Source organism: Rhodopseudomonas palustris, from assembly GCF_003031265.1.
In the GTDB taxonomy this organism is placed as follows: Bacteria; Pseudomonadota; Alphaproteobacteria; order Rhizobiales; family Xanthobacteraceae; genus Rhodopseudomonas; species Rhodopseudomonas palustris_H.
The window spans coordinates 5,110,172-5,167,842 of the sequence record NZ_CP019966.1 but is presented as its reverse complement, the minus strand read 5'-3'; the positions used below and the strand labels follow the sequence as shown (position 1 = coordinate 5,167,842).

47 protein-coding genes (1 of these 47 cut by a window edge) are annotated in these 57,671 nt (G+C 66.1%); 21 read left to right on the top strand and 26 right to left on the bottom strand.

The window, feature by feature from the left end; genetic code table 11:
• Both RPPS3_RS23950 and RPPS3_RS23945 read left to right on the top strand, forming a co-directional pair.
• Positions 1-678: the 3' portion of an electron transfer flavoprotein subunit alpha/FixB family protein gene (locus RPPS3_RS23950; protein WP_107346280.1), read on the top strand. The gene continues 267 nt to the left of window position 1, outside the view; the window shows 678 of its 945 coding nt (coding positions 268-945); the start codon falls outside the window, past its left edge; it ends in the stop codon at positions 676-678.
• Positions 679-841: 163 nt separating this feature from the next.
• Positions 842-1,723, top strand: coding sequence for a 3-hydroxybutyryl-CoA dehydrogenase (locus RPPS3_RS23945; RefSeq protein WP_107346279.1), 882 nt, complete (start codon positions 842-844; stop codon positions 1,721-1,723).
• A gap of 139 nt (positions 1,724-1,862) precedes the next feature.
• Here the strand turns inward: RPPS3_RS23945 and RPPS3_RS23940 are convergent, their stop codons facing one another.
• Positions 1,863-2,777 carry a LysR family transcriptional regulator gene (locus RPPS3_RS23940; protein ID WP_107346278.1) on the bottom strand — a complete coding sequence of 305 codons (915 nt, stop codon included), beginning with the start codon at positions 2,775-2,777 and terminating at the stop codon, positions 1,863-1,865.
• Positions 2,778-2,871: 94 nt separating this feature from the next.
• Here RPPS3_RS23940 and RPPS3_RS23935 point away from each other — a divergent pair, with 94 nt between their 5' ends.
• Together RPPS3_RS23935 and RPPS3_RS23930 are read left to right on the top strand one after the other, a co-directional pair.
• Positions 2,872-3,672, top strand: coding sequence for an NAD(P)H-dependent oxidoreductase (locus RPPS3_RS23935; RefSeq protein ID WP_107346277.1), 801 nt, complete (start codon positions 2,872-2,874; stop codon positions 3,670-3,672).
• A gap of 108 nt (positions 3,673-3,780) precedes the next feature.
• Entirely contained in the window at positions 3,781-3,969 is a 189-nt protein-coding gene (locus RPPS3_RS23930; protein ID WP_012497859.1) for a hypothetical protein, read from the top strand.
• A gap of 152 nt (positions 3,970-4,121) precedes the next feature.
• Here RPPS3_RS23930 and tlpA read toward each other — a convergent pair whose 3' ends face one another.
• The gene (gene tlpA / locus RPPS3_RS23925) at positions 4,122-4,808 is read right to left on the bottom strand and encodes a thiol:disulfide interchange protein TlpA (RefSeq protein ID WP_107346276.1); all 687 of its coding nucleotides are present in this window, start codon (positions 4,806-4,808) and stop codon (positions 4,122-4,124) included.
• Between the two features lie 95 nt (positions 4,809-4,903).
• Here tlpA and argH point away from each other — a divergent pair, with 95 nt between their 5' ends.
• From argH to lysA, 3 genes are read left to right on the top strand one after another with little or no spacing between them, the layout of a single operon-like run.
• Positions 4,904-6,301: an argininosuccinate lyase gene (argH, locus tag RPPS3_RS23920; protein ID WP_107346275.1), complete on the top strand. Its 1,398-nt coding sequence runs from the start codon at positions 4,904-4,906 to the stop codon at positions 6,299-6,301.
• 55 nt (positions 6,302-6,356) lie between these two features.
• Positions 6,357-6,638, top strand: a complete 282-nt coding sequence (gene lptM, locus RPPS3_RS23915; RefSeq protein WP_107346274.1) for an LPS translocon maturation chaperone LptM — start codon at positions 6,357-6,359, stop codon at positions 6,636-6,638.
• 8 nt (positions 6,639-6,646) lie between these two features.
• Entirely contained in the window at positions 6,647-7,912 is a 1,266-nt protein-coding gene (lysA, locus tag RPPS3_RS23910; RefSeq protein ID WP_107346273.1) for a diaminopimelate decarboxylase, read from the top strand.
• A 243-nt stretch (positions 7,913-8,155) separates the two neighbouring features.
• On the opposite strand, the gene RPPS3_RS23905 is transcribed toward lysA, so the two are convergent.
• On the bottom strand, positions 8,156-8,536 hold the full coding sequence (locus tag RPPS3_RS23905) for a carboxymuconolactone decarboxylase family protein (protein WP_107346272.1): 381 nt from the start codon (positions 8,534-8,536) through the stop codon (positions 8,156-8,158).
• A gap of 159 nt (positions 8,537-8,695) precedes the next feature.
• On the opposite strand from RPPS3_RS23905, the gene RPPS3_RS23900 reads away from it, so the two are divergent.
• Positions 8,696-11,257 carry a TIGR02302 family protein gene (locus RPPS3_RS23900; RefSeq protein WP_107346271.1) on the top strand — a complete coding sequence of 854 codons (2,562 nt, stop codon included), beginning with the start codon at positions 8,696-8,698 and terminating at the stop codon, positions 11,255-11,257.
• 197 nt (positions 11,258-11,454) lie between these two features.
• Here RPPS3_RS23900 and RPPS3_RS23895 read toward each other — a convergent pair whose 3' ends face one another.
• Entirely contained in the window at positions 11,455-11,835 is a 381-nt protein-coding gene (locus RPPS3_RS23895) for a response regulator (RefSeq protein ID WP_107346270.1), read from the bottom strand.
• A 59-nt stretch (positions 11,836-11,894) separates the two neighbouring features.
• Positions 11,895-12,788 carry an MJ0042-type zinc finger domain-containing protein gene (locus RPPS3_RS23890; RefSeq protein ID WP_107346269.1) on the bottom strand — a complete coding sequence of 298 codons (894 nt, stop codon included), beginning with the start codon at positions 12,786-12,788 and terminating at the stop codon, positions 11,895-11,897.
• Positions 12,789-12,931: 143 nt separating this feature from the next.
• Between RPPS3_RS23890 and ftsE the strand changes: the two genes are divergently transcribed.
• From ftsE to RPPS3_RS23870, 4 genes are all read left to right on the top strand, one after another.
• A complete protein-coding gene (gene ftsE / locus RPPS3_RS23885) occupies positions 12,932-13,591 on the top strand; it encodes a cell division ATP-binding protein FtsE (protein ID WP_011160268.1) in 660 nt (219 codons plus the stop codon).
• Positions 13,584-14,570 carry a cell division protein FtsX gene (locus RPPS3_RS23880; RefSeq protein WP_164638793.1) on the top strand — a complete coding sequence of 329 codons (987 nt, stop codon included), beginning with the start codon at positions 13,584-13,586 and terminating at the stop codon, positions 14,568-14,570. The genes ftsE and RPPS3_RS23880 overlap by 8 nt, the downstream gene beginning before the upstream one ends.
• A gap of 157 nt (positions 14,571-14,727) precedes the next feature.
• A complete protein-coding gene (locus tag RPPS3_RS23875; protein ID WP_107346267.1) occupies positions 14,728-15,453 on the top strand; it encodes a YdcF family protein in 726 nt (241 codons plus the stop codon).
• A 13-nt stretch (positions 15,454-15,466) separates the two neighbouring features.
• Entirely contained in the window at positions 15,467-16,282 is an 816-nt protein-coding gene (locus tag RPPS3_RS23870) for a lysophospholipid acyltransferase family protein (RefSeq protein ID WP_107346266.1), read from the top strand.
• Positions 16,283-16,360: 78 nt separating this feature from the next.
• On the opposite strand, the gene RPPS3_RS23865 is transcribed toward RPPS3_RS23870, so the two are convergent.
• Together RPPS3_RS23865 and RPPS3_RS23860 are read right to left on the bottom strand one after the other, a co-directional pair.
• Positions 16,361-19,882 (bottom strand): leucine-rich repeat domain-containing protein, encoded by a 3,522-nt coding sequence (locus RPPS3_RS23865; RefSeq protein WP_107346265.1) that lies wholly within the window; start codon positions 19,880-19,882, stop codon positions 16,361-16,363.
• 94 nt (positions 19,883-19,976) lie between these two features.
• Positions 19,977-20,561, bottom strand: a complete 585-nt coding sequence (locus RPPS3_RS23860) for a gamma-glutamylcyclotransferase (protein ID WP_107346264.1) — start codon at positions 20,559-20,561, stop codon at positions 19,977-19,979.
• A gap of 160 nt (positions 20,562-20,721) precedes the next feature.
• Here RPPS3_RS23860 and RPPS3_RS23855 point away from each other — a divergent pair, with 160 nt between their 5' ends.
• The gene (locus RPPS3_RS23855; protein ID WP_107346263.1) at positions 20,722-21,915 is read left to right on the top strand and encodes a DUF2125 domain-containing protein; all 1,194 of its coding nucleotides are present in this window, start codon (positions 20,722-20,724) and stop codon (positions 21,913-21,915) included.
• A 228-nt stretch (positions 21,916-22,143) separates the two neighbouring features.
• On the opposite strand, the gene RPPS3_RS23850 is transcribed toward RPPS3_RS23855, so the two are convergent.
• The 4 genes from RPPS3_RS23850 to RPPS3_RS23835 all read right to left on the bottom strand — a co-directional run bounded on the left by RPPS3_RS23850 (position 22,144) and on the right by RPPS3_RS23835 (position 28,902).
• On the bottom strand, positions 22,144-23,763 hold the full coding sequence (locus RPPS3_RS23850) for an ABC-F family ATP-binding cassette domain-containing protein (RefSeq protein WP_107346262.1): 1,620 nt from the start codon (positions 23,761-23,763) through the stop codon (positions 22,144-22,146).
• A 216-nt stretch (positions 23,764-23,979) separates the two neighbouring features.
• Positions 23,980-24,963 (bottom strand): arginase, encoded by a 984-nt coding sequence (gene rocF / locus RPPS3_RS23845; protein ID WP_107346754.1) that lies wholly within the window; start codon positions 24,961-24,963, stop codon positions 23,980-23,982.
• A 55-nt stretch (positions 24,964-25,018) separates the two neighbouring features.
• Entirely contained in the window at positions 25,019-25,852 is an 834-nt protein-coding gene (locus RPPS3_RS23840) for an acyl-CoA thioesterase (protein WP_107346261.1), read from the bottom strand.
• A 503-nt stretch (positions 25,853-26,355) separates the two neighbouring features.
• Positions 26,356-28,902 carry a glycogen/starch/alpha-glucan phosphorylase gene (locus RPPS3_RS23835; RefSeq protein WP_234820047.1) on the bottom strand — a complete coding sequence of 849 codons (2,547 nt, stop codon included), beginning with the start codon at positions 28,900-28,902 and terminating at the stop codon, positions 26,356-26,358.
• 284 nt (positions 28,903-29,186) lie between these two features.
• Between RPPS3_RS23835 and RPPS3_RS23830 the strand changes: the two genes are divergently transcribed.
• On the top strand, positions 29,187-29,618 hold the full coding sequence (locus RPPS3_RS23830) for a hypothetical protein (RefSeq protein ID WP_107346259.1): 432 nt from the start codon (positions 29,187-29,189) through the stop codon (positions 29,616-29,618).
• 219 nt (positions 29,619-29,837) lie between these two features.
• Here the strand turns inward: RPPS3_RS23830 and RPPS3_RS23825 are convergent, their stop codons facing one another.
• The 5 genes from RPPS3_RS23825 to RPPS3_RS23805 all read right to left on the bottom strand — a co-directional run bounded on the left by RPPS3_RS23825 (position 29,838) and on the right by RPPS3_RS23805 (position 43,114).
• Entirely contained in the window at positions 29,838-30,638 is an 801-nt protein-coding gene (locus tag RPPS3_RS23825) for a DUF2865 domain-containing protein (RefSeq protein WP_107346258.1), read from the bottom strand.
• Between the two features lie 101 nt (positions 30,639-30,739).
• Entirely contained in the window at positions 30,740-31,303 is a 564-nt protein-coding gene (gene pyrE / locus RPPS3_RS23820) for an orotate phosphoribosyltransferase (RefSeq protein ID WP_013504533.1), read from the bottom strand.
• Between the two features lie 691 nt (positions 31,304-31,994).
• Positions 31,995-35,075, bottom strand: a complete 3,081-nt coding sequence (gene polA / locus RPPS3_RS23815; RefSeq protein ID WP_107346257.1) for a DNA polymerase I — start codon at positions 35,073-35,075, stop codon at positions 31,995-31,997.
• A gap of 216 nt (positions 35,076-35,291) precedes the next feature.
• Entirely contained in the window at positions 35,292-38,126 is a 2,835-nt protein-coding gene (locus RPPS3_RS23810) for a sulfide/dihydroorotate dehydrogenase-like FAD/NAD-binding protein (protein WP_107346256.1), read from the bottom strand.
• Positions 38,123-43,114, bottom strand: coding sequence for a 2-oxoacid:acceptor oxidoreductase family protein (locus tag RPPS3_RS23805; RefSeq protein ID WP_107346255.1), 4,992 nt, complete (start codon positions 43,112-43,114; stop codon positions 38,123-38,125). The genes RPPS3_RS23810 and RPPS3_RS23805 overlap by 4 nt, the downstream gene beginning before the upstream one ends.
• Before the next feature lie 482 nt (positions 43,115-43,596).
• On the opposite strand from RPPS3_RS23805, the gene RPPS3_RS23800 reads away from it, so the two are divergent.
• The gene (locus RPPS3_RS23800) at positions 43,597-44,166 is read left to right on the top strand and encodes a DUF2478 domain-containing protein (protein ID WP_107346254.1); all 570 of its coding nucleotides are present in this window, start codon (positions 43,597-43,599) and stop codon (positions 44,164-44,166) included.
• A gap of 44 nt (positions 44,167-44,210) precedes the next feature.
• On the opposite strand, the gene RPPS3_RS23795 is transcribed toward RPPS3_RS23800, so the two are convergent.
• Positions 44,211-44,420, bottom strand: a complete 210-nt coding sequence (locus tag RPPS3_RS23795) for a TOBE domain-containing protein (RefSeq protein ID WP_107346253.1) — start codon at positions 44,418-44,420, stop codon at positions 44,211-44,213.
• Between the two features lie 98 nt (positions 44,421-44,518).
• Between RPPS3_RS23795 and RPPS3_RS23790 the strand changes: the two genes are divergently transcribed.
• From RPPS3_RS23790 to RPPS3_RS23770, 5 genes are all read left to right on the top strand, one after another.
• Entirely contained in the window at positions 44,519-45,310 is a 792-nt protein-coding gene (locus RPPS3_RS23790; protein ID WP_107346252.1) for a TOBE domain-containing protein, read from the top strand.
• A gap of 160 nt (positions 45,311-45,470) precedes the next feature.
• Positions 45,471-46,244, top strand: coding sequence for a molybdate ABC transporter substrate-binding protein (gene modA, locus RPPS3_RS23785; RefSeq protein ID WP_107346251.1), 774 nt, complete (start codon positions 45,471-45,473; stop codon positions 46,242-46,244).
• Between the two features lie 146 nt (positions 46,245-46,390).
• Positions 46,391-47,077 (top strand): molybdate ABC transporter permease subunit, encoded by a 687-nt coding sequence (gene modB, locus RPPS3_RS23780; protein WP_107346250.1) that lies wholly within the window; start codon positions 46,391-46,393, stop codon positions 47,075-47,077.
• Positions 47,074-48,195, top strand: coding sequence for a molybdenum ABC transporter ATP-binding protein (gene modC, locus RPPS3_RS23775; RefSeq protein WP_107346249.1), 1,122 nt, complete (start codon positions 47,074-47,076; stop codon positions 48,193-48,195). The genes modB and modC overlap by 4 nt, the downstream gene beginning before the upstream one ends.
• 146 nt (positions 48,196-48,341) lie before the next feature.
• The gene (locus tag RPPS3_RS23770) at positions 48,342-48,944 is read left to right on the top strand and encodes a DUF2478 domain-containing protein (protein WP_107346248.1); all 603 of its coding nucleotides are present in this window, start codon (positions 48,342-48,344) and stop codon (positions 48,942-48,944) included.
• Here the strand turns inward: RPPS3_RS23770 and RPPS3_RS23765 are convergent.
• Complete coding sequence (locus RPPS3_RS23765; RefSeq protein ID WP_107346247.1) at positions 48,917-49,888, bottom strand: peptidase; 972 nt, start codon at positions 49,886-49,888, stop codon at positions 48,917-48,919. The two genes, RPPS3_RS23770 and RPPS3_RS23765, sit on opposite strands and share 28 nt — an antisense overlap.
• A gap of 244 nt (positions 49,889-50,132) precedes the next feature.
• Here RPPS3_RS23765 and RPPS3_RS23760 point away from each other — a divergent pair, with 244 nt between their 5' ends.
• On the top strand, positions 50,133-51,881 hold the full coding sequence (locus tag RPPS3_RS23760; RefSeq protein WP_107346246.1) for a hypothetical protein: 1,749 nt from the start codon (positions 50,133-50,135) through the stop codon (positions 51,879-51,881).
• A 57-nt stretch (positions 51,882-51,938) separates the two neighbouring features.
• Here the strand turns inward: RPPS3_RS23760 and RPPS3_RS23755 are convergent, their stop codons facing one another.
• The 8 genes from RPPS3_RS23755 to RPPS3_RS23720 all read right to left on the bottom strand — a co-directional run bounded on the left by RPPS3_RS23755 (position 51,939) and on the right by RPPS3_RS23720 (position 57,579).
• Entirely contained in the window at positions 51,939-52,661 is a 723-nt protein-coding gene (locus tag RPPS3_RS23755) for a hypothetical protein (RefSeq protein ID WP_107346245.1), read from the bottom strand.
• Between the two features lie 123 nt (positions 52,662-52,784).
• A complete protein-coding gene (locus RPPS3_RS23750; RefSeq protein ID WP_107346244.1) occupies positions 52,785-53,039 on the bottom strand; it encodes a hypothetical protein in 255 nt (84 codons plus the stop codon).
• Positions 53,040-53,227: 188 nt separating this feature from the next.
• Entirely contained in the window at positions 53,228-54,001 is a 774-nt protein-coding gene (locus tag RPPS3_RS23745; protein WP_107346753.1) for a thioesterase family protein, read from the bottom strand.
• Positions 54,002-54,159: 158 nt separating this feature from the next.
• Complete coding sequence (locus RPPS3_RS23740; RefSeq protein WP_107346243.1) at positions 54,160-55,128, bottom strand: NAD(P)H-dependent flavin oxidoreductase; 969 nt, start codon at positions 55,126-55,128, stop codon at positions 54,160-54,162.
• A gap of 145 nt (positions 55,129-55,273) precedes the next feature.
• Positions 55,274-55,945 carry a hypothetical protein gene (locus RPPS3_RS23735; protein WP_107346242.1) on the bottom strand — a complete coding sequence of 224 codons (672 nt, stop codon included), beginning with the start codon at positions 55,943-55,945 and terminating at the stop codon, positions 55,274-55,276.
• Between the two features lie 52 nt (positions 55,946-55,997).
• Positions 55,998-56,579 (bottom strand): YqaA family protein, encoded by a 582-nt coding sequence (locus RPPS3_RS23730; protein WP_107346241.1) that lies wholly within the window; start codon positions 56,577-56,579, stop codon positions 55,998-56,000.
• Between the two features lie 101 nt (positions 56,580-56,680).
• Entirely contained in the window at positions 56,681-57,076 is a 396-nt protein-coding gene (hisE, locus tag RPPS3_RS23725) for a phosphoribosyl-ATP diphosphatase (protein WP_107346240.1), read from the bottom strand.
• A gap of 104 nt (positions 57,077-57,180) precedes the next feature.
• Complete coding sequence (locus RPPS3_RS23720; protein ID WP_107346239.1) at positions 57,181-57,579, bottom strand: hypothetical protein; 399 nt, start codon at positions 57,577-57,579, stop codon at positions 57,181-57,183.
• Between the last annotated feature and the right edge of the window lie 92 nt (positions 57,580-57,671).

Below are 57,671 nucleotides of genomic sequence, written 5' to 3'. Positions count from 1 at the left end.
CCGGCGACCTCGCGGTTCAAGAACGTGATGCCGCGCGTCGCCGCTCTGCTCGACGTGATGCAGGTGTCGGAGATCATCAAGGTGGTCGCGCCCGACACCTTCGAGCGTCCGATCTACGCCGGCAACGCGATCCAGACCGTGAAGTCGAAGGACGCCAAGAAGGTCATCACCGTCCGCACCTCGACCTTCCAGGCGACGGGCGAGGGTGGCAGCGCGGCGATCGAGACCGTCGCGGCGGCGGCCGATCCGGGCCTGTCGAGCTTCGTCGGCGAGGAAGTCGCCAAGAGCGATCGTCCGGAACTGTCGTCGGCCAAGATCATCGTGTCGGGTGGCCGCGCGATGCAGAGCCGCGAGAACTTCACCAAGTACATCGAGCCGCTTGCCGACAAGCTCGGCGCCGGCGTCGGCGCCTCGCGCGCCGCGGTCGATGCCGGCTACGCGCCGAACGACTGGCAGGTCGGTCAGACCGGCAAGGTTGTGGCGCCGGAGCTGTACATCGCGGTCGGCATCTCGGGCGCGATCCAGCATCTCGCCGGCATGAAGGACTCCAAGGTGATCGTCGCGATCAACAAGGACGAAGACGCGCCGATCTTCCAGGTTGCCGACTACGGCCTGGTCGCCGACCTCTACCAGGCGGTTCCGGAGCTGACCGAAGAGCTCGGCAAGCTCGGCAAGTAAACGCCTTCGCGGCGGACGAACCCGGCCCTCGGGCCGGGTTCGTTGCAGAAGCTTTAAGCGTTCACCGGCTAACTGTCCGGGCGCCGAACCACGGACAGCGGCGCGGGAATGTGCGAAGATGCACCGGCCGCGCGACGCGGCTGTGCTCCGAACGAGATGAGAGATGGCGGCAGCAATCAAAAAAGTCGGCGTAATCGGCGCGGGGCAGATGGGCAACGGGATCGCCCACGTGGCCGCTCTCGGCGGGTTCGACGTGATCCTGAACGATGTCTCCGCCGACCGGCTGAAATCGGCGATGGCCACCATCAACGGCAACCTGTCGCGTCAGATCGCCAAGAAGCTCATCACCGAAGACGCCCGCAAGCAGGCCCTGGCGCGGATCACCGCGACGGAGAAGCTGGACGGGCTGTCCGACTGCGACCTCGTGATCGAGACCGCGGTCGAGAAGGAAGAGACCAAGCGCAAGATCTTCAACGAGCTGTGCGCGGTGCTGAAGCCGGAGGCGATCGTCGCTTCCAATACCTCGTCGATCTCGATCACCCGTCTGGCCGCCTCGACCGATCGGCCGGAGCGCTTCATCGGCATTCACTTCATGAATCCGGTGCCGGTGATGGAGCTGGTCGAGCTGATCCGCGGCATCGCCACCGACGACGCCACCTTCGAGACCGCGAAGGCGTTCGTCACCAAGCTCGGCAAGCAGATCGCGGTGTCCGAGGATTTCCCGGCGTTCATCGTCAACCGCATCCTGCTGCCGATGATCAACGAGGCGATCTACACGCTGTACGAAGGCGTCGGCAACGTCGAAGCCATCGACATGGCGATGAAGCTCGGCGCGCATCATCCGATGGGCCCGCTGGAGCTGGCCGACTTCATCGGCCTCGACACCTGTCTGTCGATCATGCAGGTGCTGCACGAGGGCCTCGCCGACTCCAAGTATCGGCCGTGCCCGCTGCTGGTGAAGTACGTCGAAGCCGGCTGGCTCGGCCGCAAGACCCAGCGCGGTTTCTACGATTACCGCGGTGACAAGCCGGTCCCGACCCGCTGAGCGTTGCGATAGCGGCACCGTAGTTACTTCCGTCATGGCCGGGCTCGTCCCGGCCATCCACGCCTTTTCCCGCGTTTCCGTCAGCAAGGCGTGAAAGCCCGGGACACGCCCGGGCATGGCGAACTATCAGGGGAATCGCTCATTCGATCCCCGGCACGCTCCGGATCTGCTCGGCCAGGAAGTCGATCAGCAGCCGCACGCGGGCGATGCCGGCGCGCTCCGGCACGATCAACAGATTGAGCGGCACCGGCGGCAGCCGATACTCCGGCAGGATGACTTCAAGGCGACCGGCGGCCAGCAGGTCGTCGACCAGCCAGCGGTGTGACGCCGCAATGCCGCGCCCTGCGATCAGCGCTTCCCGCGCCGCGAGCCCATGGTCGACCCTGAGCCGGCCGCCGAACGGCACCCGGTGTGTCTCCTGATCCGGTCCCTGCAAGATCAGCATGTCGCTGCCCGCGACGTTTACCATCCGCACCCCTTGATGGCGCGACAGGTCCTGCGGCGATGTCGGCCTGCCATGCGCGTCCAGATAGTCCGGCGAGGCGACCAGCAGGCGATGGCTGTGGCCGAGCGTGCGCAGCTTCAGTGAGCTGTCGGCGAGCGGAGCCAGCCGGATCGCCAGGTCAACGCCTTCGCGCACCAGATCGACCCGATGATCGGTGAGGCCGAAGTCGATCCCGATCTCCGGATAGCGATCTTGGAACGCGAAGATCAGCCGGCTGGCATGCAGCACGCCGAACGAGGCCGTGCAGGAGATCCGGATGCTGCCGGCGGGCGCCCCCGACGCGCCAAGCGCTTCGTCGCTGGCCTGATCGAGCAAACGCAGGATCTGAATGCAGCGCGCGTAATAGCGGCTGCCTTCCTCGGTCAGCGTCACCCGGCGGGTGGTGCGGCTCAACAGCGGTGCACCGACCGCGGCCTCGAGCTCCTGCAGCTGTCGGGTGACGGTAGATTGGCCGACATTGAGGTCGCGCGCGACCGCCGACAGGCTGCCCCGTTCGGCAATGCGAACGAAGGTGCGGATGCGCTCGATCGTGACAGCTGATCTATCCATTTTTCGGAATAATCATATCGATACTCCGCGGCTACTGGAATAGTCGCCGCGGGGGTACCTGCAGGGTCTGATCATCACTGCAGGGAGCCTGGCCGTGAAAGTCCTTCTGGTATTCGCCCACCCCGAACCGCGCTCGTTGAACGGCGCGCTGCGCGACGTCGCGGTCGCGGAGCTGCAACGCCTCGGCCACGAGGTGCAGGTCTCCGATCTCTATGCCCAAGGCTGGAAGCCGGCGGTCGACCGAGAAGATTTCCCAACACTGGCGCCCGGCGAGCGGCTGCTGCCGACCGTGGCGTCGAAGGCGGCGTTCGGCGCCGGAGAGCTGACCCAGGACGTCCGCGACGAGATCGATAAGCTGCTATGGGCCGACGCCGTGATCCTGCAGTTTCCGCTGTGGTGGTTCACCATGCCGGCAATCCTGAAAGGCTGGGTCGAGCGGGTGTTCGCCTGCGGCTTCGCCTATGGGGTCGGCGAGCACAGCGACAAGCGCTGGGGCAATCGCTACGGCGAGGGCGTTTTGGCCGGCAAGCGCGCGATGCTGATCGTCACCACCGGCGGCTGGGAGCAGCATTACGGCCCGCGCGGCATCAACGGGCCGATCGACGACCTGCTGTTTCCGATCCATCACGGCATTCTGTTCTATCCCGGCTGCGAGGTGCTGCCGCCCTACGTGCTGTATCAGGCCGGCCGGCTCGATTCGGCCGGGTTCGAAGCCGCGGCCGAACGGCTGCGGGAGCGGATGCGCACGCTGGCCGAGACGCCGCCGATTCCGTACCGGCGCCAGAATGGCGGCGACTATCTGATCCCGACCATGGAGCTGCGGCCGGAGCTGGGTGTACCCGGTGCCGAAGGCTTCGCGGTGCACCTGAGCGAGGGGGCCGGCCCCACGGCCTGACCGTGGCCGTCCAAGCCGCGGCGCGCTCGATGCAATTTCATCGAATGCGCGCCGCCTCGCTTCGGATTGTTAACGGTTTGCTGCCAGACTGCGGCGATGGACATGAGCATGATCAGCGCGGCGCTCGCCATGCAGGCCAGCAGCACGCAGATGCAGATCTCGACGACGATTCAAGCGTCGGCCGCTCGCACCGAGCGCGAGACAGTGCAGACGCTGCTCGGCATCGGGCAGGGCGGCTCGCCCTCGCTCGCCAATGTCGGCCCCGGCGTCGGCGGCAACCTGAATATCAGCGCCTAATCCGAGCTCTTTAAGCAGTCATTGCCATTGAGCAGTCATTCCGGGGCGCCGTCAGGCGCGAATCCGGAATCTCTTTTTGCAACAACCTCTGGTTCCGGGTTCGGGCGCAGCTTCGCTGCTTCCGCCCCGGAATGACCGCTGGTGGCTGTCAGTTACTTGCTGCCCGCCGTCGCCGGCTTCAGGGCGGCCTTGATCAGCGTGGTGGCGTCGTTGCTGTCCCACTCGGCCGGGCCATTGATGGTGGCGACCTCGCAGCCCTCGCGGTCGATCAGCACCGAGGTCGGCATCCCGAGCGCACGGCCGACCGCTTTCAGATCCTGAAACACCTTGGCGGAGGCGTCGGTGAACACCGACAGGTGGGTCAGCTTCTCGTCGTCGAGAAATTTCTTCGGCTTTGCGGGATCGCGGGTGTCGATGTTGATCGCCACCACTTCGAAATCCGAGCTGCCGAGCTTGGCCTGCAGGTTGTCGAGCGCCGGCATCTCCTTGCGGCACGGCACGCACCAGGTCGCCCACAGGTTGACCAGCACGGTGCGGCCGCGGAAGTCCGACAGCTTCTTGGCCTGGCCGGCATCGTCGGTGAACGTCAGGTCCGGCAGCCGCAGCGGCGCCGCTGCTGGCGTGAGCGCTGCGACCTCGCCGCGCACCAGCGGCTTGAGCTGCTGCGCCAGCGCCACCGCCGGCCGGCACACGGGATCGCCACCTGCATTGCGCTGCAGCCCGCCAATCCCGTATATCCCGGCGGCGCCCGCGACGACGAGCACGGCCATCGTGGCCAACAGGATGGTCAGGCGGCCGGCACGGCGCGGCGGGACGGGATTCGGCTGGGATTCGGTCATCGAACAATCAGAAGACGGCAAGCCGCGCAGGTTCGCGGGCGGCAGCCGATGATGAGATGTGATTGGGACGCGAGCATGATCGTGAGCGGCGACAGATGAGCAACAAGATGTGGGGCGGCCGATTCACCGATCGCCCCGACGCGATCATGGAAGAGATCAACGTCTCGATCGACGTCGATCGCCATCTCTACGCCCAGGACATCACGGCGTCCAAGGCGCATGCAGCCATGCTGGCCGCGCAGGGCATCATCACCGCGAACGATGCGAAAAATATCGGCAAGGGTCTAGACACGATTCTGTCAGAGATCACCGCCGGCAAATTCACGTTCAAGCGTGCGCTCGAAGACATCCATATGAATGTCGAGAGCCGGCTGGCCGAACTGATCGGCCCCGCCGCCGGGCGCCTGCACACCGCGCGCTCGCGCAACGATCAGGTCGCGACCGACTTCCGGCTGTACGTCCGTGACGTGCTGGACGAGACCGACGCGGCGCTGGCGGCGTTGCAGCTGGCGCTCGCCGAACGCGCGCTCGAGCAGGCCGAGACCGTGATGCCCGGCTTCACCCATCTGCAGACCGCGCAGCCGGTGACCTTCGGCCATCATCTGATGGCCTATGTCGAGATGGTGGCGCGCGATCGCGGCCGGTTCCAGGATGCCCGCAAGCGGCTGAATGAAAGCCCGCTCGGCGCCGCGGCGCTGGCCGGCACCTCGTTCCCGATCGACCGCCACGCCACCGCCGCCAAGCTCGGCTTCGACCGGCCGATGGCGAATTCGCTCGATGCGGTGTCGGACCGCGACTTCGTGCTGGAGACGCTGTCGGCGGCGTCGATCTGCGCCGTGCATCTGTCGCGCTTCGCCGAAGAGATCGTGATCTGGACCTCACCGTTGGTCGGCCTGATCCGGCTGTCGGACAAGTTCACCACCGGCTCGTCGATCATGCCGCAGAAGCGCAATCCGGACGCGGCCGAGCTGGTCCGCGCCAAGACCGGCCGGGTGATCGGTGCGCTGAACGGCCTGTTGATCGTGATGAAGGGCCTGCCGCTCGCCTATCAAAAGGACATGCAGGAAGACAAACAGGGCGCGATGGAAGGCTTCGCGGCGCTGTCGCTGGCGATCCGCGCGATCACCGGCATGGTCCGCGACCTCGAGCCCGAGCCGGAGCGGATGAAGGCGGCGGCGGGCGAGGGCTACGCCACCGCAACCGACCTGGCCGACTGGCTGGTGCGGACGTTGAAGATGCCGTTCCGCGAGGCGCATCACGTCACCGGCCGGATCGTCGGGCTCGCCGCCAAGAAGGGCGTGGCGCTGCACGAATTGCCGCTCGCCGAGATGCAATCGGTCGAGGAACGCATCGCCAAGGACGTGCTGGCGGTGCTCAGCGTCGAATCCTCGGTGAAGAGCCGCACCTCGTACGGCGGCACCGCGCCGAAGAACGTTCGCAGCCAGGCCAAGGCCTGGCTCAAGCGGCTCGCCAAGGACAACAAAACGCGCTGAGGGCGGGCTGCCGTCCGGCGGTTTCGGGGGCTCGCCAGCGCGGCGCAATCTCGGTATGGTGCCGCGCCAATTGGGGATATTCGACGTGAATCGCGTGACCAACCCATCGCGATGGGCGCTTCTGGTGATTGTGGCGGCAACGCTGGCGCTGTCGGGCTGCGGCCGTAAAGCTGGCCTCGATCTGCCGCCGGGTGCTGCCGACACGCCGTCGGCTGCGCCGGCGACCAAACCGGAGGCCAAGGGCGACGTGTTCGACTCGTCCTACGGCACCAACGCCCCGCCCTCCGCCGCCAAGGGGCGGAAGCGAAGCATCATTCTCGATCCGCTGCTGGACTAAGCGCCAATATGCGTCATTTCGACTATCGCGACGGCGTGCTGCACGCCGAAGGCGTCAGCCTTGCCTCGATCGCGCAGGACGTCGGTACGCCGTTCTACTGCTACTCCACGGCCACGCTGGAGCGGCACTACCGGGTGTTCACCGAGGCCTTCGCCGGCACCGATGCGCTGGTGTGCTACGCCATGAAGGCCAATTCCAACCAGTCGGTGCTGCGCACCCTGGCCAAGCTCGGCGCCGGCGCCGACGTGGTGTCGGGCGGCGAACTGCAGCGCGCGCTGGCGGCCGGGATTCCGCCTGGCAAGATCGTGTTCTCGGGCGTCGGCAAGACCGAAGCCGAACTGCGCGCCGCGCTCGCCCACGACATCAAGTGCCTCAACGTCGAATCCGAGCCCGAGCTCGAACTGCTGTCGCGGCTCGCGGTCGAGACCGGCCGGACCGCGCGGATATCGCTGCGGGTCAATCCCGACGTCGATTCCGGCACCCACGCTAAGATCTCGACCGGCAAGTCCGAGAACAAGTTCGGGATTCCGATCCGCCACGCCCGCGAGGTCTATGCCCGCGCCGCCAAGCTGCCGGGCATCCAGGTCACCGGCGTCGACGTCCATATCGGCAGCCAGATCATCGACCTGGCGCCGATGGAAGCGGCGTTCCGCATCGTCGCCGAATTCATCCACGTGCTGCGCGGCGACGGTCACACCGTCAGCCACGTCGATTTCGGCGGCGGCCTCGGCATCCCGTACTACGAGGATCGCGACGCGCCGCCGGAGCCGTTCGCCTATGCGGAGATGGTCAAGCGCGTCACCCACAATCTCGGCTGCACGCTGCTGTTCGAACCGGGGCGGATGATCGTCGGCAATGCCGGCATCCTGGTCGCCAAGGTGATCTACGTGAAGCACGGCGACGGCAAGACCTTCGTGATCATCGACGCGGCGATGAACGACCTGATCCGCCCGACGCTGTACGAGGCGTATCACGAGATCCTGCCGGTGGCGGAGCCTGCGCCCGGCGGCAAGATGATGGTGGCCGATGTCGTCGGCCCGGTGTGCGAGACCGGCGATTACCTCGCGCTCGACCGCAAGCTGCCCGAGCTGAAGGCCGGCGATCTGGTCGCGATCATGACGTCGGGTGCGTATGGCGCCGTCCAGGCGTGTACTTACAACACCCGTCCGCTGGTGCCGGAAGTTCTGGTGAAGGACGATCAGGTCGCAGTGGTGCGTCCGCGCATCGAGGTCGAGCAACTGATCGCGATGGACAAAGCGGCGCCCTGGCTGTGAGCCGGTCTCTCTCCTAGAAGTAAGGGGTGGGACCGCCAGACGCGGCGTACAAAAATAACTGGCGGTCCCGATCGCGCTTAAAATCCGCAGCGGTGAACATGCGGCTTCACTGCCACGCGCGCGACGGCCGACCGTAGCGATCCGGCAATTCCGAGCAATTTGAAGTGTTTTTTAACCTAACCGCTCAACCTTAACGCGGCGGTCGGAGCCGCCGCGCCGGTTGGCTGGTACCAATTTATCGCCTCAGCCCTTGTCGATCTCTGCGAACACTTCGCGGGCGATCCGGAAACTGTCGACGCCGGCCGGGATGCCGGCGTAGCAGGCCACCTGCATAAAGATCTCGCGGATCTCGTCCTTGGTGACGCCGTTGGTCAGCGCGCCCTTGATGTGCGCGCGCAGCTCGTGCGGCCGGTTGAGGATCGCGATCATCGCCAGGTTGAGCATGCTGCGGGTCTTCTTCGGCAGCCCGTCGCGTCCCCAGATCGCGCCCCAGCAATACTCGGTGACGAGTTCCTGGAACGGCTTGTTGAAGTCGTCGGCGTTCTTCAGCGCGTTCTCGACATAGGCCTCGCCCAGCACCGCCTTGCGGATCTCCAGCCCCTTGTCGTGCGTCGTCTTGTCCATTGCGCGTCCTCTGGTGGGAAGTTCGCCGGAACACTACGGGGCACCGGCTGTGCCGTCACGCGTTCGTGTCGCGGTGTGATGCGCGCAGTGGTGGCGCAAGGCGGTGCCTCATTGCCGCCGTTGTGCTACGCTCGTGTGAGCAGCAACCCGGAGAGATGGTTGAGCGGCAGCATTCCCGATCCGTCGCAGGCCCCGCACGATGAAGAGGCGGTCGCGCGGCTGCACCTGGACAAGGCGATCGGGCGCGCCACGCTGGCGATTGCCTGGGAGCGCACGTGGCCGCATCTGGCGCGGCTGATGAGCGTCGTCGGCCTGTTCCTGGCGCTGTCCTGGGCCGGGCTGTGGCTGGTGTTGCCGTTCTCGGCTCGCATCGCCGGCTTGGTGCTGCTCGCTGCCCTGGCGCTCGGCGCGCTGATCCCGGCCATCAGGTTCCGTTGGCCGAGCCGCGACGAGGCGCTGGCGCGGCTCGATCGCAATACCGGCCTGAAGCATCGCCCGGCGACGGCGCTCGGCGACACGTTGGCGTCCGGCGATCCGGTGGCCCGCGCGCTGTGGCAGGCCCAGCGCGACCGCACCCTGGCGACGATCCGCGGCCTCAAGCCCGGCCTGCCGTCGCCGCGGCTGCCGATCCACGATCCTTGGGGGCTCCGCGCCCTGGTGGTGATCCTGCTGGTCGCGACCTTCTTCGCCGCCGGCGAGGAGCGAACCCCGCGGGTGATGGCGGCATTCGACTGGAAGGGCGCGATGGCGCCCTCGACCGTCCGGGTCGATGCCTGGGTGACGCCGCCGGTCTATACCAACAAGCCGCCGATCATTCTCACCGCCGCCTCCAACAAGGACCTCGGCACCCCGGGCAGCGGCCCGCTGCCGGTGCCGGTCGGCTCGACTCTGCTGGTGCGCTCCAGCGGCGGCGATCTCGACATCGCGGTCGGCGGCGGCCTGGTCGAGGTCAAGCCGGACAGCGAAGCCCCCAAGGGCACCAGCGAACGGCATTTCCGCATCACCGGCGACGGCACCGCGCGGGTCCGGGCGCCGTCGAGCGAAGCGCCGTGGAGCTTCACCGCCACCCCGGACAAGCCGCCGGCGATCGCGCTCGCCAAGGAGCCGCAGCGCCAGGCGCGCGGTTCGCTGCAGCTGTCCTACAAGCTCGAAGACGATTACGGGGTGACCGAGGCCGAGGCGCAGTTCGCCGCTGCTGCCCCGGCCAAGGCCCCGGGCACGAAGCCCGCGGATGCACCGCGGCCGCTGTTCGAAGCGCCGCAGTTCAAGCTGGTGCTGCCGAATGCCCGCACCCGCGCCGGCGTCGGTCAGACCGTCAAGGACTTCAGCGAAGATCCCTATGCGGGCGCCGAAGTCACGCTGACCCTCACCGCCAAGGATGAGGCCGGCAATCAGGGCCACAGCGAGCCATTCACGATGCGGCTGCCGGAGCGGCTGTTCACCAAGCCGCTGGCGCGCGCGCTGATCGAGCAGCGCCGTATCCTGGCGCTCGATGCCAATGCCAATAGCCAAGTGTACGCCGCACTCGATGCGCTGCTGATCGCGCCGGAAGTGTTCACGCCGGATGCCGGCCAGTATCTCGGGCTCTACACCATTGCGGATCAGCTCGAACGCGCCCGCACCGACGACGCGCTGCGCGAGGTGGTGAGCAATCTGTGGTCGCTGGCGGTATTGATCGAAGACGGCGATGCGTCGGATGCCGAGAAGGCGCTGCGTGCCGCACAGGACGCGCTGAAAGACGCGCTGGAGCGCGGGGCGCCCGACGACGAGATCAAGCAGCTGACCGACAAGCTGCGCGCCGCGCTCGACGCCTATATGCGTCAGCTCGCCCAGCAGCTTCGCAACAATCCGCAGCAGCTCGCCCGCCCGCTCGATCCCAACACCAAGGTGATGCGGCAGCAGGATCTGGAAAACATGCTCCAGCGGATGGAGCGGCTGTCGCGATCCGGCGACAAGGAAGCCGCCAAGCAGTTGCTCGATCAGCTCGCGCAGATGCTGGAGAACCTGCAGATGGCGCAGCCCGGCCAGGGCGGCGACAGCGGCGATATGGAGCAGGCGCTCAACGAGCTCGGCGACATGATCCGCAAGCAGCAGCAGCTCCGCGACAAGACCTACAAGCAGGGCCAGGATCAGCGCCGCGACCGGATGCGCGGTCAGGACGGCGAGCAGAACCTCGGCGACTTGCAGCAGGATCAGCAGAACCTTCACGACCGGCTGCGCAAGCTGCAGCAGGAGCTCGCCAAGCGCGGCCTCGGGCAGAGCCCGCGCGGCGACAAGGGTGAGCAGGGTCAGCAAGGGCAGCAGGGCCAGCAAGGCGAGGGTGGTCTCGATCAGGCCGACTCGGCGATGGGCGATGCCGAAGGCCGGCTCGGCGACGGCAATGCCGACGGCGCGGTGGACTCACAAGGCCGCGCCCTGGAAGCGCTGCGCCAGGGCGCGCAGAAACTCGCCGAAGCGATGCAGCAGGGTGACGGCGACGGTCAGGGCGATGGCCAGGGCAACCGCCCCGGCCGCCAGCAGAGCGGTGCCAATCAAACCGATCCGCTCGGCCGGCCGCTGCGCGGCCGCGACCTCGGCGACGATCTCACTGTGAAGATCCCCGGCGAAATCGACGTCCAGCGCGTCCGCCGCATCCTCGAAGAACTCCGCCGCCGCCTCGGCGACTCTGGCCGCCCGCAGATCGAGCTCGACTACATCGAGCGGCTGCTGAAGGATTACTAAGTCGGCTCCCTTGCCAGCCACGTCATTCCGGGGCGCTCGCGCAGCGAGCGAACCCGGAATCCAGAAGTTGGAGCGCCGGGCGGCCCCCAAATAGGAAGCTCACTACCCGCGTCGCCCTCACCCCAGCCCTCTCCCGCAAGCGGGAGAGGGGGCGCGCTGCGAGTTGGAGCGGGCGTCGATCTTCCGCCGCGTGGGGGCTAACTACTACTCTTCTTCGCCGTCAGCGCATCCGCCACCGCGGTGCGGATGTCGGCGACTGAGAACGGCTTGGTGACGACGTCGTGCACGATGGCGTCGAGGCCGGAGGCGCGTTCGCGTTGATCGGCGAAGCCGGTCATCAGCAGGATCGTCAGCTCGGGGAAGTCGCGCGCAGCGGCGAGCGCCAGCGCGATGCCGTCCATGATCGGCATCTTGATGTCGGTCAGCAGCAGGTCGAACTTGCCGTTCTGGCTGGTGAGAATTTCCAGCGCTTCGCTGCCGTCTTCGGCCGTGACGGTCTCGTGGCCGTCCATGCCGATCGCGCGGGCGACCAGCAGGCGCATCGATTCTTCGTCGTCGGCGATCAGGATGCGCGCCATCGTGTTATTCCCTCGTCGCGGCCGGCGCCGGGCCGCGTGCAACCACACTGATCATGACCTCAGGCCCCGCCGGCGGCAATGTCGCGCCGGTTGAAGAAGCGCACGTCGATCGCGCGCGCCTCGGCCGGCGGCGAGGCGAGGCGCGTTCTGAACCAGGCGATTTCGCCCGGCCGCAGCGCCTGTTGTTCGAGAACCGCGTTCCACGCGTAGATCTCGGTGCCCTTGGCGTCCCGCACCGAGAACCGCAGCCGCGGCACGTCGACGGGCTTCTTGGCCTGACCGATGATCACGCCCTCGATCACCAGCACCGGCTTCGCCTCCACCGTCTCGCGGCTGATCCGCACGTCCTTGATCGCCAGCCCGCGCAGGTTCACCTCGAAGCCGATCATCCGATAGAACGCCGCGGTCTGCGGCATAAGCCGGACGATGTCGGCGCGCCAGATCAACAGACCGAGCGCCACCGAACCGAATACCGCGATCGCCAGCGGCGCGGTGAACAGTCCCTTGGCGGCTTTCAGCGGCTCCTTGCGGAATTCCGCCAGCCGCTCCTTCATGCTGCGCGGCCGGCGCTTGGTGCCGAACGAGGGCTTGCGCTTGCGCCGCGGCGGCAGCTCCTCTTCGTCACCCGGCGCAGGCTCGTTGGCCAGCGCGCGCGTGAATGGATCCTGGTCGCCTTGCCCCGGCAGGTCGGCGGTAATCGGCGGGCTCTCGACGACCGGGGTGTCCTGCTCGTCCTCGGTCACGCCCCATCCGGGATCATTGGCGAGGTCGTCGGTGGCCGGCTGCTGTTCTTCGACCGTCATGGCGGCGACACGGACGTCGCTCTGCACGTCTTCGGGCCGCGCCAGCCAGACTTCCTTGCACCGGGAACAACGCACCGTCCGGCCGGCATCTCCCAGTTTGGCCGGATCGATCGCATAGGATGTCGTACAATGCGGGCAGACGATATGCATGGCGAATCGCTGGCTATAAGGTTCGTCCGATCTTACCGGCCGTCCGTTAACGAATCGGAAACCATAACCGCCTCACAACGGCGGCACGGGCAGATGGCGTGGCGTGCCCTTTCTCCCCGCGCCGATCGAAATCGGAGCTGAACGTGGTCCGCTTCGAAAATGTCGGCCTGCGCTATGGGCTTGGTCCGGAGATCCTCCGCGACCTCAATTTTGCAATTCCGGCGCACTCGTTTCAGTTCCTGACCGGACCGTCCGGCGCGGGCAAGACCTCGCTGCTCAGACTGCTGTTTCTGTCGCTGCGGCCGACCCGCGGCCTGGTCAATCTGTTCGGCAACGACGTGTCGCTGCTCGGCAAGGACGAGGTCGCGGCGCTGCGCCAGCGTATCGGCATCGTGCTGCAGGACTTCCGCCTGCTCGACCACATGACCACCTATGAGAACGTGGCGCTGCCGTTCCGGGTCACCGGGCGCGACGAGTCGAGCTATCGCAAAGAGGTCATCGACCTGTTGAAATGGGTCGGGCTCGGCGACCGGATGGACGCGCTGCCGCCGGTGCTGTCGGGCGGCGAGAAGCAGCGGGCCGCGATCGCCCGCGCGGTGATCGGCCGGCCGCATCTGTTGCTCGCCGACGAGCCGACCGGCAACGTCGACCCGACGCTGGGACGCCGGCTGCTGCGGCTGTTCGTGGAATTGAACAAGACCGGGACCGCGGTGGTGATCGCGACCCACGACATCAATCTGATGGACCAGTACGAAGCGCGCCGCCTGGTGCTGCACCAGGGCCGGCTGCACGTTTATGAATAGGCAGGGGCCGTTGCGCAGAGCCGACGAACGCGACGTCATGGTGGACCTCGGGCACGAACGCCCGCAGGTGCCGCCGAAGGCGCGCAATGCGTCGCCGATCGTGCCGCGCGCCTCGATCTCCGGCCGTGCGCTGGTCGCCGTGGTGGCGATCATGACGTTCCTGGCCTCGATGACCACCGGCGTGGTGCTGCTGATCAGCGCCTCGGCGGCGGAGTGGCAGTCCGAAGTGTCGAGCGAGCTGACCGTGCAGGTGCGCTCGCTGCGCGGTCGCGATCTCGACCGCGACGCCGACCGCGTCGCCGAGGTGGTGCGCAGCCAGCCCGGCGTGGTCGAGGTGCGGATCTTCACCAAGGACGAATCCGCCAAGCTGCTGGAGCCGTGGCTCGGCACCGGGCTGTCGCTCGACGAGCTGCCGGTGCCACGGGTGATCGTGGCGCGCGCCGCCCCGGGCAGCGGGCTCGATCTGGCCGAATTGCGCCGCCGCGTCACCGAGGCCGCACCCAGCGCGACGGTCGACGACCATCGTGCCTGGATCGAGCGGATGCGGTCGATGACCGGCGCCACGGTGTTCGCCGGCATCGGCGTGCTCGGCCTCGTCATCGTCGCCACCGTCATCTCGGTGTCGTTCGCCACCCGCGGCGCGATGGCGGCCAACCGGCCGATCGTCGAAGTGCTGCACTTCGTCGGTGCCAGCGACAGCTACATCGCCAATCGGTTCTTCCGCCACTTCCTGCTGCTCGGCCTGCAGGGCGGGCTGATCGGCGGCGGCGCTGCGATCTTCGTGTTCGGCTTTTCGGAGTCGGTGGCGACGTGGTTTTCCGGCACACCGGTCGGCGACCAGTTCGCGGCGCTGCTCGGCACCTTCTCGCTGCGCCCCACCGGCTATTTGGCGCTGGCCGGCATGGCGGTGCTGATCGCCGGCATCACCGCCTTGGCCTCGCGCCGTACGCTGTTCAGCACGCTGAACTCGATCGAATGAGCCGGCGATCGATCCGCGCGCTACCGCCGCACCGCTCAGGCCGTTCGACCATCCGGCGGACTCCCTTTCGCCCGAAATCGCATTAGAGTCCGGGCAGCTTCCGCAACCGCCGCCAGCGGTGCACAAGGCTCGTGAAACGAGGTCTATCGCACGTCCCATGTCGTCGTCGTCCGATCGCAGTGAGCTGTCTTCGTCGCCCGGCCGTCCGGCCGGACGCGGCGGGCGGCTGCGCGCCACCATCGTGGCGGTGCTGGCGCTCGGCTTCCTGGTTGGGGCTGGCGGGTTCGTGGCCTTTCTGGCGCAGCTGCACGGCGCTGAGCGGCAGCCGCAGCACAATGCCGACGGCATCGTGGTGTTGACCGGCGGCTCGTCGCGAGTGTCCGACGCGGTCGAATTGCTGGCGGCCGGCTACGGTAAGCGGCTGCTGATCTCCGGCGTCCACCGCACCAACGGTGCCCGCGACATCTCGCGCTCGGTGCCGGAAAGCCGCGACTGGTTCACTTGCTGCGTCGATCTCGACCGCTCGGCGGTCGATACCCGCAGCAATGCCTCCGAAACCCGGCGCTGGGTGCAGGAACGCGGCTTCCGCTCGCTGATCGTGGTGACGTCGAATTACCACATGCCGCGGGCGATCGCCGAAATGTCCCACGCCATGCCGGACGTCGAATTGATTCCGTTCGCGGTGATCGGCGACAAGTGGCGCGACGAGCCGTGGTGGACCAGTGGCGGAACGCTGCGGCTCTTGCTATCGGAATACGCCAAATATCTCGCGGTCGAGCTGCGGGTGCGCCTGTCCAAGCTCGGCATCGAGGTGATGCCCGAACCGGCCGATCAGGCCGAACCGACCGGCGCCCGCAAGCCGGCGACCGCTGCCGCCAACTGATCGGACCGTTCCGATGTTCGTGATCTTCCTGCGTTCGTTGATCTTCAACGTGCTGTTCTACGTCGTGCTGGTGGGCTGGGTGTTGGCCGCGACCGTGGCGGCGCTGTTTTCCGGCCGCGCGGTGGTGAAGGTCGCCAAGATGTGGGGCCAGAACAGCATCTGGCTGATGCGCCTGATCTGCGGCACCAAGGTCGAATTCCGCGGCCTCGAGAAGATCCCGCAAGGGCCGCTGATCGTCGCGCCGAAGCATCAGTCGATGTGGGAAACCTTCGCGCTGCTGCAGTTCTTCGATGAGCCGCTGTATATCCTCAAGCGCGAGCTGACCTGGCTCCCGGTGTTCGGCCAACTCCTGCTGCGCGGCGGCATGATCGCCATCAACCGCGCCGCCGGCGTCAAGACCCTGGTCGAGATGGCGCGCCGCGCCCGCGAGGAAGTGCGCCGCGGCCGGCAGTTGATCATCTTTCCGGAAGGCACCCGCCGGCCGGTCGACGCGCCGCCGAACTACAAGAGCGGCGTCGGCCAGATCTATGTCGATTGCGGCGTCCCGTGCCTGCCGGTGGCGCTGAACGCCGGACTGTTCTGGCCGCGGCGCCAGTTCATGCGCTACCCGGGCACGATCGTGGTCGAATTCCTCGATCCGCTTCCTGCCGGCCTCGATCGCCGCGAGTTCCTCAGGCAGCTCAGCGACGTGGTCGAAACCGCCACCAACCGCCTGGTCGCCGAGGCGCGCCAAGAGCAGGCACAGCTGTTCGGCCGCGTCCCCAGCGCGGTGCCGCCACAGGCCGAGCCGGCGCCGAAGCCGGAGAGCGAACAGGTCGGCAATCCTTGAACGCCGCTGGTCGATTTCGCTCTCGACCGCTTTGGATCTCAAGACCCTTGAGGACCTAGGATAATCCTTGGCCGCAACTCAGTGTTGCGCCAAGGATTGCTGCTCGTCTGGAAGATCTGCCAAGCCATACTGCTTTAACTCTTCAAACGTTCGTGGCTGCAGAACGTCCGTGATCGTTGAGAGTATGTCGCCGATCTGATGCGCAAATTCTTTCATCAGTCGAGAACGGTCGAAGTCTCGGTCACCGAGGACGTCCGGACCGTGGTCCTTTAAGATTTGTTCAAGCTCATTGCTCTGCTTGCGCCAAAAGACGGCGCATTGCGCGCGGTCGGTTGGGGTCCAAATCTTGGCGTCGTCCAACGCGTACACTCGAATCCTCTTGAGGAATTCGTCGTCGTCCTGGCGACTGTTTCGCCAAACTGCGGCAAGCTCATACATGCAATAGGGAGATTGCAGGTATTTCTGGCTCAACACAATGAAGACCCGGTTGCCGCGGCCGAGCCGTGTCATGAATTTTGAGATACGGTCACCGACCGTGAGCATTTTCTTGTCGCGAAGTATCGTAATTCCGCGCGCCTCCGCAGCTGCGCACAGGTCATCCACGACTGTTTCTCGGTTGCGGCCGTCGACTGTGTTGTCTCCCCAGGCGTAGGACACGAAGTATTCTGGCTGCTTGGTCGGCTCCTGGGTGAATTTCAGCGGTTCCTCGCGCATAGTTGTGGTATGTTTTGTGGCCTCATCCGGGCGTGCTTCCGCATGAATCGGTCGTTGCCCCGTTGTGGTCGAGGAGATCCCCAGACGCTGCTGTTCCAGTTCCACCAGCTTCGTTAGCCGAGCAAGCAGTGCGCTGGCACGGCCGCGTTGCGTCTGGATAATGATGCTGCCGCCAAAGCCGGAGTCGTCCCGGCGTTGAGCGACCAGCGCCCGACTGCCGGTATCTGCTTCGTAGAGGTAGACCCCGTCGCGCCAATAGTCGGCGGCCAGTCCGGCGCCACCGCCGATGCGTGAAATGATCGCGCGCGTCAGAAACGTCGGCAGCAGGTCGTAGCGGAATTCAACCGACTCGGATGGCCGACCAGCATCCCATTTCTGGTCGATATCTGTTTCGGTTCGATCAGGCAGGAGGTCTGGAGCGATGTATTCTGCTTCAATTCTCTTCTCCAGAACGGCCGCACGGTGCACGAAGCAGATGCCGCAGGACTCCATCATGCTGATAAAAAGCTGCTGCTCTTTCTCCCCATAGCCGGCTTCATTCCAGATCCAATCCGCGAGGTCGGATTGCGTGAACCGGCCGTGAAGTCGCCTGATCTTGACGAAGCATTTTTCGCGATGGAAGACCGCGTAGATTGCCTCCAATGCCCAGTTTTGGTCGATGACGATATGATCGTGAAATAAACCCTTGCGGTAGAACAATGTGCCGGCGTTGTGCAGATAAGACAGCAAAGGGTCGGGACTATCGATTCCGGCCTCTTTGCAGAAATTTTCGAACACCGCGCGGCTGATCGTTCGATTCTGACGCTCTAGAATTGGGAGCTTTGCATCTTCGTCCCGCAACTCTTCGATTTGTCGCTTGACCTTCGCGCGTCCCAACCCGATCACGGCCGTCCCAGATTGTTCTTTCAAGTAAGAAACAACTTGTTTCAAAGCCTCGTCCAGACTCCCGCGCCCGTAATCGGTCCGCGAACTGTATCGAACAATACGCGGTGGAAAGACAAATCGATTGAGGATCGAGTCCGAAGCCGGTGGCTGGAGCTTCTCCTCTTTCCAAGAGTCGCACCGCGCTTGAGTAACGATGACAGGAGAGTCGTCGCCCCCGAACTGGCGGATGTAGTCCAGCCAATAGACCAGCGGCTGGTTGCGAAAAACGAGCCCACTATGTGCACGTTCGGCTGTGTCCTCAAAAGCGGGTGTCCAGACGAGCAGAAAGGCCGAGTGGCTCCGCATGAACAGCGCATGCGTGCCATGATAGATATCCTGGCCGCCGAAGTCCCAGATGTTCAATCGAACCGCTGAGTTGCTGTCACAGGTTAACACGGCGGAGTTGACGAAGATGCCGTGTGTTGAATCAATCGCAGCGTCGTATGGTTCTCCGCGTAGGCGGCGGCAAATCTGGGTCTTCCCAATGCGGCCATTGCCGAGCACCATTAGTTTGACGTCGGAGATCGGCTCCTCTCCTGCTTCAAGATCGCGGAGATGTGCGCGAAGGGGGGCGAGACAATTCTCCCAGCCATGCTGAGATAGTACTTCCGATGGGACGCCCGGAAGGACTGTTTCATGGAGATACAGCTCGCGTAGAGATGCTGTGAGCCAGATGCTCTCGGGCGCATGCTTGAGCCGGGAGCGAGAGCAACGAAGCATATACAGGTTGGCGAGCGTGGTGAGTGGTGTAAAGTCGCTCACTTTGGTGCTGGAGCAATCGAGTATTTGCAATTTGATAAGCGCGGCGATGGGTGCGAGATCGCTCACCTGGGTGTTTGAGCAATCGAGCGTTTGGAGGTTGGCGAGTGCGGCGATGGGTGCGAGATCGCTCACCTGGGTGTTTGAGCAATCGAGCGTTTGGAGGTTGGCGAGCGCGGCGATGGGTGCGAGGTCGCTCACCTGAGTGGTGAAGCAATAAAGTGTCTGCAGGTTTGCGAGCGCTGCGATGGGTGCGAGATCTTTCACCTGGGTGTCGCCGCAATAGAGCGCCTGCAGGTTTGCGAGCGCTGCGATGGGTGCGAGATCGTTCACCTGGGTGTCGCCGCACTCGAGCGTCTGCAGGCTGGCGAGCGCGGCGATGGGTGCGAGATCGCTCACCTGGGTGCTGGAGCACTCGAGCGTTTGGAGGTTGGCGAGCGCGGCGATGGGTGCGAGATCGCTCACCTGGGTGTTGGAGCAATCGAGCGTCTGCAGGTTGGCGAGCGCTGCGATGGGTGCGAGATCGTTCACCTGGCTGTCGCCGCAATAGAGCGTCTGGAGGTTGGCGAGCGCGGCGATGGGTGCGAGATCGCTCACCTGGGTGTTGGAGCAATCGAGCGTCTGCAGGTTGGCGAGCGCTGCGATGGGTGCGAGATCGCTCACCTGGGTGTTGGAGCAATCGAGCGTCTGCAGGTTGGCGAGCGCTGCGATGGGTGCGAGATCGCTCACCTGGGTGTTGGAGCAATAGAGCGTCTGTAGGTTGGCGAGCGCTGCGATGGGTGCGAGATCGCTCACCTGGGTGTTGGAGCAATAGAGCGTCTGCAGGTTGGCGAGCGCGGCGATGGGTGCGAGATCGCTCACCTGGGCGTTGGAGCAATAGAGCGTCTGCAGGTTGGGGAGGCGCTCGATCCCCGCAAGACTCTCTTGGTCGGTCCACTCAAGGTCGAGTTCTTCGAGCGAGGTGAGCTCGAAGAGGCGATTGGCTTGTCTTCCGAGCCGGTTAGCCTCAGCGGGCTTGCGCCAAGAAAAGCGCCTATCGCGGGTTTGCGTACTGGTCGAACCCAGATTGAGGCTGCGCAAATGCTTCAGCGCGAATAATTCCTCGGGAAGTTCAGAAAGCCCAAGCCCTCCGAGATCCAGGACACCCGTCTGAGCTTTCGCTTCCTGGGCAATGCGTTCTCGGGCGATCGCTAATCCGTCCATCTGCCAAGCCTGAAGAAAAGAAAGAATGCATCGAAATGTAGCCTTTGGCAGGCTGTCGTCACAACTGTAGGATGTGAGGTCAGCTCACCGCGGCTCACTGGCCAGAATGTACCGGCGCTTCGTCGCGCAGCGCTTCGGCGAGTTGGTGCAGCGGCACGTCGCGGCAGCCCTGGGTTTCCAGCGCCTTCACGGTGGCGATCACGTAATCGCGGTTGGGGCCGGAGCGGCCGTGACCCTGGCGGACGTGGCGAAGCTGCTCGGCGTAAGACAGCCGGCCGGCATATTGCGCGTGGCCGCGATCGACCACGTAAGTCAGCGCGCTGATCCGGCGACAGGCGTCGTCCTCCAGCCACACCGAGCGCTTGACCTCGCGATACACGCTGGTGACCTGCTCGCGCTCACGCAAATAAGCCACCGTCGCCATCCGGTGCGCGTCGGCGACGCGGAACGCGATGCCGCGGCAGGCGCCGCCGCGGTCGAGCCCGAGCACCAAGCCGGGCTGTTCCGGCGTGCCGCGGTGGACGAACGAATACACGCACAGCGCCCGGTGCTCGCCGATCAGCCGCGCCGGCACCCGCTCGACGAAGTCGAAGCCGGGATTCCACATCAGCGAGCCATAGCCGAACACCCAGAGGTCGCCCTCGGACAGTTCGGATTCGGTGAGCGTTTTGGCGGACATGCGTGCAGGCGGGCTATCGTGCAAATGACAAATTCAGTCCTTACCCCATCGGGCCATGAAGCGTGAGCGGTTTGCCGCGCGGGTCGGCCGCGTTCGCGGCATGGCGTGCGGCAGCCGGTCGCGGATTCCCTTTTCGGGCTTCTCCCCTTAAGTAGGCGCGATGGCAGATTCCACGATTTCCCCCCGCCGCCCGCTGTGGCCGGTGCTGTTGCTCCCCGGCGTGGTGGTGCTGGCGGCGCTCGCCTGGAGCGCATTCTGGCTGTTCTCGGCAAGCCAGGTCGACCGCATCGTCGACCAGTGGCGCGCGCGCGAGGCGGCCGCCGGCCGCAGTTATGATTGCGGCCAGCGCTCGGTGGCGGGCTTTCCGTTCCGCCTCGAGGTTCGCTGCGAGAACGCCAGCGTCGCGCTGACTTCGCAGACCGCGCAGCAGGCCGCGACCCAGACCCCGGTGACAGCCAAGCTCGGCGAGATCCTGGTGGTGTCGTCGCTGTATCAGCCGAGCCTGCTGATCGCCGAGTTCAAGGGCCCGGCGAGCTTCGCCGACCGCGGCCAGCCGGTGTCGATGGAGCTGAACTGGAAGACCGCCCGCAGCAGCGTGGCCGGACTGCCGGGCACGCCGGAGCGGGTCGCCCTGGTGTTCGACGAGCCGGCGCTCGACGGTTTCCGCGGCGACACCCGCGTGCTGCTGGCGCGCGCCCGCCACGCCGAGCTGCACGGCCGGCAGCGTGAGGCCACCGGCGCCGAGCCGCGCCAGCTCGAAGTCGATCTCAGCCTCGATGGCACGTCGGTGCAGGACCTGCATCCGCTGCTCGCCGATCCGTTCGATGCGCATCTGCGTCTGTTGATCAGCGGCCTGAAGGACTTCCGCCCCAAGCCGTGGCCGCAGCGTTTCCGCGAGATCCAGGCCGCCGGCGGCCGCATCCAGTTCGAGCAGGCGCGGATCCAGCAGGGCGACATGGTGGCGGTCGCGACCGGTTCGCTCGGGCTGACCGCGCAGGGCTATGTCGACGGCGAATTGCAGATGGTGGCCACCGGGCTCGACCAGGTGATCCCCAAGCTCGGCATCGACAAGATGCTGGAGCAGGGCGTGTCACAATCGACGCTCGACCGGCTGGCGCCCGGCGTTCGCGCCAAGGACGTCAACAATGTGCTCGGCGCGCTCGACCGCGCCATTCCGGGCCTCGGCCAGGTGGTGCGCAAGAATGCCAATGTCGCCGCCGTCGCCGGCATCGACGCGCTCGGCCAAGAGACCAAGCTGGAAGGCCGTCCCGCCCGCGCCTTCCCGCTGCGCTTCGTCGAAGGCGCCGTGATGCTCGGCCCGCTCAAGGTGGGGCAGACCAAGCCGCTGTTCTGAGGCAACGCTTAGTAAGCGGCGCCCCGCGGGCCGTTTGAAGTAAGCGTTCCCGCGATCCGCAGCGCGCTCCCTCTCCCGCTTGCGGGAGAGGGTTGGGGTGAGGGCGCCTCAGGCAGTGAGTCGGTTAATCGCGGAGAGGAGTGCCCTCACCCGGATCGCTACGCGATCCGACCTCTCCCGCAAGCGGGAGAGGTGACAGACGCGCTGCCCTGCCAATAACTAACTAGGCTAATGCAGGCCCGGCGCTTCGTGCCCGGTGCGGGCGACGTATTCGGTGTAGCCGCCGCCGTATTTGTGGACGCCTTCGGGCGTCAGCTCCAGCACGCGGTTCGACAGCGCCGCCAGGAAGTGGCGGTCGTGCGAGACGAACAGCATGGTGCCTTCGAAGTCGGCGAGCGCCTTGATCAGCATTTCCTTGGTGGCGATGTCGAGGTGGTTGGTCGGCTCGTCCAGCACCAGGAAGTTCGGCGGGTCGTACAGCATCTTGGCCATCACCAGCCGGGCCTTCTCGCCGCCGGACAACACGCGGCAGCGCTTCTCGACGTCGTCGCCGGAGAAGCCGAAGCAGCCCGCGAGCGCGCGCAAGCTGCCTTGCCCGGCCTGCGGAAACCACTCTTCCAGCGACTGGAACACGGTGAGTTCGCCGTCGATCAGATCCATCGCGTGCTGGGCGAAGTAACCCATCTTGACGCTGCCGCCGATGGTGACGCTGCCGTCGTCCGGCGCGGTGGTGCCGGCGACCAGCTTGAGCAGCGTCGACTTGCCGGCGCCGTTGATGCCCATCACGCACCAGCGCTCGCGGCGGCGGATCGCAAAGTCGAGATCGTCATAGATGACGTGACTGCCGTAAGCCTTGCGGACATGGCTGAGGCTGGCGACGTCTTCACCCGAGCGCGGCGCCGGCGGGAAGTCGAACGCGATGATCTGGCGGCGGCGCGGCGGCTCGACCTTCTCGATCTTCTCCAGCTTCTTGACCCGGCTCTGCACCTGGGCGGCGTGCGAGGCGCGCGCCTTGAAGCGCTCGATGAACGCCACTTCCTTGGCGAGCATCGCCTGCTGCCGTTCGAACTGCGCCTGCTGCTGCTTGTCGGCGAGCGCGCGCTGGCCCTCGTAGAATTCGTAGTCGCCGGTGTAGCTGGTCAGCGTGCCGGCATCGATCTCAACGATCTTGTTGACGATGCGGTTCATGAAGGCGCGGTCGTGCGAGGTCATCAAGAGCGCGCCCTCGAAGCCCTTGAGGAACTGCTCGAGCCAGATCAGGCTTTCGATGTCGAGGTGGTTCGACGGTTCGTCGAGCAGCATCACGTCGGGGCGCATCAACAGGATGCGGGCGAGCGCCACGCGCATCTTCCAGCCGCCCGACAGATTGCCGACGTCGCCGTCCATCATCTCCTGCGAAAACGATAGACCCGCCAGCACCTCGCGGGCGCGGCCTTCCAGCGCGTAGCCGTCGAGCTCCTCGAAGCGGTGCTGCACCTCGCCGTAACGTTCGAGGATCTGCTCCATCTCGTCGGCGCGGTCCGGATCGGCCAGTGCGTGCTCCAGCTCCTTCAGCTCGGCCGCGACTTCGCTGACCGGGCCGGCGCCCTCCATGGTCTCGGCGACGGCGCTGCGGCCGCTCATCTCGCCGACGTCCTGGCTGAAATAGCCGATGGTCAGGCCGCGATCGACCGACACCTGGCCCTCGTCCGGCTGTTCCTGGCCGGTGATCATCCGGAACAGCGTGGTCTTGCCGGAGCCGTTCGGCCCGACCAGCCCGATCTTCTCGCCCCGCAGCAGCGTTGCGGAGGCTTCGATGTAGAGGATCTGGTGGCCGTTTTGCTTGGAGATGTTGTCGAGACGGATCATGGGCTCACGCGGGGGAGAAATGCTGCGGCGCGTTTAGCCGATATGGCCGAGCGATGCCAGTTCGACGGCCCAACGCGGCGTCATTCCGGGGCGCGAGCGCAGCTCGCGAGCCCGGAATCCCGAAGAGTTCTGCCACTCCGTCGTTTCCAAAACTGCGAGATTCCGGGTTCGCTCGCAAGGGCGAGCGCCCCGGAATGACTACCGCGGGGAGGGCGCTCACCCCTCTGGCAGCACCGCGTTGGTCGGGGTCACCCGGTCGGTGATCTGCATGCCGAACAGGCTGCCGATGAGTTCGACCGCGACGCGGGCGGTGCGGCCGCGCTCATCCAGGAACGGGTTGAGCTCGACGATGTCGACCGAGCGGACCAACCTCGAATCGTGCAGCAGCTCCATCACCAGATGCGCCTCGCGATAGGTGGCGCCGCCCGGCACGGTGGTGCCGACGCCGGGCGCGACCGAGGGATCGAGCACGTCGACGTCGAACGACAGATGCAGCACGCCGCCGGCGGCACGGACGCGGTCGATGACGCGGCGGATCAGCACGCCGACGCCGAATTCGTCGATCGCCCGCATGTCGACCACCGGGATCGCGCGGGCGCGCACCAGCTCTTTCTCGAGCGGATCGATCGAGCGGATGCCGAACAGGTCGAGCCGGCTCGGCGGGACAGACACCCGCGGCTCGTCGCCGAGTAGATGGTCGAGCCCCGGCTCGCCGCACAGGAACGCCGCCGACATGCCGTGCATGTTGGCGGTGAGCGTCGTCGTCGGCGTGTTGTAGTCGGCATGGGCATCGAACCACAGCACGAACAGCGGCTTATTTTGCTCTTGCCAGTAGCGCGCGACGCCGTTGACCGAGCCCATCGACAGGCTGTGGTCGCCGCCCATGAACAGCGGCACCGCGCCCGATCTCGCCAGCTCATAGGCGCGCGTCGAGATCGCGCCGACCCAGCTCTTCACCTCGCTGTAGTAATTGGCGTTGGCCGGCACCGGATCGTTGCCGCCGCCAGCCGCGGGCCGCGTCATGTCGCCGTGATCTTCGACCGCAAAGCCGAGCTGATCGAGCACGCGGCCGATCCCGGCGGTGCGGAGCGCGGCCGGTCCCATCAGCGTGCCGCGCAGGCCGGCGCCGATCTCGATCGGCACGCCGAGCAGCGCGACGCGCCGCGCGAGCTCGCTGTGAGCGACTTCGGTCTGCGACATCGCCATGACGCCCCTTCAAATGCGCGCGTGACGCGCGCCGGAGCGCTGCGCCAACTCAGGCTTTGAAATAGGTGATCTGATGCGTGGTCGCCAGCAGCCGCCCGCTCGGCGACCACAATTCGCCGGTTTGGTCGGAGAAGCTCTTGTGAAACACGTTGGCGTCGGCGACGCCGAGCACCGCGGTGATCGGCTCGGCGGCGAGATCGGCGGCGTCGACATGGAAATACGTCGTCATCGACACCGTGCCGATCGGCAACAATTCACCGCGGACGTGGAAGATCCGCGCGAAGAACGCATCGGCGATCGCCGACAGCGACAACAAATCGAGCGTGCGCGGCACGGCGTGGCCGATCCACGCCTTGGTGTGCGGGCTCGCCGGCTCCGGCAGCGGGCCATCGCCGAAGTTCGGCTCGTTCTCGACGAAGCGAAACTCGAACTGACGGATCCACGATGCCGCCGCGCCGCCGCGCGCATACACCGGAGCCTCGTCATAGGCGGCGGTCTTCGGCATCTCGGCGGGACGGTGCGTCCAGGTCTCGCGGCGCTGGGCGAACACCGCGGTGGCGAACACTTCGACGCCGGCGTCGCCTTGGCTGAGTTCGACGCCCCAATGCTGGGTCGAGCGCGTCGCCTTGATCAGCCGCGGCGCCAGATCGAAGCTGCCGGCGCTGATCGGCGCGCAGAAGTTCACCGTGAAAGCCAGCGGATCGCCGGCGCGCTCCGGCTGCTGCATCAGGGCCCGCAGCAGCGTCGCCGCGGTGGCGCCGCCGAACTGGCCGACGAAGGCGTGGTAATCGTCGCTGGTCGCGCCCTGCCAGCGCCCGCTTTCGAAATCCACGCGCGTCGCGGCATCGAACGGATGCGGCGTGTGTTCGACCTTGGCGTCCATGGTGCGCTTCCCGTGTTGTTGCTCTTGTTGTGGCGCCAGCTTGCACCGCGGCGCAGCCGGGCGCAATGGCTGTCGGTCATCATGTGATGAGGGCAGGGCTGCGGCAGCGCGCGGGCCACATGCGCACGTCATTCCGGGGCGCGCGTGAAACGCGCGAACCCGGAATCTCGCAGGTGTTGGAAAATAGGGCCCTGAATCTCGGGATTCCGGGTTCGCGAGCTGCGCTCGCGCCCCGGAATGACGGACCTGAGAGGAGTGCGCCGCTCTCGGCCGAGCGTCGACTAGAGCATCTCTGCTTTTGACAGAATCAGGACCGAACTTCCTAGCGGTCGCAGCTTGTAGAGCCTCATGGTGAGGAGGCGCGAAGCGCCGTCTCGAACCATGCGCCGCAGGCGATGTGGCTCCTCATCCTTCGAGACGCCCGGCTTTGCCGGGCTCCTCAGGATGAGGACTTCGGACGCTTGGCAAAGGCCAAATCCGCTTCAATCAATCGATGAAGCGCTCTATCCCGCCTGCCTTGCCGGCGAGGGCTGGGTCGCCGTTTTGGTCGGCACGTTCCAGATCTCTTCGGCGTATTCGCGGATGGTGCGGTCGGACGAGAACCACGCCATCCGGGCGACGTTGAGGATGCCGGCGCGGGTCCAGGCAGAGCCGGCGCGCCACCGCGCGTCGATGCCGCGCTGGGCCTCGTAGTAGCTGTCGAAGTCGGCGCTGACCATGTAGTGGTCGAGGTGGCGCAGCGCGTGCGCCACCGAGGCGAACCGGGCGCGGTCGTCGGGCGAGAACACGCCGGAGTCGATCGCGCGGATCGCGTTGGCGAGTTGCGGCGAACGGTTGATGACGTCGGTGGCGTCGAGGCCCTGGGCGCGGCGCGCCACCACTTCCAGCGCTTCCATGCCGAAGATCGCGATGTTCTCCGGGCCGACCAGATCGCGGATTTCGATATTGGCGCCGTCGAGCGTGCCGATCGTCAGCGCGCCGTTCAGCGCCAGCTTCATGTTGCCGGTGCCGGAGGCTTCCATGCCGGCGGTCGAGATCTGCTCCGACAGGTCGGCGGCCGGAATGATCACTTCGGCGAGGCTGACATTGTAGTCGGCGAGGAACACCACCTTCAACTTGCCGCCGATCGAAGCGTCGTTGTTTACCACTTCGGCGACGTCGTTGATCAGCTTGATGATCAGCTTGGCGTAGCGGTAGCTCGCGGCGGCCTTGCCGGCGAAGATCTTGACGCGCGGCACCCAGTCGCGGTTCGGCTCGTCCTTGATCGCCTGATACAGCGCGATGGTCTCGAGCACGTTGAGCAGCTGCCGCTTGTATTCGTGGATGCGCTTGATCTGGACGTCGAACAGCGCACTCGGATCGATCCGGATGTTGTTGCGCTCACCGATCAGCCGCGCCAGCGCCACCTTGTTGCGATGCTTGACGGAGCGGAACTGCTGCTGGAATGCGCCGTCGCCGGCGAAGGCTTCGAGCCGCTCCAGCCGGGTCGGATCGTCCAGCACCTCGTCGCCGGCCACCGATCGGACCAGATCGGTCAGGCCCGGATTGGCCAGCGTCAGCCAGCGCCGGAAGGTGATGCCGTTGGTCTTGTTGGTGATGCGGCCGGGGTAGAGGAAGTTGAGATCGTGAAACACGGTCTCCTTCATCAGGTCGGAATGCATCGCCGAGACGCCGTTGACGCGATGCGAGCCGATGAAGGCGAGATGGCCCATCCGCACCCGGCGGCCGGCCTTCTCGTCGATCAGCGACACCGAGGCGCGGAATTCGATATCGCCCGGGCTGCGCGCCTCGGCGAGGCCGAGATGCGCCTCGTTGATCCGGTAGATGATTTCGAGGTGGCGCGGCAGCGTGCGCTGGAACAGGTCGAGCGGCCAGGTCTCCAGCGCCTCGGGCAGCAGCGTGTGGTTGGTGTAGCTCAGCGTCGCGACCGTGATGTTCCAGGCGTCGTCCCAGCGCAGCGCGTGGACGTCGACCAAAAGCCGCATCAGCTCGGCGACCGCCAGCGACGGATGGGTGTCGTTGAGCTGGATCGCCGCCTTCTTGGCGAGGTTGCGGATCTGGCCGTCGGAATCCAGGTGCCGCTTGATCAGGTCCTGCAGCGAGGCGGAGACGAAGAAATACTCCTGGCGCAGCCGCAGCTCGCGGCCCGCCGGGCTCTCGTCGTTCGGATACAGGAATTTGCAGATCGCCTCGGCGCGCGCCTCGTGCGCGGTGGCGCCGAGATAGTCGCCGGTGTTGAACACGTCGATCAGCAGCGGGTCCGGCGCGCGCGCCGACCACAGCCGCAGCGCGTTGACGTGCTCGCCGCGCCAGCCGACGATCGGGGTGTCGTAGGCGATCGCCTGCACGGTCTCGCCCGGCGTCCACACCGCGCGGGTGTAGCCCTTGGCGTCGGTAACCTGGTCGACATGGCCGCCGAACTTGACCTGATAGACCACCTCCGGCCGCTGCAATTCCCACGGGTTGCCGAAGCTCAGCCACTCGTCGGGGAATTCCTGCTGCCAGCCGTGATTAATGATCTGGCGGAACAGGCCGTAGTCATAGCGGATGCCGTAGCCGTAGGCCGGGATCTCCAGCGTCGCCATGCTTTCCATGAAGCAGGCGGCGAGCCGGCCGAGGCCGCCATTCCCGAGCGCGGCGTCGGGCTCGCATTTGCGCAGGTCGTTGAGGCCGACGCCGAGATCGCCGAGCGCGGCGTCGAACTGCGCCAGCAGGCCCATATTGTTCAGCGAGTCGGTGAACAGCCGGCCGATCAGGAATTCGAGCGACAGGTAATACACCCGCTTGCGGCCGGCGTCGTAGCTCTCCTTCTCGGACACCAGCCAGCGGTGCACGATCCGGTCGCGCAGCGCCAAGGCGGAGGCCTTGTACCAGTCGTGCTTGGTGGCGTGCGCGGCTTCCTTGCCGATCGCCAGGGTCAGCTTGGCGAGGATCGCGCTCTTGATCTCCGCGAGCGCCAGCTCATCCAGAGGCGCCGACTGGGAGGAATTTTTTTCTGGTAACGACTGCACGGGCAAGTGACCATTCCAAGCGGATGAGACCACGACCATACAAACAATAGTCCCGGATCGAAACCCATGACGAGGGCATCGTTGCGGCGGGATGCCCGGCTTTTGTGCAAAATCCGCGACTCGGGCTGCCTGATCTACGGGCGCCGGGCAGGTTTCAAGGCGGGAACACCCTGATGAGCCAGAGGGCGGGGCCAAAAGTTGCGGCCTCGCGCGCCACCCGATAAGAACAAATTTAGAACATTCTGCAAGGTCTTGAGTTATCATCGCGATTCGGCGCGGTGCGCCGTCTATATCTATGGTCTCAGCAAGCTTCCGAGGACGAGATGTCCACCATCGCCTTCGATCAGACGGCGCTCACCCGGATCGCCGACTTCGCCCGCTCCCTGTCGCGGCTGCATCAGCTCGCCCGCCGGCAATGGGTCGATGACGATCAGCTCGACCGCGAGTTCAACGCGGTGTGCGTTTCGATCTGGGGCTATTGCCCGGACGATCTGGTCGACGAGATGTTCGATCCTGCTGATCTGACCTGGCTCGACACCCTCGACGAGGGCACCGCGCGGATCTTCGCAGCCGAGCATGGCTACGACCTGGTCGACGACACCGGTATGCTCAGCGACTGGTGGGGTTATTGCTGGATGATCCTCGCCGAAGCCCGCGGCCTGCTGACCGCCGAAAACCGCGCCGCCGCCCGCGCCCACCTCGAGGAATCCTACCGCGCCGCCCCGAACGTGATCGGCGTGATCGTCGGCAGGTAGGCGTCCCAGCTCCTGATCGTCAGAGTCTCTCCGGCGCGCGAAGCCCGCAAGCCCCAAGATGTCATTCCGGGGCGCGAGCGATAGCTCGCGAACCCGGAATCCCGCGGTTGTTTGGCCGAGAAGCCTCCCCGAGCTGCGCCGCTGAGGTGCCCTGAATCTCGGGATTCCGGGTTCGCGCTTCGCGCGCCCCGGAATGACACGGGGGGCGCGAGGGGTAGCTCAGTCGATCCCGGCGCGGCGGCCGTGGGGGATGGGCTTCGGGGTCTCGACCGGCAGTGAGACGTCGCGGCCGAGTGCCGGGGGCGCCTGTTCGGCGATCTGCTCGTTGACCGGCGCCACCTTCATCTCGCCAAGGCGGGCGCGCAGGCTGGGAGTCAGGCCCGGATAGTCGGCGACCGGGGTGAAGTCCGGCATCTGCTCGACGCCGAGACGCACGCCCGTGTAGGCGGCGAGGCCATCGGCGGTGGCGACGATGTCGCCGGCGCGCAGGGAGGTGTCCTGCGACAGGTCGATTTGCGCGAGGCCGGCCGGATCGCGACCGTTGCAGGTGCAGTCCGCCTTCAGCGCCTTGCGATAGGCGAACGCATTCGGCGAGTCGGCATAGCGCTCGCCGCTCGCCGAGCGGGCGCCGTCGATCTGGCTGCCGTAATACACCTTGGCGTTGCCGGCCGGGCAGAACGCCTGGCACATCTGTGCCGGGCTGGCGCCCGCGCGGAGCTGCAGCGGGAAGTACTTGCCGTCGCAGCTGCGCACGCAGAACGCCGGACCGCCGCCGGCGGAGGCCTGGCGCTGCGGTTGCGGCGGCTGGTTTTGCTGATTGAGGCCGAACGGGTCGGCGAAAAAGTTGGCCTGGGCCGGGGCGCCGTGCTGCGGCCGTTGCGGGCCGGCGCCGCCGAACAGGAACTCGAGCAGGTTCTGCGCCGAGGCGATTTCAGGAGCGGCGAGCAGCGGCAGCGCAAGCGCCGCGCCGAGAGCGAAAACGCGGCGCCGCAGGCGTGAACTGGTAAGCAATTGACGCAAACGCCCACTCCACCGACGCAACCACCCGCGGCAAGCCCGCTGTTGGTCGCGACTTTAGGATGGGATGGTAAACGCCGGGTTTCCGGCGGCGTCCGCGGCGCTCAGGTGTTGAGGAACTCGCTGGCCTTGTACAGCGACCGGAACGGCAGCCCGGCCTCGGCGAAAGCTTCGGTGGCGCCTTCCTCGCGGTCCACCATGGTCAGCACCAGCACGATCTCGGCGCCGGATTCCTTCACCGCTTCGACCGCCTTGATGGCCGACCCGCCGGTGGTGGTGACGTCCTCGACGATGACGCAGCGCTTGCCCGCCAGGCTCTCGCCCTTCGCCAAGCCTTCGACCGACAGCCGAGCGCCATGTTCCTTCGGCTTCTTGCGCACGAAGAACGCCGCGATCGGATGGTTCTTCAGCCATGACAGCTGCGCGATCGCACCGGCCAGCGGCACCGCGCCCATCTCCAGCCCGCCGACATAGTCGACCTTCTCGTCGCGCAGCGCCTCATAGGTCAATTCGGCGAGCAGCGCGGCACCCTCGGGATCGAGCATCGTCGGCTTCAGGTTGAAATAGAAGTCGCTCTTGCGCCCCGACGCGAGCGTGATCTCCCCCCGGCCGAACGAGCGGGTGCGGATGATGTCGGCAAGGCGGGCGCGGGACGCGGATTTGGACACGGGCGGACTCTCTGGGCTTTGGCTCTGCGAAAAACGCCGCAATCTAGCCCCGAGGAGGCACGGATGCCAGCGGCGCGGTGGAGGTATCAACGGGGCAAACGCCTACAGCGCCCGCCGTATTGGCCGCTGCAGCGCCGCCCGGCACAGCGCGCTCCCTCTCCCGCCTGCGGGAGAGGGGTGGGGTGAGGGCGCCCCGAGCAGTGAGTCCGCGTGTTGTGGAGGGGAGTGCCCTCACCCGCCGCGCTTCGCGCGTCGACCTCTCCCGCAAGCGGGCGAGGTTGCTCAGCGCCCGCTGCGGATCAGTATTTCCCAACGAGCTACGGGCACAGCGCGCTCCCTCTCCCGCCCGCGGGAGAGGGCTGGGGTGAGGGCGCCCCGAGCAGTGAGTTCGCGGTTCGTGGAGGGGAGTGCCCTCACCCGCCGCGCTTCGCGCGTCGACCTCTCCCGCAAGCGGCCGAGGTTGCTCAGCGCCCGCGGCGGATCAGTATTTCCCAACGAGCTACGGGCACAGCGCGCTCCCTCTCCCGCCTGCGGGAGAGGGTTGGGGTGAGGGCGTCCCGAGCAGTGAGTCCGCGTCTCGCGGAGAGGAGTGCCCTCACCCACCGCGCTTCGCGCGTCGACCTCTCCCGCAAGCGGGCGAGGTTGCGCAGTGCCCGCTGCGGATCAGCTCCGAAAAAAGCGACCGAGATGCTTAGTGCGCCTCGTCCCAATTATCCGCCGCCCGCGCATCGACCTGCAGCGGGACGTTGAGGATCACCGCCGGGAACGGCGCGTCCTGCATCACCGAGCGGACCACCGGCAGCGTCGCCTCGACCTCGGATTTCGGCACTTCGAAGATCAGTTCGTCATGGACCTGCAGCAGCATCTGGGCGCTGAGCTTCTTTTCGGCCAGCGCGTCCTCCATCCGCACCATGGCGCGGCGGATGATGTCGGCGGCGGAGCCTTGCAGCCGGGCGTTGATCGCGGCGCGTTCGTTGAAGGCGCGGATCGACGGGTTCGAGGCCTTGATGTCCGGGTAGTGGCATTTGCGGCCGAACAGCGTGGTGACGTAACCATGCGTGCGGCAGAAATCGCGGGTCTCGTCCATATAGGCACGGATGCCGGGGAAGCGTTCGAAGTAGCGCTTGATGTAGGCGCCGGCTTCCTCGCGCGGGATGCCGAGCTGGTTAGCGAGGCCGAACGCCGAGATGCCGTAGATGATGCCGAAATTGATCGCTTTCGCCCGGCGGCGGATCTCCGACGGCATGCCTTCCACCGGGACGCCGAACATCTCCGACGCGGTCATGGCGTGAATGTCGATGCCGTCCTGAAACGCTTTTCGCAAAGCCGGGACGTCGGCGACTTCGGAGAGCAGGCGCAGTTCGATCTGCGAGTAGTCGGCCGACACCAGCTTGTTCCCTGGCGTCGCCACGAAGGCGCGGCGGATCTTGCGGCCGTCTTCGGTGCGCACCGGGATGTTCTGCAGGTTCGGCTCGTTCGACGACAGCCGGCCCGTCGTCGTCGCGGCGAGCGCGTAGGTGGTGTGGACGCGATGGGTCTGCGGATGCACGTAAGTCGGCAGCGCGTCGGTGTAGGTCGAGCGCAGCTTGCTGACCTGCCGCCACTCCAAAATCTTCTTCGGGAATTCGTGGCCCTGCTCGGCGAGTTCGTCGAGCACCTGCGCCGAAGTCGACCACGCGCCGGTCTTGGTCTTGCTGCCGCCCGGCAGGCCCATCTTGCCGAACAGGATGTCGCCGAGCTGCTTCGGGCTGCCGATATTGATGTCCTCGCCGGCGAGTTCGCGGATCTCGGCCTCGATCCGCGCCGCGGTCTGGGCGAAATCGGACGACAGCCGCGACAGCACCTGTCGGTCGATCGAGATGCCGCGCCGCTCCATCCGCGCCAGCACGCCGACCAGCGGACGTTCCAGTGTCTCGTACACCGCGGTCATGCTGCCTGCGACAAGGCGCGGTTTCAGCACGCGCGCCAGCCGCAACGCCACGTCGGCGCGTTCGGCCGCATAGGCGGTGGCGCGGTCGATTCCGACCTGATCGAAGCCGATCTTGTTTTTGCCGGTGCCGGTCAGCTCGGTCAGCGTGTGCAGCGTATGGCCGAGATTGCTCTCGGACAGCGCATCGAGCCCATGGCTGCCGCGGCCGGCATCGAGCGCGTAGGACATCAGTTGCGGATCGTCGATGTTGCGCAAGGTCAGGCCATGCTGCGCCAGCAGCACTGCGGCAAACTTGATCGCGAAGCCGACCTTGGCGACGCCTGCGGACTCGAAGACCGGCTTGAGCGCATCGAGTGCGTCGCGGGTGCCGAGCTGATCGGGCGCGAGGCCGGCAGCGAACAGGCCGTCGCCATCGCCGGCCTGCTTGTGGCCGAGCGGGATGTAGCAGGCATCATTCGGGCCGAGCGCCAGCGCAACGCCGGTCAGCTCCGCCTGCATCGGATCGATCGAGGTCGCGACCGCTTCCAGCGCCACCACGCCGGTGTCGTGGATGCGGGCGATGACAGCGTGCAGCTCGTCCAGCGTGCGCAGCGTCTTGTAGGCGGTGCGATCGACCGGGACCTTGCGGGCGGCCTCGGCCCGCGCGGCCACCAGCGTCTCCGGCGACAGCACGACGCCCGGCTTGCCGTCGCGGCCGCGGCCCGCATTCAGCGGACCACTTTGCCCCGCTTGCGGCGCGCTTCCTCCCACGCTTGCGGGGGAGGGCTGGGGTGAGGGCTCTTGCCCCGCAAACAAATCGCCGCTCGCGGCAACGCCGCTCCTCGCCAGCGGCGGAACGGCCGACTTCAACGCCGTCTCCGCCTCGACATCCGACGGATCGATCTGGGCATATTCGGCGACGCGCCGCGTCAGCGTGGTGAATTCCATCGCCTTGAGGAACGCCACCAGCTTGCGCGCGTCTGGCTCGTGCACCGCGAGCTCGGCCAGCGGCACGTCGAGCTTCACATGGTCGTCGAGCAGCACCAGCTTGCGCGAGATCCGCGCCTTCTCGGCGTTCTCGATCAGCGCCTCGCGCCGCTTCGGCTGCTTGATCTCGGCGGCGCGCGCCAGCAGCGTGTCGAGGTCGCCATATTCATTGATCAGCTGCGCCGCGGTCTTGATGCCGATGCCCGGCACGCCCGGCACGTTGTCGACGCTGTCGCCGGCGAGCGCCTGGACCTCGACGACCTTGGCCGGCGGCACGCCGAATTTCTCGATCACCTCGGGCACGCCGATGCGGCGGTCCTTCATGGTGTCGTACATCACCACGCAGTCGGTCACGAGCTGCATCAGATCCTTGTCGGACGACACGATCGTCGCCGTCGCCCCGGCCTCGCAGGCCTCGCGCACGTAGGTGGCGATCAAATCGTCGGCCTCGAAGCCGGACTGTTCCAGGCACGGCAGATCGAACGCCCGCACCGCCTCGCGGATCAGGCCGAATTGCGGGATCAGATCCTCAGGCGCCGGCGGCCGGTGCGCCTTGTATTCGGGGTAGAGCTCGTTGCGGAAGGTGACTTCCGACTTGTCGAAGATGATCGCCAGATGCGTCGGCCGGTTCTCCGGCGGCATGTCGCGCAGCAGCTTCCACAGCATGTTGCAGAAGCCGAGCACGGCATTGACCTGCAGCCCGTCGGATTTGCGGTTGAGCGGCGGCAGCGCGTGATAGGCGCGGAAAATGTACGACGAGCCGTCGACCAGGAACACGTGGTCACCCTTGCCGGGCGGCTTGACGCCGGCCGGGGCAGGGGGCGTGGCGGAGGAAGCGGCAGGCGTCGCAGCGGCGGACTTGGAGCTTTTCGGCATGGCCGCAACTTAAGGGGTCTTGGGGCTTTTGGCACCCCTTTCCAGCCACCAGATCCGCCGGGGACGCCAACGAAAAAGGCCGGGCGAACCCGGCCATTTCAGCGAAAGCCTCTCGTCCGTCATTGCGAGGAGCGAAGCGGCGAAGCAATCCAGCTCGGTGCACGGAGCCGGATTGCTTCGCTTCGCTCGCAATGACGGTGTTGCGTACGCGGTGCCCTACACGAACCCGTGCTTCTTCTTGCTCTCCAGCTCCTGCGTCTTGAACTGGTTGAAGCGGGGCAGGAACTTGTCCCAGTCGATGATGTGGGCGTCGATTTCCGGGCCGTCGATGCAGGCGTGCTTGCGGACCATCTTGCCGTCGATGGTCACCGGCACCATGCAGGCGCCGCACATCCCCGTCGCGTCCACCATGATCGAGTTGAGGCTGGCCACGGTCTTCACGCCATACGGCTTGGTGAGGTCGGAGACCGCCCGCATCATCAGCGGCGGGCCGATCGCCACCACCTCGGCGATGGTGCGGCCTTTGCCTTCCTGGTTGGCTTTCATCATCTCCTCGAGCGGGCCGGTGACGAAGCCTTTGACGCCGTAGGAGCCGTCATTGGTGGTGTAGATCAGCGACAGCTGGTCGCCGAACTCCTTCTTCAGCTTGCCGACGCGCTCGTCGTCGCCGGTCCAGAACAGGAACTCCTTGGCGCGGAAGCCGGAGATCAGCGTGACGTGGTTGCCGAGCCGCAGGTGCTCGCGCATGATCGGATACACCGGCGGCAGGCCGACGCCGCCGGCGCAGAACACCACGGTCTGGTTGCCCTCGTAGCGGTGCAGCTCGCTGGCGCGGCCGAGCGGGCCGGCGATGCCGGAGAACGCATCGCCGATCGCCATCCGGTTGATCTCCAGCGACGAAGTGCCCATGCCCTGCACGACGAGGTCGATGGTGCCTTTCTCGGCGTCCCAATCGGCCAGCGTCAGCGGGATCAGTTCGCCCTTCTCCCACGGCAGCACGCGGACGAACTGTCCGGCCTGGGCCGAGCGCGCCACCATCGGGGCCCGCACGGTGAACTCGACGATGCCGCCGGCCAGCGGCACCTTGTTGACGATGGTCTGCGCCACCTGGCCGAGCTCGGTGTACTTCGCGGCGCGTTCGACCCGGTCCTTGATCTCGGCCGGCGTGAACGGAATCTCGCCGACGATTTCGCGCGCCGCCGCCTGGCCGTCGCCGGCCGCGCGGATCGCGGTGGAGCCGCCACGGGCGGCGTCGCCGCCGGTGTAGACGTCCTTGATCGAAGTCCGCTGCGAGCCTTCTTCGACCTCGATGGTGCCCCATTTGTTGGTCTTCAGGCCCGGCTCGGCGTCCTTCATGATCGGGTTGGCGGTGTTGCCCAGCGCCATGATCACGAGGTCGACCGGCACCCGCTCGATCTGCCCGGTCGGCTTCGGGCTGCGGCGGCCGGACTTGTCCGGCTCGCCGAGCTCGTTGACGTCGAGCAGCGCGTGGGTGACGAAGTGGGTGTGGTCGTCGCCGATGAATTCGCGCGGCGCGCGCAGCACCGCGAGATTGATCTCTTCTTCCAGCGCGTGATGCAGCTCCTCGACACGGGCCGGCATCTCGCTCTTGGTGCGGCGATACACGATGGTGACGTTGCCGCCGAGCCGCTTGGCGGTGCGCGCCGCGTCCATCGCGGTGTTGCCGCCGCCGATCACGAACACGTTCTTGCCCTTCACTTCGGGCAGCGGCGTCTCGTAGCGGTCGTCCAGGCCGCGCATCAGGTTGACGCGGGTCAGGAATTCGTTGGCCGACATCACGCCGAGCAGATGCTCGCCGGGCACGTTCATGAAGGTCGGCAGGCCTGCGCCGGTGCCGACGAAGATCTTCCAGAAGCCTTCGGCCTTGAGGTCTTCGAGCGTCGCGGTCTTGCCGACCACAAAGTTCTTCACGAAACGGCCGCCGAGCAGGATGATCTTTTCGACGACGTCGTCGATCAGCGTGTTGGGCAGGCGGAATTCCGGAATGCCGTAGCGCAGCACGCCGCCGAGGTCATGGAACGCCTCGAAGATTGTGACCGGGAAGCCCTCGACCGCCAGCAAGTACGCGTTGATCAGGCCCGACGGACCGGAGCCGACCACCGCAATCGGCGGCTTCACCGCCGCGGCCCACGGCGAGATCCGGCCGGCGAACCGCTCATTGGCGTTCGGGTTGATGAGCTTCTGGTGCTCGGGCAGGTACCATTCGAGCTGACCGATTTCGATCGGCCGCTTGGTATGGGTGCAGACGCCCTGGCACTGCAGTTCCTGCGGGCAGACGCGGCCGGTGACGTTCGGCAGCGGGTTGCAGCTCTCGATCAGCTCCAAGGCTTCGCGATGCTTGCCGTTGCCGAGCAGATCCAGCATCTCGGGGATGTGGATCTTCACCGGGCAGCCGCCCTTGGCTTCCTTCCGGCCCTGGATCAGCACGCCGAGCTCGCACGGCTTGTCGTCGCACTGCTTGTCGCGCATCACCTCTAACCAGACGAACAGCTCGCACTCGCGCAGCGAGTAGCCGATCGACTGGTAGCCGAGATAGCCCTGGTTCACGAGTTCGAAGTCGATCGCGCGCTCTTCCGCCGGACGGATATAGGGCGGGATGAACGCTTCGCCCGGCCAGCCTTCCGACAGGTTCTCGAACATCGGGTAGCGACCGCGCAGGTGTACGTCGATCGCCTTGATGAACTTGCGCTTGAACTTCAGCGGCAGCGCCCAGATGAAGCGCTGCAGGATCGTCGACATGTCGTCGCCGCGGGCGAGCAGATTCCACAGCGTGGTGGTGAAGGCTTCACCCAGCTCCGGCTGCTGGAATTCCCAGATGATCGCCTGGGTGCCGTCGGCGATGAACATGTTGCGCAGCGACGCCGGGTCGTTGACCAGGCGTTTCTGCAGCAGCGCGAGCTGCTTCTGGAAGATGCCGACAGCTTCGCTGTTCTGCAGCTCTTCCAGCTCGCTCTTGGAGCTTTCCAGCGTGCTGCGCGCCTGTTGGTAGCGCAGCACGTCGCTGGAGACCGTTCCGGTGACGTCGCTCATCGAATGATCTCCGCATCGCAGTTGGCCGCTGCGCGGCTCAGTTTGGCCGACAGTTCAGGCGTGACCTTGAGCTTGCTGAACACGCCCGGGATGACGTGGGCGACGTCCTTCGGGGCGCCGTCGACGACGATCTTGGTGAGTTCGAACACTTCCGGCACGTCCTGGTAGCAGCTCTTGCAGTTGGTGCACTTGCCGAGGTCCGCATCGTCGATGTGGATCGGCTCGGCGCCGTTGCCGTTCGCCTGCTTGGCGCCGTTGGTCTGCGCCGCCGCGGCGGCCGGAGCGGGCGCCAGCCCGGCCATCAGGCCGGCGAGCCCGCCGGCAGCCGGCGCGTTCGAAGAGGCCGCCAGCTCGCTCATGCCGCGCGCGATCTGATCGAGCGAGCTTTCGCGGGCCTTGACCTGTTCGTCGTACTGGTGCTGCAGCGCGGCCAGTTCGGCGCTGTGCGCTTCATCGAGTGCACGGACGTCGAAGCCGCCGAGATACTGCAGCGTGCGCCAGTACTTCCGCCGTTCTTCCACCAGCGCCACCACGGTCTCGCCGACCGAAAGCTTGATCAGCTTCTTGTCGGCATCGGTGGCGTAGATGAACGGCGTCTTGCCGGCGCGCGCCGCCGGATCGAGCGCGACGTATTCGTCGATCGGCAGGGCGCCGTCGTCCTTCTTCAGCGGCTTGAACTGCTTGCGGAAGCGGACTTCGGTGTGGGCGAAGTCGGCCGGCGTCAGCTTGGCCTTGAGAAGCTGCGGCTTGCCGCTCTCATCGACGTACTCGATCGTCTTGGTGGCCCAGTCCTGGTCGGCCTCGGGGTTGCCGTCGAGCGAGAACCAGTTGTTGAGCTTGCTGCCCTTGCGCGGGTCGTGGACGAACACCGGATTCATCCGGCTTTCGACCGCAAGACGCGCCTGGCGGTTGGCGACGGCGTCGCCGATGCCGTGCTCGGCCTGGCATGGCGTATAGACGTCGAGCACCGCCGGCGACGAGGTGTGGTTCAGGAACTCCATCACGTTCTTCAGGAAGTGGCCCTGCAGCGCGGTCGCGGTCTGCACCACGAACACGTTCGGATGGAACGAGGCGATCAGGCCGAGCTCCTTGCGGGATTCCTGCTTGCCGTGCTGGGCGATACCGAACCGCGACAGGTCGCTGTCCTGGCCGGTGAGGCTCGCCGTCGAGGTCTGGCCGCCGGTGTTGGAATAGGCGCCGGTGTTCAGCACCACGACCTTGATCGGGGTCTTGGTGGCGAGCAGACGCGACAGCGCGCCGAAGCCGATGTCGTAGGTGGCGCCGTCGCCGCCCATGCTCAGCACGGTCGGCAGCATCGACCGCTCTTCCGGCGTGAATTCGCTCCAGCCGAAGTAGCGGAAGTAGCCGTCGTGCTTGGCCGCATCATAGGCGTCGGCCAGTTCGAGCTTGGCGATGCGCAGCGCCCGGAAGTCCTCCGACGCCTTGGCGGTGAGACCTTCGAAGATGCCCTTCGCGACGGCAGGCGTGTCCTGGAACAGGCTGTTCACCCACGGATCGGTGTAGGGGTTGAACGGGAAGGTCGACGCATACACGCTCGAGCAGCCGGTGGCGTTGGCGATCACCATGCCGGACGGGCCGTTGCCGGTCGGGCCGCTCTCATAGAGATACAGCCGCTTCTCCAGCGTCTTCAGGGTCTGGTCGATCCGGGCGGCGCGCGCCTCGTCGCCGGCGACCAGCGCCCGCTTGGCATTGAGCTGGTCGATCAGGGTCTCCAGCTCGCGGATGTGGTCCTTGCGGCGCTTGTCGTGGATCGCGTGGTTGGTCGAGGTGACCAGACGGATCGCGGTGACTTCGCCGCAGCCGCGGCAGGCGCCGTGGCCGCCGGTGGTCGCGTAGTAATTGGCGCGATCGAGCATCAGGCGCTTGGTCTCGCCTTCCGGCTTGGTCGCGCTTTCGGTGAACCGCGCCGGGGTGTTCGGGGTGCGGCTGAGGAATTCGAACCGCGCCTGGAGCTGCTCCAGCATCGGCTCGTCCTGCTCACGATCGACCAGCGCGCCGGGGCCGCAGACGTCGATACATTCGAGACAGCCCGAGCACTTCCACGGGTCGACGCTCACCGAGTACAGACCGCCGGTGCCCGGCTGGCTCTTCTCCATCGCGTCGAAGAACGGCCGGGTGCGGGCCACCGGATACACCGACAGCGCCGCCGACAGCTTGCCGAAGTTGCGGTTCAGCGTGGCGTTGTCGAGCTTCAGCGCTTCGGCAGCCTGCGCCACGATGTCGTGGAACGGCTTGTCGTCCTTGCCGGAGCGATACACGTCGCGGATCGCCTCGGTCAGCGCCGGCACCTTTTCGCGCAAGCCGTCCTGCTGGGCGGGCGCGATGTCGAGCTGCTTGATCGCGGTCAGCAGCAGTTCGTGGATGTCGTGCACCGCGTTCGGGATCGCAGCGTCGGGGCAGACCAGCGCGCATTCCATACAGCCGGTGCAGAGGTCGGCCTTGAACTCCGGCACGTTGCGGCGGAACAGGCCCTTGTCCTTGGCGGCGGCGGAGCCGGCCGGCATGAACATGCCGATGCCCGGCAGCACCGGCGCTTCGGCGATGGTGCCGTCGCGGAACGGCGCGGCGAGCACGTCGTCATAGTACTCCGGATCGAGGAAGCCCGCGGCCGAAGCCGGCGCCGCGACGCGGCACATCGAGGCCGAGATCGAGGCGTCGCGCTTGGCCTTCGGGGCGGCCTTGATGGCGTCCTCGCCGAACTCGGCGGCGTCGTAATCGACCTTGTGGGTGGCTTCGAGACCCTCGCGGATCACCGCCATGTTGCCCTCGACGATGTCGCCGCCCTTGGCGCCGAACTTCTTCGAGATCTGTTGACGGATCTTGTTGAGCATCGCGTCCTGCGAAGCGTCGGCGACCACGCGGTCGACGTTGCCGCACACCGCGCCGATGAAGGCGATGCCCATCATGCGGGTCTCGAGTTCGGCGGTCGGCGCGTGGCGCTTGGCCACCGCGAAGGCATCGATCACGTAGAACTTGATCTTCTTGTCGCGGATGGTCTGGCGCGCCTTGGCCGGCAGATCACGCCACACCTCGAGCGGCGACAGGTTGGTCTGCAGGATGAAGGTGCCGCCCGCAACCAGGCCGCGCAGCGGGTTGGTGTGCACGAACACCTTGTGGTCCGGCGAGATCACGATCTCGACGTCTTCCAGCTCGGCGTTGGTGATCTTCACCGGCTCCGGCGACAGCGTGATGTAGTAGTTGGTCGGCGCGCCGCTCTTTTCCGAGCCGTATTTCGGCGCCGACTTCGAATGCATGTCGAGCGCGCCGGCCAGGATGTCGGTCAGCAGCTTGCCCGACGCGATGGTGCCGTAGCCGCCGATCGAGTGGAAGCGGATGCGGAACGCGGAGGGCGGCAGCAGGTTCGGGTTCTGCCCCGTCGGCAGCGCCATAAACTGAGTTTCCGGATACGCCGCCTTCAGCCGGTTCTGCAGCGCTTCCATCCGCGGCGACGGGTTCTCGGTGAAGAACTTGGTGCCGAGATACACGAACGGCGCCGAGTCCTGCTTCTCCATATTGGCGTAGCAGGCGATCAGGTCGCGCGGCTGCAGATCGTGGCCGCCGAGGCCGAAGATCGCGGTGGTGATCTTCGGCAGCTTGGTCAGCGCCGGGATGCCGGCGTGACGCACGCCGGCGTCGCCGTTCTCGCGGGCCTTGCACAGCGCCTGGGTGACCAGCTGGGTCAGCGCGGTGACTTCCGAACGCTCCAGCACGGTGACGGCGGTCTTGCCCTTCAGCGCTTCGACCAGTTCGGCTTCCGGGAACGGCTGCAGCATCTTGACCGACACCACACCGACCTTCTTGCCCTGCGAGCGCAGATAAGCCGCGACCGCTTCGGCGTCGTCGGTGACCGAACCGAGGCCGACCACGACGTGTTCGGCGTCGTCGCACATATAGGTCATCACCGGCTTGTATTCGCGGCCGGTCAGCGCGGCGTATTCGGCCATCGCTTCGGTGACGAAGCGCGGCACCGAATTGGCGAAGTGCGTGCGGTGGTCGACCGCGCCGGCCTGGAAGTCGGGCTGGTTCTGCACGCCGCCGGTCAGGCCCGGATTGTCGATGTCGACCAGCGCCGGCACCAGCTGTCGGGTGCCCTTCTCGGGCGCGTTGATCCACTGCCGCTTCCACTGGCCGCGCAGCTCTTCCGGCACGTAAGCGAGGGTCTCGACCACGATGGTGCCGGCGTTATCAGTCTCGATCGTGTCGGCGTTGTCGTCGAGGAATTTCCTGAGCGAGGCGAGGTCGGACGGCATGAAGTCGGCTTCGTGCCGCAGCAGATACTGCTTGAGCTGGAACACGCGGCCCTTGGCGCCGAACAGCATCTCCTGCGCCACGGTCGGGCACTTGATACGGCCGGCCGGGTCGCCGAGGAATTCGCGCAGCAGGTCCGGCTCCGGCATCAGGGCTTCGGACAGCATGTGCGAGGTCGCAAAGCCGTCCATCGCGTTGGCGACCGGGATCAGCGACATCGCGGCGACCTTATAAGAGATCGCGGCGAGGTCGGCGGCTTCCTGCGGATTGGAGCCGAACAGGATGGTGTAGCCCGACGACAGCAGCGCATAGACGTCGTCATGGCCGGCCATCACGTTCAGCGAGTGCTTCGACACCACGCGCGCGGCGACCTGCAGCACGAAACCGCCGACCTTCTTGCCGACGGTGACGTAGTGCGACTCCAGGCCGTACAGGATGCCCTGGGACGACGAGGCGTTGGAGATGAACTTGCCGCCGGTCAGCGCCGCGCCGAGCGCGCCGGACTGCGCCGAGTGTTCGCCTTCCGGTTCGAAGAAGAACGGATGCTTGCCCCAGACGTTGCAGCCGCCGGACGAGCGGAACGCCTCATAGATTTCCGAGATCTCGGTCGAAGGCGTGATCGGGTAGCCGATGACGCCGCCGCAGACATGCCCCATCACCTGCGCGACCGCGCCGTTGCCGTGGATCACTGAGGGAATGCCAGGATATTTTGCGTTCATGGGGTCCGTCCGTTTTTGCGTGTCTGCGTTGGATCGGCGGAGCGAACCCGCCGTGTTGCGTCGGCCATTTTTTGGGAAAGGTGTATCGATGCCGGGCGGCTGCTGAAGCAGCGGCCGGGCAGAACCTCCTCGTGGCCTTTAGATTGACTGCTCGCGAGGTATCAGGGCCTCGCTGGCAGAGATGTTGCGTTGTGTGCGGTGCAGTAGCACGCAGGGGAAACCCCTGATTTGACGCGCATCAAAGCGCAAAAAATATGGATCAGAGAGCAATAAAATTACGCATCGCCCAAACAACAGGCGGTGCTAGTTGCGTTTGCATCCGCTCCTCGGTCGCATCTTTTCCATTGGTCCAAAAGCAGAATTTCTGCTGGCGCGGGATCGTTATATACTGCCATATATGACGATGGCGGAACGCAGGGGTATCTGCCCGCCGCTCGTGCTCTCTCGACAGCGGAGCGCCGCCAAGCCGCGGCGATGGGCCGATGACGTTCGACTCCCAATGCGATCTGGCTGCTCTGGTCTATGAACGCGGCGAGGACCCGGATCGGTTGCTGGGCGAATTCGCCGCCGATCTCAACTCACAGGGATACCGCGCCGTCGGCTTGGTGCAGGTCGGGCCGCGCGGTGACGAGACCCGCGGGCTGTCCGCCAGGTTGGTGCATTCCGGCGAGCAGATTTCGCTGTATCAGGATCTCGGCCCGATGGCCGAAGGCTGCCGGCTCGATCCGAGCCGCCTGCTCGATGCCGGCGCGCGGGTCGCGTGCGCGCTGGCGCAGGGCGCGGACCTTCTGATCATCAATCGGTTCGGCCAGCAGGAGACCGAGGGCAAAGGCCTGCTGCATCTGATCGTCGAGGCGCTGAGCGCCGACGTCCCGCTGGTGATCGCGGTGCCGAGCCATCGCTTCGATGCCTGGATCAAATTCGCCGACGGCATGAGCGTGCGGCTGAAATGCGAGCGGCGCGCGCTCGATCAATGGTGGGGCAAGCTGCATGGCCGCAGCTTCCGCCGTCCCGCCCACCCTCACGTCAGCATCTGCGAGGCACTGAAGTAATGGGTGGGCGCGACCTGTTGTCGCTTGAAGCGGTCGCGACCGGCTTAGTCGACGGCGACCAGCACGTCCGAAGCCTTGATCACGGCCACCGCGGGCTGGCCCTTGGCGAGCTTCAGTTCTTCCGCGGATTCGTTGGTAATCGAAGCAGTTACGATCGCTCCGCCGCCGATGTCGATGCGCACATGCGAAGTAGTCGCACCTTTGATGACGTCGACAATGGTGCCCTTGAGCTGATTGCGGGCGCTGATTTTCATGGCTCTCGTCTCCTTCGTTGAGGTTGGCCGGATCGGGTTTACCGTTATATAGTTCCTGCACATGACGACCAGTCCGACCAAATGACGAGGCTGCCTGGATGTCCATAGAGGCAACCGTCACACTGAAAACGAAGGAGATTTCCGGGGTCGGCCGCGACCGCATCCGGTTGCTCCAGGCGGTGGCGCGCGAGGGCAGCATCACCGCCGGCGCCAAGGCGGCGGGCCTCAGCTACAAGGCCGCCTGGGACGCGCTCGACGCGATGACCAACCTGTTTGGTCGGCCGCTGTTAGAGACCCGCACCGGCGGCAAGGCCGGCGGCGGCGCGCAACTGACCCCGACCGGCGTCAAGGTGATCGAAGCTTTCGGCCGGCTCGAGGCCGAGATGGCGCGGGTGTTCCGCAACCTCGAGCCCGAACTCGCCGGCAGCGGCATCACCCCGATCAATCTCGTCTCCGGATTCTTCATGAAGACCAGTGCCCGCAACGCCCTTCGCGGCGTCATCACGGACATCAAGGCCGATACGCTCAGCGCCGAAGTCGCCGTGACGGTGTCGCCCGAGACCACGATCTACGCGCTGCTGACCGCCGAGAGCGTGCGCAGCCTCGGCCTCGTGGTCGGCCGCGAGGCGATCGTGCTGATCAAGGCGCCGTTCGTGATGATCGCGCCGGGCCATCAGCCGCCGCTGGTCTCGGCGCGCAATTGCGTGCGCGGCATCGTGCGCCGCGCCGACGTCTCGGCCGTCAACGCCGAGATCGTGCTCGATATCGGCGGCGACAAGACGCTGGCGGCCTCGGTCACCGCGCGCAGCGCCGACGACCTCAAGCTGGCCCCCGGTGATCCGGCCTGCGCGGTGTTCGACGCCGCTCACGTCATCGTCGCGATCGACTGACGCGATGCAGCGACCATGTTCGTCCCGATCTCATCATTCCGAGCGGAGCGACATCATCACCAAACGAGGCGTGATCACCAAACGAGGCCTGGGCCGCGTCGTGCCGTTCGCCTTATCGCCATCACCATCACTGCGGACTTCAACCAGTAGGAGACTTCCCTTGAAAGCCATTGCCACTCTCAAGCTCGCCCTGTTCGGCGCAGCTTTTGCCGCCGGCCTTGCCTCTGTGCCGGCGCTCGCCGATTCCGCCAAGGTCGCGGTCGCGGCGAATTTCACCGAGCCGGTGAAGGAGATCGCCGCGGCGTTCAAGGCCAAGACCGGGCACGAGGTGGTGCTGTCGTTCGGCGCCAGCGGTCAGTTTTACACCCAGATCACTCAGGACGCGCCGTTCGAAGTATTCCTGTCGGCCGACTCGGCGCGGCCGAAGAAGCTCGCTGAAGAAGGCCTCGGCGTGAAGGACAGCGTGTTCACCTACGCGGTCGGCAAGCTGGTGCTGTGGAGCAAGTCGCCGGGCGTGGTGAAGGGCGAAGAGACCCTGAAGCAGGCGTCGATCGCCAAGGTGTCGATCTGCAATCCGGCCGCCGCGCCCTATGGCGCCGCCGCGGTCGAGACCATGCAGGCGTTGAAGCTGTACGACGACCTCAAGCCGAAGCTGGTCGAAGGCGCCAACATCACCCAGGCCTATCAGTTCGTGCAGACCGGCAACGCCGAGATCGGCTTCGTGGCGCTGTCGCAGGTGATCGGCGACAAGGACGGTTCGCGCTGGATGGTGCCGCAGAACCTGTACAAGCCGATCACCCAGGACGCGGTGCTGCTGAAGAAGGGCGAAGCCAACGCCGCCGCCAAGGCGTTCCTCGACTTCCTCAAGGGCCCGGAGTCGCGGGCGATCATCGAGAAGTTCGGCTACGAAGTCACCACGCCGAAGGCGAGCTGACGTTCTCATGCTGAAGCCTCTCCGTCATTGCGAGGAGCGTAGCGACGAAGCAATCCAGCTTGTTGCTCGCCGCATGGATTGCTTCGCTTCGCTCGCAATGACGGACGAAGGCCTCGCTTCCTTCACCACCTCAGTCCTGAGAACGTATGCATAGCCTTCCCCCCGACATCTGGCAGCCGGTGTGGCTCACCATCGAGCTGGCGGCGATTACCACGGTGATCCTGCTGATCGTCGGCACGCCGATCGCGTGGTGGCTGGCGCGCTCCAGGGCGTGGTGGAAGGAAGGCATCGCGGCGGTTGTGGCGCTGCCGCTGGTGCTGCCGCCCACCGTGCTCGGCTTTTATTTGTTGGTGCTGATGGGGCCGGACGGGCCGGGCGGTGCGCTGGCGGCGCTATGGGGCGGTCGCACCGTGGCATTCACCTTCGGCGGCCTGGTGTTCGGCTCGGTGATCTATTCGATGCCGTTCGTAGTGCAGCCGATCCGCAATGCGTTCGACGCGATCGGCGATCGTCCGCTGGAAGTCGCCGCAACTCTGCGCGCCTCGCCGCTGAAGGCATTCTGGACGGTGGCGGTGCCGCTGGCGCGGCCGGGCTTTCTGGCCGGCGCGGTGCTCGGCTTCGCCCACACCGTCGGCGAATTCGGCATCGTGCTGATGATCGGCGGCAACATTCCGGGAAGCACCAAGGTGCTGTCGGTGGCGATCTACGACTACGTCGAGACCTCGCAGTGGCGTGAAGCCAACATCCTGGCCGGCGGCATGGCGGCATTCGCCTTCGTGGTGATCCTCACCATGATGATGCTGGAAAAACGAACTGCGCGGATCAGGGCATGAGGGCGCTGTCACCCCCCACCATTCGGGCGGCGTTTCGCGGCCGGCTCGGCGGCTTCAATCTGGATGCCGCCTTCACGGTGCCGGCCACCGGAATCACCGGCCTGTTCGGGCCCTCCGGCTGCGGCAAGTCCAGCGTGCTGCGCTGCCTCGCCGGGCTGCAGCATCTGCCGGGAAGTAGCTGCGAAGTCAGCGGTGAGGTGTGGCAGGACGATACGACCTTCCTGAAACCGCATCATCGCCCGATCGGCTACGTGTTTCAGGAAGCCAGCCTGTTTCAGCATTTGTCGGTGAGAGCCAACCTGCTGTACGGCGCGCCGCATGAGTCGGTTAAGACCCATGCCGATGCGGTCGAGTTCGACGAAGTGATCGAATTGCTCGGGCTTGCGAAGCTGCTGGAACGCTCGCCGCGCAATCTGTCCGGCGGCGAGCGTCAGCGCGTCGCGATCGGACGGGCGCTGCTGTCGCAGCCGAAACTCTTGCTAATGGACGAGCCGCTGTCGGCGCTCGATCGGCTGACCAAGGACGAGATCCTGCCGTTCCTGGAGCGGCTGCATGCGCGGCTGTCGCTGCCGGTGGTTTACGTCAGCCACGACATTACCGAGATCGAACGGCTCGCCGATCATCTGGTGCTGATGCAGGCCGGCAAGGTGCTGGCGGTCGGGCCGCTCGCCGAGCTGCAGAGCGATCCGAAGCTGCCGCTGGCGATTGCGCGGGACGCCGCGGTGAATTTCGACGCCGAGGTCGAAAGCTACGATTCCAACTATGGTCTGGTGACGCTGCAGATCGACGGCGGGCGCCTGCTGGTGCCGTCGGCGCCGGCCGCGAGCGGCGAGCTTCGCCGGGTTCGGATCGCCGCGAGCGACGTCAGCCTGGCGCGCGAGCTGCCGCAGGCGAGCTCTATCCTCAACGCGGTGGCGGCGCGGATCGTCACCACCTCGCCGGTCGGCGCCAACGAGATGCTGGTGGTGCTGGCGCTCGGCCGCGAAGGTCATGGCGGCCGGCTGTTGGCGCGGCTCAGCCGGCGGTCATGGGATCTGCTCCGGCTCGCCGAAGGTGTCGACGTGTACGCGCAGATCAAGGGCGTGGCGCTCGCGCCGGGACGTGACGGCCACGCGTAGTTGGCGGCGATGACGTGCCGCGAGCCGGCACGAACTTCGCATTCTCTTTCCTGATCGCTGCAACGGCGGCGCTGGCGACTACGCGACTACCAGTCGTGTCGGGTCAGCGACGACGTACGTCCGTATCTCATGGAGGAGAATCGACAATGTCGTTCGAAAGCAACCAACTGATGCCGATCGCGGCGCTGCGCGGCGGCCCGGGGACGCCGGCCGCCGACGTACTCACCGCGTTTGCGCTGCGCCGCAAGGCCGAGGGCATCGATGTCGTCGGCGTGATCGTGCCGCCGGAAGATACCGGCCGCGGTCATCAGGGACACGGGCATGGGCATGGTCACGGTGAAGGCCATGGCGGCGGCCACGAGGGCTGCGAGTGCCGCAGCGAGCTGATCGATATCGCGACCGGCGATCGCTATGCGATGCATCAGGATCTCGGCTCGGGATCGCAGGCCTGCAATCTCAATTCGTCATCGCTGGCTTTGGCCGCAGGGGCGGTCGAACGCGCGGTGGCGCGCAAGCCGGCGCTGGTGGTGCTGAGCCGGTTCGGCGGCCAGGAGGCGGTGCGCGGCGGGTTGATGTCGGCGTTCCAGGCGGCGATCGCGGCCGGCGTGCCGGTGGCCTGCGTGGTGACGCCGAAGGCCGAGGACGTCTGGAAAGATTTCGCCCAGGGGCTGTCGGTGTCGCTGCCGCCGGAGGCGGATGCGCTGGAAGCGTGGTGGCAGGATCACGCCCGCGGGCGAAACGCGGCGTGATCCGACCGGGTCGCGCCCGCCCGGGCGCGATACCAGGTTTCAAACAGGCTGGACGCGTAGGCGCTCTCGTAGCGCCCCGTCAGGTAGGCGGCGGCGGTCTCCAGGCTCTTGCGGCCGGTCCAGGTCGCCGGGTAATCGGATCCGCCGAGCGCGCCCCGCGGTGTCGCGGTCATCCGGATCGCCTCGGCGACCGCCCCTGGATCGCGCGCCCCGCCCGCCCTGCACAACACCCCCAACAAAACCGCCGCCACCCCCGCCACCATCCCCGCCGCCACATTTGGGTTGCTTCGCTGCACCACTCGGCCTTCCAAGGCCGCGCCGGATACGCTGGTGCCGGGAATGGCGATTCCGATGTCGCCGAGGTCGCGGCATTGGCCGCCGAGGAGCTGGCCGACACTGTCGAGGGCTGCGACCGGCAGCAAGTTCAAAGCGCCGCAACGACGGAGCAGCGTGGTGCAACCTTTGCTGCCGGCGCTGGTGACGATCAGCGTCTTGCTGGCGTTGCACTTGGCGACCGCGTCCGCCAAGGCGAAGCCCGGATACCAGGGGCGTTCGAACGCTCCGGCACCAATCAGGATGATGTCGGCTCCATGATCGAGCGCCCGCGTGATCGCGTCGGCCAGATCGGCCTGTCCGCACACCGATCGGGCATCACTGAAGATCGGTGCCAATAGCCCGCGGCACATCGGCGCGATGCCCTCCACCGACCGGCAGGGTTGCCCGAAGAGGAGGCTGGCCAGATGGGTAGCTTGTGCGCTTGGTGGGGCGTCGTCGCCGGTGTGCTGGGCGACTGCGGTGTTGAGGGGCTTGAGGGGCGCGCCGATGAAACAATCATGGGTGCGGTCGACCAATCCGTCGAGCAGCGCCACGGTAACATCGCGCTCGCCGCCGCCGAACGCGAACAGAAGCTCCTGGTGGAGCTCGCTTCCAGACACGCCAACCATAACCCCGCCCGTATCTTCCGCCGTTTCACATACGATGCACTCGCATGTCGTTGCTCGCTCGCCCGCTGCAACCGACGGTAATGCTTCTCTTTGTTTCTCAATTTTTCAATTGGTCAAGAGACATCTTGCATATTCCCTTATTGGGTCTAGTTCCGCTTCCTTATCGATCGGCCTCTAGCGTGAAAATGGCGTGATAGACGCGTGAAAAGTGCTATTTTGACCGGAGAGGCAGGAAGGATACGGGATGACGGCGGCGAATTCGGAGCGATATGCGCTTCGGCTGCTTGGACCCTTCGAGCTCACGGCGCCGGACGGGCGCCGGGTCGAGATCACCAGCAAGAAGGGCATCGCCGTTGTCGCAATGCTCGCATTGTCGCGTGACGGCGCACGCACCCGCGGCTGGCTGCAGGATCGGTTGTGGGGCAGTCGGCGCAAGGCAGAAGCTGCCGGCAGCCTGCGCCGCGAACTATCGAACCTGCGCAAGCTGCTGAACGCGGACGGCGCCGAGCTGCTGCTCAGCGACCGCGATCGTGTACGATTACGTACCGATCTGATCGACATCGACCTGTTCGCCGCGCGCCCCGGCCGGGCCGCCGGTGAGCTGCTTGAAGGTCTCGATATTCCGAGCGAGCGCGGATTCGGCCAATGGCTGCATGAGCAGCGCGACGCGCTGGTGCCGCCGGCGAACGATGTCGTGGTCTCGGCGGTGGCGGGCGGCGCGACGACGCTGCCGACCCATATCGTCGACATCTCGACGCCGCCGGTGGGCTTCGCCGGCCGGCCCGCCATTGCGGTGCTGCCGTTCGCCAACGCCACCGGGGACGAGACGCTGGACTACGTGGCCGAAGGTATCGGCGAGGAACTGATCGTCGGGCTGTCGCGCATCCGCTGGCTGCCGGTGATCTCGCGCAACTCCAGCTTCTCGTTCACCGAACGGGATGACCGCAAGCTGATCGGCCAGCGTCTCGGCGCGCAGTACCTCGTCGAGGGCCGGCTGTATCGTGCCTACGACTCCTATGGGGTGTCGGCCTCGCTGGCCGAGGCGATCACCGGCTATTCGCTGTGGTCGCGGCGCTTCACGCTGCAATCGCCGGCGGGGCATGACGAACTCGTGCAGTTCGTCAACGAACTGGTGGCGCAGCTCGAAAGCCGGATCGACCACGCCGAGCAGATCCGCATTCGCGGCAAACGGCAGGACAAGCTCGGCGTCAGCGATCTGATCTGGCGCGGCCGTTGGCATCTCAACCGGCTGACGCGCGCCGATTCCGAAATGGCGCAGAAACTGTTCGCCGAAGCGCTGGCGCTCGATCCCAATTCACCCGAAGCACTGATCCAGGCGACGGCAGCGCTGGCGTGGTCGATCTGGGCCGGCCGCCAGCCGCAGGATCAGATCCTGCGGATGCGCAAGTTGGCGCAGCAGGCGATGCTGGCCGACCCCGACGACGGCCGCGGCTTCATGCTGGCTGGCATCGCCGAGATGTGGCTGCGGCATCCGCTCGAAGCGAAGAACCTGCTGAAGCAGGCGATTACGCTGACGCCGAGCCTGGCGCTGGCGCACGCTCAGCTCGGCGGCTGTTTCAACCTCGCGGGTGAGCCCTATCGGGCGATCGTTCAACTCAAGACCGCGATGCGGCTGTCGTCGAACGATCCGAACATCTTCTATTCGCTGGGCGAGTTGGCGCTCGCCTACACCATGCTGAGACAATGGCCGGAAGCGATCGAGCATGCCACGCTGGCGCTCGCGCGGCGCCCTGCCTATTGGTACGCGCACGTTCTGAAGATCAACGCGCTGGCTCGGATGGGGCAGCTCGACGCGGCGCGGATCGCTTGCGACGAGCTCCTCGCCATCAAGCCGAACTTCTCCAAGCGCTTTCTGGATTGGCTGCCGTTCGTCGACCGCACCTGGGTCGATCACTTCGTCGAAGGACTGAAGTTGGTGCCCGGCCGGCCATCGGATTGGCCTGAGCGCGACAGTCAGGAATCCGCCGCGTAGGGATGGGTCGGCCAACCGCCGGGATCAGCGGCACGTCCGCGCCGGCTGCTACTCGCCTCAGATCTGCTGCGCGACCTGTTCGAGGCCCATGGCGCGAGCGAGCTTACGTACTTCCTGCTTCTGATCTTCGCGCAGCTGGAACAGCAGCGGCATCGCGGCGTATTTGAGCTGCTGCACCTCGGCGCTGTCCGGATCGATCGCTGGTGTGCTGCTGTCGCGGCCGCGCGTGGTCGCATGCAGCTTGCGGCCGATGGCGCGCAGCGCCTGCTCGACCGACGGCCAATAGTACTCTTGCGACGACGACAGATTCAGGCGGGTCTTGATCTGTGCGATCTGGCCATCGCTGAGCAGCGCTTCTTTCGCGGCAGGCTTGGGCTTCGGCTTTTGGACCGGAGTGGTAGCGATAACCGGCGGCAGCTTGGTGGCGGCTTTGGGCGCTGCGACGCTCGGTTCGGAAGCTGCGGCTTCCGGGATTGCGGCAACCGGCAGATCATCGGTCGCGTAGGCGAGTTGCAGCGGCTTGGCCGGCGCGGTCACGTCTGCCGAGGCTGTCTGGTCTTCGGCGGGCTGTTGTTGTGCGGCCTGGACTTCAGGTTCGTCGGATTGCAGCGCGACTTCGAGCTTGTCGGCCTTGAATTCGCGGTTGCTGACGGGACGCTCGACCGCGGCCACGCCGGCCAGTCCCGCGGCGGGAACGCTGGCGCGGGCCAGAATGCTGGCAGCGGACGCGCTCGCCAGGAGCACGCACACCAGCGCAGAAAGAGTGACGGTCTTGGTCAAGCTGATCTCCGTCGCGGCGACGAATGGAGGTTCGTATCGCGCAAGAATGCAGAGGAAATATGGCTGTTAGTGGTAACTATGAGCAGTTCCGCGGGGCGCCGGTTCCGTGCCCCGGGCCGTCGATCAGGCTGCCGCGTACATCGGCATCTCGGCCAGCTCATAAGCTTCCTGAATATCAGCAACGATCTCGGAAGCTTCCCACAGCGCGTCGGGCGCGACCGACTGGATGCTAATCGTCCAGTTGCCGCCCTTGCGGGTGCGCGGCGTCCCGACGATTTCGAAGCGCACGTCGCGGCACAGCGGATGGCGATGCAGCGCGTGAGCGACCCGGATGCGGAGTTCGTCGAGGGTCGCGGAAGTCTTTTCGACATGCAGCATGGCGAGGTCCACTTCGGCTGTGGTGTACGCCAACGATGCAGGATCAGTCGCCGAAAGGGCCCCGCATCGCGGCGGCCCTATTGATGTGCCAGGATGGTTAATGCGGTGTTAAACTGATTCTGAGGGCTTGGCCGCCTCGTTGAAATACCTGGAGTGATCCCTGCTATCCACAGGCCTGCACAGTCAGCTCAGCGCTGTTCGACCACGAGGTTCTGGATCGCGCGGCCGAAATAACCGTGGACGTCGGCGAGCTTCGACGATGCGATGCCTGCGCCGTCCGGCCCCAACCACATCTCGGAGTTCAGCAGCACCCAATCGCCGACCGGCTGCCGCGCGAAGAACACGTTGAGATCGGCGTTGATAAAGGTCCAGTGCTTGAAGTCGAGGATCGACGAGGTCGCGTTGCTGAAGTCAGAGGCGACCACCGCGCGCATCGCCTGCGAGGTCGGTTGCCCTTCGACCAGGGCGCGGTCGGCGCGATACCAGGTTGCGCCGGGGCCGATCTCGCCGAAGCCGCCATAGACCTTGCGCAGCGACATGCCGCCGACGAACGGATTGCGGGTGAAGCCGGGGTCGAGCACCGGGCAGTCGTCGGGATGCGGCACGTCGAGCGGCGGATGCTCGATATCGTCCGGCAGATCCGGCGGGGCGACGCGGATCTTCAGCACGGTGGCGCCGACCACGATGACGCCCTTCGAGAGCAGCCGCACGGCGCAGAGCTGAATCTTGCGGCCTTCGCGCAGCACTTCGGTTTGGTAGGTCAGCGGCCCCACCGGGACCGGGCGCAACAGGTCGACGGTGACGCGCGAGATCTGCATTGGCGACGGCGTCGGGATCTGTTCGGCGAGGTAAGTAACCAGGGCAGACGGCGGAGAGCCGTGCTGCATCGTCGGATCCCACGGTCCGGCTGCGTTCGGGCTGGTTTCGATATTGATGCCGTCGATGCGATAGATGGAGTCCATGCGGCGACTTCCACGAGCTGAGCTGACGAGATCGAAGCTGTTCCCGATCATTGCGAGCGAAGCGAAGCAATCCAGAGCGCTGTGCGCCGAGCTGGATTGCTTCGACATTTCACTCCTCGCGATGACCTGAGTGAGCAGAGGAGACGACGGTTATTGCCTCACAGCGGCGGGTCGATCGCCTCGTCGTATTCCTTTTTGAAGCGGGCGATCAGTTCGCCGGCGGGCAGCACGTCGTTGATGCTGCCGATGCCCTGGCCGGCTCCCCAGATCTCCTTCCAGGCCTTCGGCTTGGCGCGCTCGCCGGCCTCATCGGTGCCGAAGTTCATCTTCGACGGATCGGACTGCTCGAGATTGTCCGGGTCCATGCCGGCCGCAACGATCGACGGCTTCAGGTAGTTGCCGTGCACGCCGGTGAACAGGTTGGAATACACGATGTCGTCGGCGCCGGAGGTGGTGATCATCTCCTTGTAGCGGTCGACCGCGTTGGCTTCCTTGGTGGCGATGAAGGCCGAACCGATATAGGCGAAGTCGGCGCCGAGCACCCGGGCGGCGCGGATCGCGCGGCCGTTGGCGATCGCGCCGGACAGCGCGATCGGGCCGTTGTACCAGGCGCGCGTTTCGGTGACGAAGGCGAACGGAGATTGCGTACCGGCATGGCCGCCGGCGCCGGCCGCGACCAGAATCAATCCGTCGGCGCCTTTCTCGACAGCCTTGTGGGCGAACTTCTGGTTGATGACGTCGTGGAAGACGATGCCGCCCCAATTGTGCGCGGCCTGGTTCAGCTCTTCGCGGGCGCCGAGCGAGGTGATCAGCATCGGGACCTTGTGCTTTTCACAAAGCGCGAGGTCGGCATCGAGCCGGTTGTTGGATTTGTGCACGATCTGGTTGACGGCGAACGGTGCCGACGGACGCTCGGGATGCGCCTTGTCGTAGGCGGCGAGCTCTTCCTTGATCTGGTGCAGCCACTCGTCGAGCAGTGCGGCGGGACGCGCATTGAGCGCTGGAAACGACCCGACCACGCCGGCCTTGCATTGCGCGATCACCAGCTCGGGACCCGAAATAATGAACAACGGTGAGCCGATCACCGGGACCGAGAGGCGGCCCTTGAACAACGCAGGCATGGGCATTTCGAGTTTCTCCTTGTTTGTTGTGTTTGGCGGCGTGGCCGCGGCGACACAAAAGCAAGCGAGGAACAGACCTGCAAGGTGGGATTTGGCGAATTCGTAGCGTTTCGGCGCAAGCGCACGTTTCGTCGCAGTGATCAGCCGCGGACTACTGGCACCATGCCCGTGTGACGAAATTTTCCGTTCGGCAATCGCCCGGTTCGCGCGGCCGCCCGGGGATCAGCACCTTGGCCGAACACTTCTCGGTCGCATCGACGCCGAGGCTCTTGCCGCCGCCATAGCCCTTCGACCGGCACAGGATGTCTGCGGCGGCCTGGCAGTCGGCACCGCTGCCCGGCGCCGCGGGACAGACCTGACGTCCGCTGACCATCGAGGGCACGATCGGTGCCGATGACGCAGCCGGAGCAGGCGGCGCAGGCGGAGGGGGCGGCGGCCTGCCGCCGGGAGGTGGCGGAGGCGGTGGGGAAGCTGCCTGCGACGAGGCAGGTGGCCCTGCCGGACTCGGTGGTGGCGGCGGCGGTGGGTTCGGCGGAGGCGGCGGCGCGTCCTTGCTGTCACTGCCGAACGACGGCAGCAGCGACGTCGATGGCAGGAGCGACGACGGCGTCTTCAGCAGCTTCTGGATTTCATCGACCAGACCCGGATTGTCCGAGCGCGCCGGTGGAGGTGGCGGCGGAGGCCGGTCGGCCGGCGGCGGGGGCGCGTAATTCTGCGCCAGCGCGGGGCCGCCGAGCAGAGCTGTGGCGAATATTGCGGCTGTGAAAATGCCGACGCGGCGCGGCACGAGGCGCCAGCGCAAGCTGCGGTTCGAGATGGGCATGGCGCAGCCTACGCCGATGCGCCGGCGGAGAGAAGGCTATTCGCCGTCTCCGCTAGACCAGTTTGAAGGCGATGACGAAGCCGAGCACCAGCACCACGGCGCCGATCGTCACCCACAGGCCGAGCCGCTTCTCGATCTGCTCGCGGATCACCACGCCATAGCGGTTCAGCACGACCGCGACGATGAAGAACCGGCCGCCGCGGGCGATGATCGAGAACAGGATGAACAGCCAGACGTCGTAGCCGGCAAAGCCCGACGTGATGGTGACGAGCTTGTAGGGGATCGGGGTGAGGCCCTTGAGCAGGATGATCCAGGCGCCCCATTCGGCATAGCCGGCGCGAAACGCCTCGACCTTGTCGCCATAGCCGTAGAGCTGGATCAGCCAGTGCCCGACCGAGTCGTACAGCAGGGCGCCGATCGCGTAACCGACCACGCCGCCGGCCACCGAGGTGACGGTGCACAGCGCCGCGTAGAACCAGGCGCGTTGCGGCCGCGCCAGCGACATCGGAATCAGCATCACATCCGGCGGCACCGGAAAAAATGAGCTCTCCGCGAACGAGACCAGCCCGAGAATCCAGAGGGCGTAGGGCTTGTGGGCGGCGTCGATGCACCAGTCGTAGATTTTGCGCAGCATGGAGCGCGATCAACCATTCCGTCGCCGGTTTGTCCATGGCGCAAAAGGCACAGATGCTGGAGAACGGGATGCCGGAGGCCGAGTGGAGAGAGGACGTGAGTTCAGTGACGCTTGCGCACCGCGCGGGCGTCCTGCGCGACCACCGGGCGCCGGGTGGCATGCGGCGTCGGCGGCTTGCCGATCCGCGTCTTCGGCAGCTTCTCGGCAATCCCGAGCAGATTCTCGCGGCGGCGCATCTCGGCCCAGACGTCCTCGGGGCGGACGCCGGCCGAAGCCCATAGCACGGTGAGATTGTAGAGCAGGTCGGCGCTTTCGCGGATCACCGCCTCGCGGTTGCCGTTGACGGCGTCGATCACCACTTCGATCGCCTCTTCGGCGAGCTTCTTGGCCATCTTGCCGGAGCCGCGTTGAAACAGCCGAGCCGTCCGCGACGTCGCTGGATCGAGATCCCGCGCCGCGAGCACGGCCTGATAGAGACGCTCAAGCGAATCAGCCATTTCAACAGCTTAGCTGATTTCGATGTCAGTCGTGTTAACGCAACTCAGGCGCGATATCCAACCTTAGAGGCAGGATGATCGCGCCTGGGCGTCAGTTCGGTGCGTTAATAGCCGTAGTAGTACGGTCGCGGGCCATAGGGTGCGCCATAATAGCGCGGTCCCCCGTAATAACCCGGGCCGCCATAGTAGTAGCGATAGCGGCTCTCATACGCGTCGCGCTGCGCCTGCGCGGCAGCGATCGCTCCGATGGTGCCGACGATCCCGACAAACGCGGCGGCAGCCGCCGCGTTACCGTTGCCGCCACGCCGGGCGTAGCGGCGCTTGCGCGCGCTGACATCGGTCAGCGGCGCGGCCTCGGTCGCCGGTGCAGCGGTTTGAAGCTTGGTCTTCGGAGCGGCAGCGAATGCCGCAGTCGGCTCGAGCGCCGGCACGGCCAGCGCTAGTGCGGTGACGATCGCGACGGTCCGGCCGCCCGACGACCACAAGGATTTGCGCTTCTGCATCTTTATCCTCCGCCTGACGGCTGTGTCTCGGTAATCCGCCGAGACAACCGTCATGATGCAGCTAAGGTTCCACTTCGGAAACACAAGGCCGG

Bases quoted from the DNA above. Each gene is read 5' to 3' on its own strand.
- RPPS3_RS23945 (WP_107346279.1), top strand. From the start codon at position 842: ATGGCGGCAGCAATCAAAAAAGTCGGCGTAATCGGCGCGGGGCAGATG.
- RPPS3_RS23940 (WP_107346278.1), bottom strand. From the start codon at position 2,777: ATGGATAGATCAGCTGTCACGATCGAGCGCATCCGCACCTTCGTTCGC.
- RPPS3_RS23930 (WP_012497859.1), top strand. From the start codon at position 3,781: ATGATCAGCGCGGCGCTCGCCATGCAGGCCAGCAGCACGCAGATGCAG.
- tlpA (WP_107346276.1), bottom strand. From the start codon at position 4,808: ATGACCGAATCCCAGCCGAATCCCGTCCCGCCGCGCCGTGCCGGCCGC.
- argH (WP_107346275.1), top strand. From the start codon at position 4,904: ATGAGCAACAAGATGTGGGGCGGCCGATTCACCGATCGCCCCGACGCG.
- lptM (WP_107346274.1), top strand. From the start codon at position 6,357: ATGGTGCCGCGCCAATTGGGGATATTCGACGTGAATCGCGTGACCAAC.
- lysA (WP_107346273.1), top strand. From the start codon at position 6,647: ATGCGTCATTTCGACTATCGCGACGGCGTGCTGCACGCCGAAGGCGTC.
- RPPS3_RS23905 (WP_107346272.1), bottom strand. From the start codon at position 8,536: ATGGACAAGACGACGCACGACAAGGGGCTGGAGATCCGCAAGGCGGTG.
- RPPS3_RS23895 (WP_107346270.1), bottom strand. From the start codon at position 11,835: ATGGCGCGCATCCTGATCGCCGACGACGAAGAATCGATGCGCCTGCTG.
- RPPS3_RS23890 (WP_107346269.1), bottom strand. From the start codon at position 12,788: ATGCATATCGTCTGCCCGCATTGTACGACATCCTATGCGATCGATCCG.
- RPPS3_RS23880 (WP_164638793.1), top strand. From the start codon at position 13,584: ATGAATAGGCAGGGGCCGTTGCGCAGAGCCGACGAACGCGACGTCATG.
- RPPS3_RS23875 (WP_107346267.1), top strand. From the start codon at position 14,728: ATGTCGTCGTCGTCCGATCGCAGTGAGCTGTCTTCGTCGCCCGGCCGT.
- RPPS3_RS23870 (WP_107346266.1), top strand. From the start codon at position 15,467: ATGTTCGTGATCTTCCTGCGTTCGTTGATCTTCAACGTGCTGTTCTAC.
- RPPS3_RS23865 (WP_107346265.1), bottom strand. From the start codon at position 19,882: ATGGACGGATTAGCGATCGCCCGAGAACGCATTGCCCAGGAAGCGAAA.
- RPPS3_RS23860 (WP_107346264.1), bottom strand. From the start codon at position 20,561: ATGTCCGCCAAAACGCTCACCGAATCCGAACTGTCCGAGGGCGACCTC.
- RPPS3_RS23855 (WP_107346263.1), top strand. From the start codon at position 20,722: ATGGCAGATTCCACGATTTCCCCCCGCCGCCCGCTGTGGCCGGTGCTG.
- RPPS3_RS23850 (WP_107346262.1), bottom strand. From the start codon at position 23,763: ATGATCCGTCTCGACAACATCTCCAAGCAAAACGGCCACCAGATCCTC.
- rocF (WP_107346754.1), bottom strand. From the start codon at position 24,963: ATGTCGCAGACCGAAGTCGCTCACAGCGAGCTCGCGCGGCGCGTCGCG.
- RPPS3_RS23840 (WP_107346261.1), bottom strand. From the start codon at position 25,852: ATGGACGCCAAGGTCGAACACACGCCGCATCCGTTCGATGCCGCGACG.
- RPPS3_RS23835 (WP_234820047.1), bottom strand. From the start codon at position 28,902: ATGGTCGTGGTCTCATCCGCTTGGAATGGTCACTTGCCCGTGCAGTCG.
- RPPS3_RS23830 (WP_107346259.1), top strand. From the start codon at position 29,187: ATGTCCACCATCGCCTTCGATCAGACGGCGCTCACCCGGATCGCCGAC.
- polA (WP_107346257.1), bottom strand. From the start codon at position 35,075: ATGCCGAAAAGCTCCAAGTCCGCCGCTGCGACGCCTGCCGCTTCCTCC.
- RPPS3_RS23810 (WP_107346256.1), bottom strand. From the start codon at position 38,126: ATGAGCGACGTCACCGGAACGGTCTCCAGCGACGTGCTGCGCTACCAA.
- RPPS3_RS23805 (WP_107346255.1), bottom strand. From the start codon at position 43,114: ATGAACGCAAAATATCCTGGCATTCCCTCAGTGATCCACGGCAACGGC.
- RPPS3_RS23800 (WP_107346254.1), top strand. From the start codon at position 43,597: ATGACGTTCGACTCCCAATGCGATCTGGCTGCTCTGGTCTATGAACGC.
- RPPS3_RS23795 (WP_107346253.1), bottom strand. From the start codon at position 44,420: ATGAAAATCAGCGCCCGCAATCAGCTCAAGGGCACCATTGTCGACGTC.
- RPPS3_RS23790 (WP_107346252.1), top strand. From the start codon at position 44,519: ATGTCCATAGAGGCAACCGTCACACTGAAAACGAAGGAGATTTCCGGG.
- modB (WP_107346250.1), top strand. From the start codon at position 46,391: ATGCATAGCCTTCCCCCCGACATCTGGCAGCCGGTGTGGCTCACCATC.
- modC (WP_107346249.1), top strand. From the start codon at position 47,074: ATGAGGGCGCTGTCACCCCCCACCATTCGGGCGGCGTTTCGCGGCCGG.
- RPPS3_RS23770 (WP_107346248.1), top strand. From the start codon at position 48,342: ATGTCGTTCGAAAGCAACCAACTGATGCCGATCGCGGCGCTGCGCGGC.
- RPPS3_RS23765 (WP_107346247.1), bottom strand. From the start codon at position 49,888: ATGGTTGGCGTGTCTGGAAGCGAGCTCCACCAGGAGCTTCTGTTCGCG.
- RPPS3_RS23760 (WP_107346246.1), top strand. From the start codon at position 50,133: ATGACGGCGGCGAATTCGGAGCGATATGCGCTTCGGCTGCTTGGACCC.
- RPPS3_RS23750 (WP_107346244.1), bottom strand. From the start codon at position 53,039: ATGCTGCATGTCGAAAAGACTTCCGCGACCCTCGACGAACTCCGCATC.
- RPPS3_RS23745 (WP_107346753.1), bottom strand. From the start codon at position 54,001: ATGGACTCCATCTATCGCATCGACGGCATCAATATCGAAACCAGCCCG.
- RPPS3_RS23740 (WP_107346243.1), bottom strand. From the start codon at position 55,128: ATGCCCATGCCTGCGTTGTTCAAGGGCCGCCTCTCGGTCCCGGTGATC.
- RPPS3_RS23735 (WP_107346242.1), bottom strand. From the start codon at position 55,945: ATGCCCATCTCGAACCGCAGCTTGCGCTGGCGCCTCGTGCCGCGCCGC.
- RPPS3_RS23730 (WP_107346241.1), bottom strand. From the start codon at position 56,579: ATGCTGCGCAAAATCTACGACTGGTGCATCGACGCCGCCCACAAGCCC.
- hisE (WP_107346240.1), bottom strand. From the start codon at position 57,076: ATGGCTGATTCGCTTGAGCGTCTCTATCAGGCCGTGCTCGCGGCGCGG.
- RPPS3_RS23720 (WP_107346239.1), bottom strand. From the start codon at position 57,579: ATGCAGAAGCGCAAATCCTTGTGGTCGTCGGGCGGCCGGACCGTCGCG.